Consider the following 42,005-nt stretch of genomic DNA (forward strand, 5'->3'; position numbering starts at 1 on the left):
GGCGCGGGCTGGGACTGCTGCTGCGGCGCAGGGCGCTGGGCCTGCTGCGGACGCTGCTGCGGCTCACGGGGAGCGCGCGGAGCATCGTCACCACCGGCGCCCGGACGGCCGCCCAGCAGCTGCATGTTGCCGTTGATGTCCACCACGATCTCGGTGGTGTAACGGTCCTGGCCGTCCTGACCCTGCCACTTGCGGGTACGCAGGCTGCCTTCGACGTAGATCTGCGAACCCTTGCGCACGTACTCGGCGACGATTTCCGCCAGGCGACCGAAGAACACCACGCGGTGCCACTCGGTGCGCTCCTGCTGCTGGCCGGTCTGCTTGTCCTTCCAGCTTTCGCTGGTGGCCAGGGTGACGTTGGTCACCGCGTTGCCGTTGGGCATGTACCGGGTTTCCGGATCGCCACCGACGTTACCCACCAGAATGACTTTGTTAACCCCACGGGCCATGACGCTCTCCTAAAGGCTTCAGCACGTCGCCTGCTCGGCGCCGGCGAGGCGCGCGAGGGACGTGCGATCAACTTGTTGGGAATCCACTTTGACATAAGCGGCCGCTTCTTCCACGACCACCATCACATCGCTCACACCGGGCAATGCCTTGAAACGCTCAGCCAACGAAGCATCGCGCAGCGCCTCGTCGGACAGAGGCAGGCGGATACTCGTTACATACGGAGGTTCACGCATGGTAACAGCAATCGCCAGCCAGAGGGCAGCCAGCACGGCGCAGCCGATGAACACCCCGTCCAGCCCGCCGTGCTGGAACATCCAGCCGCCCAGGATGCCGCCCACGGCGGCGCCGAGGAACTGGCTGGTGGAGTAGACGCCCATCGCCGTGCCCTTGCCGCCGGCCGGGGACACCTTGCTCACCAGCGACGGCAGCGAGGCCTCCAGCAGGTTGAACGCGGTGAAGTAGACGATGATGCCGAACACCAGTTCCTTGAGGCTGTTGCCGAACTCCCAGAAGAACAGTTCGCAGAGCATCAGGGTCGCCACGGCGCCGGTGAGCACGCGCTTCATCTGGCGCTTCTTCTCGGCGTAGATGATGAACGGGACCATGCCGAAGAAGCCCACCAGCAACGCGGTCAGGTAGACCCACCAGTGTTCTTCCTTGGGCAGCCCGGCGCGCTCCACCAGCGCCAGCGGCAGCGCGACGAAGCTGGCCATGAGGATGGCGTGCAGCACCAGGATGCCGGCGTCCAGGCGCAGCAGTTCGCCGTTCTTCAGGGTCGGCAGCAGCGACTGCTTGGCCACGCTGGATTCGCGGTGCTGCATGCGGTGGTCGGGGGTCGGCACGAAGAACAGGATGATCAGCATGCCCACCAGGGCCATGCCGGCGGTGAACCAGAACAGGCCGTGCAGGCCGAACCAGTGGGTCAGCACGGGGCCTGCGACCATCGCCACGGCAAAGGACACGCCGATGCTCATGCCGATCATGGCCATGGCCTTGGTGCGGTGCTGCTCGCGGGTGAGGTCGGAGAGCATCGCCATTACCGCCGCCGAGATCGCCCCGGCGCCCTGCAGGACGCGGCCGGCGATGATGCCCCAGATGGAATCGGCGTTGGCCGCCAGGGCGGCGCCGGCAGCGAACACCAGCAGACCGACGATGATGATCGGCCGGCGGCCGATGCGGTCGGACAGAGTGCCCAGCGGAATCTGCAGGATCGCCTGAGTCAGGCCATAGGCACCGATGGCCAGGCCGATCAGGGCAGGCGTGGCGCCGGCCAGGTCCTGGCCGTAGGTGGCGAGCACCGGCAGCACCATGAACATGCCGAGCATGCGGAACGCGAAGACCAGGGACAGGCCGGCGGCAGCGCGGGTTTCGGTGCCGCTCATGCGCTCAGTGTGGGAATCGTGCATAGGCCCCTCATGGAAAGACGAAAAACGGGAATGCGCTACATTGCCCCCGTGGCGAGGCGTCATCCGGGCCTTGCAGAGCCGGTTGTCGCCCACGCCGAAAAATAGCCGCGCATTCTACCAGTCCTGCGGTCCAACGACACGTACGCGCCACTTTGCCGCGTGCCGACCCCGCCCCGTATACTCATCTGTTTTCGCCCGCCAAGCGAGGCCGTAGTGGACAAGATCCTCATCCGTGGGGCCCGTACCCACAACCTGAAGAACATCGACCTGACCCTGCCGCGCGACAAGCTGATCGTGATCACCGGCCTGTCCGGTTCCGGCAAATCTTCCCTGGCCTTCGACACGCTGTACGCCGAGGGCCAGCGTCGCTATGTGGAATCGCTGTCGGCCTATGCCCGGCAGTTCCTCTCCATGATGGAAAAGCCCGACGTCGACACCATCGAAGGTCTGTCGCCAGCGATTTCCATCGAGCAGAAATCCACGTCGCACAACCCGCGTTCGACCGTGGGCACCATTACCGAGATCTACGACTACCTGCGCCTGCTCTACGCCCGCGTCGGTATTCCGCGCTGCCCGGACCATGACATCCCGCTGGAGGCGCAGACCGTCAGCCAGATGGTCGACCAGGTACTGGCGCTGCCCGAAGGCCGCAAGCTGATGCTGCTGGCCCCGGTGATCCGCGAACGCAAGGGCGAACACCTGGCGGTGTTCGACGAAATGCGCGCCCAGGGTTTCGTCCGCGCCCGCGTCGACGGCAAGCTCTACGAGCTGGATGACGTGCCCAAGCTGGACAAGAAGCTCAAGCACTCCATCGACATCGTGGTGGACCGCTTCAAGGTGCGCGGCGACCTGCAGCAGCGCCTGGCGGAGTCCTTCGAGACGGCGATCAACCTGGCCGACGGCATCGCGCTCGTGGCGCCGATGGATGATGAAGAAGGCGAAGAGATGATCTTCTCCGCCCGCTTCGCCTGCCCGATCTGCGGCCACTCCATCAGCGAGCTGGAGCCCAAGCTGTTCTCCTTCAATAACCCCGCCGGCGCCTGCCCGACCTGCGATGGCCTGGGCGTGAAGCAGTTCTTCGACGCGCGACGGGTCGTCAACGGCGAGCTGACCCTCGCCGAAGGCGCGATCCGCGGCTGGGACCGGCGCAACGTCTACTACTTCCAGATGCTCGGCTCGCTGGCCGGGCACTTCGGCTTCAGCCTGGAAGAGCCGTTCCAGAACCTCGACCCGGAACACCAGAAGTTCATCCTCAACGGCTCGGGCCGGGAGAACGTCGAGTTCCGCTACCTCAACGATCGTGGCGACATCGTCAAGCGCGCGCACCCCTTCGAGGGCATCCTGCCGAACCTGGAGCGCCGCTACCGCGAGACCGAGTCGACCACCGTGCGCGAGGAACTGGCCAAGTTCCTCAGCACCCAGCCCTGCCCGGACTGCCACGGCACGCGCCTGCGCCGCGAAGCGCGGCATGTGTGGGTGGGCGACAAGACGCTGCCGGCGATCACCGCGATGCCGGTGGGCACGGCCTGCGAGTACGCCGAGAGCCTGACCCTCACCGGCCGCCGCGGCGAGATCGCCTCGAAGATCCTCAAGGAGATCCGCGAGCGCCTGCAGTTCCTGGTCAACGTCGGCCTCGACTACCTGACCCTGGACCGCAGCGCGGACACGCTCTCCGGCGGCGAGGCCCAGCGTATCCGCCTGGCCAGCCAGATCGGTGCGGGTCTGGTGGGCGTCATGTACATCCTCGACGAACCCTCCATCGGCCTGCACCAGCGCGACAACGAGCGCCTGCTGGGCACCCTCACCCACCTGCGCAACCTGGGCAACACGGTGATCGTGGTGGAGCACGATGAAGACGCCATCCGCCTGGCCGACTACGTGGTCGATATCGGCCCGGGCGCCGGCGTGCATGGCGGGCAGATCGTCGCCGAGGGCACGCCGCAGCAGGTCATGGACCATCCTGACTCGATCACCGGCGCCTACCTGTCCGGCCGCACCAAGATCGTCGTGCCTGCCGAGCGCACCCCGCGCAACAAGAAGCAGTTGCTCAAGCTCAAGGGCGCACGCGGCAACAACCTGCAGAACGTCAACCTGGAAATCCCGGTCGGCCTGTTCACCTGCATCACCGGCGTCTCCGGCTCGGGCAAGTCGACGCTGATCAACAACACCCTGTTCCCGATCACCGCCACCGCGCTCAACGGCGCCACCACCCTGGAAGTGGCGCCCTACGACTCGTTCGACGGGCTGCAGCACCTGGACAAGGTGGTGGACATCGACCAGAGCCCGATCGGCCGCACCCCGCGCTCCAACCCGGCGACCTACACCGGGCTGTTCACGCCGATCCGCGAGCTGTTCGCCGGTGTGCCGGAAGCCCGCTCGCGCGGCTATGGGCCGGGGCGTTTCTCGTTCAACGTCAAAGGGGGCCGCTGCGAGGCCTGCCAGGGTGACGGCGTGATCAAGGTGGAGATGCACTTCCTGCCGGACATCTACGTCCCCTGCGACGTTTGCAAGGGCAAGCGCTACAACCGCGAAACCCTGGAAGTCCGCTACAAAGGCAAGAGCATCACCGAGGTGCTGGACATGACCATCGAGGACGCCCGCGCGTTCTTCGACGCCGTGCCGGCCATCGCCCGCAAGCTGCAGACGCTGATGGACGTGGGCCTGTCGTACATCAAGCTGGGCCAGAGCGCGACCACGCTCTCCGGTGGCGAGGCGCAGCGGGTGAAACTATCCCGCGAGCTGTCCAAGCGCGATACCGGCAAGACCCTGTACATCCTCGACGAGCCGACCACCGGCCTGCACTTCGCGGATATCCAGCAACTGCTGGACGTGCTGCACCGCCTGCGCGACCACGGCAACACCGTGGTGGTCATCGAGCACAACCTGGACGTGATCAAGACCGCCGACTGGCTGGTCGACCTCGGCCCCGAGGGCGGCTCCAAGGGTGGCCAGATCATCGCCACCGGCACGCCGGAGCAGGTCGCGGAGATGGCGGTGTCGCACACCGGGCACTTCCTCAAACCGCTGCTGGAGCGCGATCGGGCCTGATCCGCACCGGGATGAAAAAAGCCCCTGCCGCCAATCGGCGCAGGGGCTTTTTCTTGGGCCCTTCTGTAGGAGCGAGCTTGCTCGCGAACGGAGCTTCCCGGCGACAGCGGCGTTGGGCGGTTCGCGAGCAAGCTCGCTCCTACTAAAAGCAAAAGCCCCCGAAGTCGGGGGCTTCTGTGTGAGCGATCTGGCCGATCAGATCTGCGACTGCAGGTAGTTCTCCAGGCCGATCTTCTGAATCAGGCCCAGCTGCTGCTCCAGCCAGTAGGCGTGGTCTTCCTCGGTATCGGTCAACTGCACACGCAGGATGTCGCGCGTGACGAAGTCCTTGTGCTGCTCGCACAGGGCGATACCCTTGGCTAGCGCGGCACGCACGTGGCGCTCGAGCTTCAGGTCGGCCTCCAGCATCTCCGGCACGGTCTTGCCCGGGTGGATGTCGTCCGGGCGCATGCGCGGGGTGCCTTCGAGCAGCAGGATGCGGCGCAGCAGTGCGTCGGCATGCTGGGTCTCTTCTTCCATCTCGTGGTTGAGACGCTCGTAGAGCTTGGTGAAGCCCCAGTCCTCATACATGCGCGAGTGGATGAAGTACTGGTCGCGAGCGGCCAGCTCACCGGTCAGCAGCGTGTTGAGATAATCGATAACCTCGGCGTGGCCTTGCATCAGCCTTCTCCCTGGGACGTGACAGCGAATTAAACGGCGCTATGGTCGCGACTGGCCATGACTGGGGTCAAGCCCGCTTTGCCCGCAAACGCCACCGCCCTCCGAAGAGGGCGGTGGGTGAAACGACTGCAGATCAGTCGAGCGTCAGGCCCAGCGCCTTCGCGACACCTTCGCCGTACGCCGCATCGATCTTGAAGAACAGCGCGAGCTGACGACGCTGGATGGCTTCCGGCACGCCCGCCATGTCACCGGCGATGTTCTCGTACAGACGCTGCCGCTGGGCCTCGTCGAACAGGCGGAACAGTGCGGCCGGCTGGCTGTAGTAGTCGTCATCCACGCGGTGGTTCCAGTGATCGGCACTGCCTTCCAGGGTCAGCGGCGGCTCGGAGTAGTCCGGCTGCTCCTGCCACTGGTTGAAGCTGTTCGGCTCGTAGGTGACGGTCATGTCGCCGTTGTTGCCATCCACACGCATGGCGCCGTCGCGGTGGTAGATGCGCGGGTTGTTGCGCGCAGCGTTCACCGGGATCTGGTGGTGGTTCACGCCCAGGCGGTAGCGGTGCGCGTCGCCGTAGGAGAACAGGCGGCCCTGGAGCATCTTGTCCGGCGAGAAACCGATGCCGGGAACGATGTTCGCCGGGGTGAAGGCAGACTGCTCGACCTCGGCGAAGTAGTTCGCCGGATTTCGGTTGAGCTCGAAGTAGCCCACCTCGATCAGCGGGTAGTCGCCGTGCGGCCAGACCTTGGTCAGGTCGAAGGGGTTATAGCGATAGGTCGCGGCTTCCTTCTCCGGCATCACCTGCACGTACATCGTCCAGCGCGGGAAGTCACCGCGGTCGATGGCGTCGTAGAGATCACGCTGCGAGCTTTCGCGGTCCGCGCCCACCAACTTCGCAGCTTCCTCGTTGCTGAGGTTCTCGATGCCCTGCTGGGTCTTGAAATGGAACTTCACCCAGAAACGTTCGTTGCTGGCGTTGATGAAACTGAAGGTGTGGCTGCCGAAGCCATGGACGTGACGGTAGCTGCGCGGCAAGCCGCGGTCGCTGAAGTCGATAGTCAGCTGGTGCAGTGCCTCGGGCAGGTGCGAGAAGAAGTCCCACTTCATCGTGGCGTTGCGCAGGTTGGTGCGCGGGTCGCGCTTCACCACGTGGTTGAGGTCGGGGAATTTCAGCGGATCGCGGAAGTAGAAGACCGGGGTGTTGTTGCCCACCAGGTCCCAGTTGCCTTCCTCGGTGTAGAACTTCAGGGCGAAGCCGCGGATATCGCGCTCCGCATCCGCCGCCCCCCGCTCGCCGGCAACGGTGGAGAAACGCAGGAACAGCGGCGTCTGCTTGCCGACCTGGGAGAACAGCTTGGCGCGGGTGTAGCGGGTGATGTCGTGGGTCACGGTGAAGGTGCCGTAGGCGGCGGAGCCTTTGGCATGCATGCGGCGTTCAGGAATCACTTCGCGGTCGAAATGCGCCAGCTTCTCCAGGAACCACACGTCCTGCAGCAGCATCGGGCCCCGCGGGCCAGCAGTCTGGACGTTCTGGTTATCGGCGACCGGCGCTCCGGCAGCGGTCGTCAGACGGGTGTTGTCGCTCATCGTTACTCTCCTCAACGGCGGGGTAGGCGAAGACCGGCACTTCACGAAGGCTGTGAGCGCGGCCCGCCATCCCGAACGGACAATTAGGCGCCTCCACTGGCGACCTGGCTGTTGATCCAGCTCAGCAAGCAGTAGAAGTCGACGCCGTTAAGGATCAGTGACACAGGGCATGATCAGCCAATTTATTGATTCGAGCTGATCGATAGAGAAAAACTTTTCTATAGGCGATAAAAAACCGGGCACAAGGCCCGGTTTCTTATAAGGCGTGAGCCTTACTCTGCAGCTTCTACTGCTTGGCCGCCAACAGCGCGGTCAATCAGTTCGACGTATGCCATGGGGGCATTGTCGCCGGCGCGGAAGCCGCACTTCAGGATGCGCAGGTAGCCGCCCGGACGGTTGGCGTAGCGCTTGCCCAGTTCGTTGAACAGCTTGCCTACGGCTTCTTTCGAACGGGTACGGTCGAAAGCGAGACGACGGTTGGCAACGCTATCCACTTTAGCCAGGGTGATCAGCGGCTCGGCAACGCGACGCAGTTCCTTGGCCTTGGGCAGGGTGGTTTTGATCAATTCGTGTTCGAAGAGCGACACAGCCATGTTCTGGAACATAGCCTTGCGGTGCGCGCTGGTGCGGCTCAGGTGACGACCACTTTTACGATGGCGCATGGTTCAATTCCTTTCCAAACTTTACGTTCGGTAGCTACGACGATCAGGCAGTAGCCTTGTCGTCTTTCTTGAGACTTGCCGGCGGCCAGTTGTCGAGGCGCATACCGAGGGACAGACCGCGAGAGGCCAGAACGTCCTTGATTTCGGTCAGGGACTTCTTGCCCAGGTTCGGCGTTTTGAGCAGCTCTACTTCGGTGCGCTGAATCAGGTCACCGATGTAGTAGATGTTCTCTGCCTTCAGGCAGTTGGCCGAACGGACGGTCAGCTCCAGGTCATCGACCGGACGCAGCAGGATCGGATCGATCTCGTCTTCCTGCTCTTCAACGACGGGTTCGCTGTCGCCTTTGAGGTCCACGAACGCTGCCAGCTGCTGTTGCAGGATGGTAGCGGCGCGACGGATAGCCTCTTCAGGGTCCAGGGTGCCGTTGGTTTCCAGATCGAGGACCAGCTTGTCCAGGTTGGTACGCTGTTCGACACGGGCGTTCTCGACCACGTAGGCAACACGACGTACGGGGCTGAACGAGGCGTCGAGCTGAAGACGGCCAATGCTGCGGCTTTCGTCTTCATCGCTCGAACGGGCATCAGCCGGCTCGTAGCCACGGCCACGAGCGACTTTCAGCTTCATGTTCAGCGCGCCGTTATCGGCCAGGTGGGCGATAACATGGTCACCGTTGACGATCTCGACATCATGATCCAGCTGAATATCGGCAGCGGTCACCACACCCGAGCCCTTTTTCGCCAGGGTCAGCGTCACTTCGTCACGGCCGTGCAGCTTGATGGCCAGGCCTTTCAGGTTGAGCAGGATCTCGATGACATCTTCCTGCACACCTTCGATGGCGGAGTACTCGTGGAGTACGCCGTCGATCTCGGCCTCGACTACTGCACAGCCAGGCATGGAGGACAACAGGATGCGACGCAGCGCGTTGCCCAGGGTATGGCCGAAACCACGCTCGAGGGGCTCGAGGGTGATCTTGGCGCGGGTTTGGCTGACCACCTGCACATCGATGTGGCGGGGGGTCAGGAACTCATTTACCGAACTCTGCATGGATGCACCTATTTTCTAGCCCTTACTTGGAGTAGAGCTCGACAATCAGGTTTTCGTTGATGTCGGCGGACAGATCGGCACGAGCCGGAACACTTTTGAAGGTGCCGGACTTCTTGTCGGTATCCACTTCGACCCACTCAACGCGACCGCGCTGGGCGCACAGGTCCAGAGCTTGGGCGATACGCAGCTGGTTCTTCGATTTCTCGCGAACAGCAACCACGTCACCAGCTTTGACCTGGTAGGACGGTACGTTTACGGTCTGACCGTTGACGCTGATGGTCTTGTGGGACACCAGCTGACGGGATTCGGAACGAGTGGAACCGAAGCCCATGCGGTAGACGACGTTGTCCAGACGGCACTCAAGCAGCTGCAGCAGGTTTTCACCCGTGGAGCCCTTGCGGCGGGACGCTTCCTGATAGTAGCCACGGAATTGACGTTCCAGAACGCCGTAGATGCGGCGCACTTTCTGCTTCTCGCGCAGCTGCAGACCGTAGTCGGACAGGCGACCACGACGCTGACCGTGCTGGCCAGGAACGTTTTCTGCTTTGCACTTCGAGTCGAGGGCGCGGACGCCGCTCTTCAGGAACAGATCAGTGCCTTCGCGGCGGGACAGTTTGCACTTGGGACCAATGTAACGAGCCATTTCTCACTGTCTCCTATTACACGCGACGCTTTTTCGGCGGACGGCAGCCGTTGTGCGGGATCGGGGTTACGTCGGTGATGCTGGCGATCTTGTAACCGCAGGCATTCAGCGCACGAACAGCCGACTCGCGGCCCGGGCCCGGGCCCTTGACGTTGACGTCGAGGTTCTTCAGACCGTATTCCAGAGCAGCCTGGCCGGCACGCTCGGCCGCTACCTGGGCAGCGAACGGGGTGCTCTTACGCGAGCCGCGGAAGCCCGAACCACCGGAGGTAGCCCAGGACAGAGCGTTGCCCTGACGGTCGGTGATGGTAACGATGGTGTTGTTGAAGGATGCGTGGATATGCGCGATCCCGTCGACCACCGTCTTTTTGACTTTCTTACGAGGACGAGCAGCAGGTTTTGCCATGACTAAATTCCTAAGCGATTACTTGCGGATCGGCTTACGCGGGCCCTTACGGGTGCGCGCGTTGGTCTTGGTACGCTGACCGCGAACCGGCAGACCGCGACGATGACGCAGACCGCGGTAGCAACCGAGGTCCATCAGACGCTTGATGTTCATGTTGATTTCGCGACGCAGGTCACCTTCGGTGGTCAGTTTGCCCACCTCGGTACGCAGCGAATCAATCTGCTCTTCGCTCAGGTCTTTGATCTTTGCAGCCGGGCTGATGCCGGTGGCTGCACAGATGCTCTGTGCGGTAGTGCGACCGACACCATAGATGTAGGTCAGCGAGATAACAGTGTGCTTGTTATCCGGAATGTTTACGCCTGCAATACGGGCCATTCAGAAAAACTCCAATTGACAGCTACCCGGCGCCCAGGAAGCCAAGAAAGGGCGCGGATATTAGCGCTGTAAAAACAAATAATCAACCCGGCAGCACACTAGCTGCCGGGTTATAACGCGTGGTTCACACTCAGCCTTGGCGCTGCTTGTGACGCGGCTCCGCGCTGCAGATCACACGAACGACGCCTTCGCGACGGATGATCTTGCAGTTACGGCACAGCTTCTTTACCGATGCACGAACTTTCATCAGTGACTCCTCGAACCTTACGGGTCAGCGCAGCAGACCGCTACCATAGCCCTTCAGGTTGGCTTTCTTCATGAGGGATTCGTACTGGTGAGAAACGAGGTGCGATTGTACTTGGGCCATAAAGTCCATCACAACCACGACCACGATCAGCAACGAGGTCCCGCCAAGGTAGAACGGTACGTGGGCAGCTACGACCAGGAACTGGGGCAGCAGGCACACAGCCGTCATGTACAGGGCACCGAACATGGTCAAACGGGTCAGCACGCCATCGATGTAGCGAGCAGACTGTTCACCCGGACGAATACCCGGAATAAATGCACCGGACTTCTTGAGGTTTTCCGCCACGTCCTTGGGGTTGAACATCAGCGCTGTGTAGAAGAAGCAGAAGAAAACGATCCCTGCACTAAACAGCAGAATGTTCAGCGGCTGACCAGGGGCGATCGCTTGCGCGACGTCCTGCAGCCAACCCAGGCCTTCCGACTGACCGAACCAGGCACCCAGGGATGCCGGGAACAGCAGGATGCTGCTGGCGAAGATCGCGGGGATGACACCCGCCATGTTCACTTTCAGCGGCAGATGGCTGGTCTGGGCGGCAAACACCTTGCGACCTTGCTGGCGCTTGGCGTAATGCACGGCGATACGACGCTGACCACGCTCGATGAACACCACGAACGCGATGATGGCCACGGCCAGCAGGCCGATGGCAATCAGGGCGAAGATGTTGATGTCACCTTGACGCGCGGACTCGAAGGACTGGCCGATTGCTCGGGGCAGGCCTGCGACGATACCGGAGAAGATCAGCATGGAGATGCCGTTGCCGACACCCCGCTCGGTGATCTGCTCACCCAGCCACATCATGAACAGCGCACCCGCCACGAAGGTGGTGACCGACACGAAGTAGAAGCCGAAGTCGTTGGAGAAGGCCACGCCCTGACTACCCAGGCCAATGGACATGCCAATGGCCTGGACGAGTGCCAAGGCGAGGGTTGCGTAGCGGGTGTACTGGCTGATCTTGCGACGCCCAGACTCACCCTCTTTCTTCAACTGCTCCAGCTGCGGGCTGATAGCGGTCATGAGCTGCATGATGATCGACGCCGAGATGTACGGCATGATCCCCAGTGCAAAAATACTCATGCGCTCCAGCGCGCCGCCGGAAAACATGTTGAAGAGGCTAAGAATGGTCCCCTCGTTCTGCCGGAACAGTGCCGCCAAGCGATCGGGGTTGATGCCCGGGACTGGGATGTGCGCGCCGATCCGATAGACGATGATCGCCAGGAACAGGAAACGCAGACGTGCCCAGAGCTCGGACAAACCACCACCGTTGCTCAGCGCAGAGAGAGCACCTTGCTTAGCCATTTAGTCCTCGATTTTGCCGCCAGCTGCTTCGATAGCCGCACGAGCGCCCTTGGTGGCGCCGATGCCTTTCAGGGTGACCGCGCGAGTAACGTCGCCGGACAGCATGACTTTCACACGCTGTACGTTCTGGTTAATCACGTTGGCATCCTTGAGGGCCTGCACGGTTACGACATCACCTTCGACCTTGGCCAGTTCGGAGGTACGCACTTCTGCGCGATCCATGGCCTTCAGCGAGTTGAAGCCGAACTTCGGCAGACGACGGTGCAGCGGCTGCTGACCACCCTCGAAGCCCGGAGCAATGGAGCCACCGGAGCGGGAGGTTTGACCTTTGTGACCACGGCCACCGGTCTTGCCCAGACCGCTACCGATACCACGGCCCGGACGGTGCTTTTCGCGACGGGCACCCGGCGCGGAACGCAGATCGTTCAGTTGCATGGATTAACCCTCCACACGCAGCAGGTAGTAGGCCTTGTTGATCATGCCGCGGTTTTCAGGAGTGTCCTGAACTTCGACGGTATGATTGATGCGACGCAGGCCGAGACCTTTGACGCAAGCCTTGTGATTGGCCAGACGGCCGTTCAGGCTCTTGATCAGGGTAACTTTGACAGTTGCCATGGTTAGAGAATCTCCTCGACGCTCTTGCCACGCTTGGCCGCTACCGACTCAGGGGACTGCATGTTCTTCAGGCCCTTGAAGGTTGCGTAGACCACGTTCACCGGGTTGGTGGAGCCGTAGCACTTCGCCAGAACGTTCTGCACACCGGCCACTTCCAGGACGGCACGCATGGCGCCGCCGGCGATGATGCCGGTACCTTCCGAAGCCGGCTGCATGTACACCTTGGAGGCGCCATGGGCGGACTTGGTCGGGTACTGCAGGGTGGTGCCGTTCAGATCAACCTGGATCATGTTGCGGCGAGCAGCTTCCATTGCCTTCTGGATAGCGGCCGGCACTTCACGCGCCTTGCCACGACCGAAGCCAACACGGCCTTTGCCATCGCCAACCACGGTCAGCGCGGTGAAGGCGAAGATACGGCCACCTTTTACGGTTTTGGCGACGCGGTTCACTTGAACCAGCTTCTCGATGTAGCCTTCGTCGCGCTTTTGATCGTTGTTTGCCATAACTTAGAACTCCAGACCGCCTTCACGAGCGGCATCAGCCAGGGCCTTGATACGACCGTGGTACTTGAAGCCAGAACGGTCGAACGCCACCTGAGTGACGCCGGCAGCCTTGGCGCGTTCCGCGACCAGTTGACCAACTTTCTTGGCTGCGTCGACGTTGCCGGTGGCACCTTCGCGCAGTTCTTTGTCCAGGGTCGAGGCGCTGGCCAGGACCTTGCCGCCGTCGGCTGCAATGACCTGGGCGTAGATGTGCTGGGCGGAGCGGTACACACAGAGGCGTACAGCTTCCAGTTCGCGCATCTTCAGGCGAGCCTTGCGAGCGCGGCGCAGACGGGTTTCTTTCTTGACGCTCATTTGCTATGCCCTACTTCTTCTTGGCTTCTTTACGAAGGACGACTTCGTCGGCGTAACGCACGCCCTTGCCTTTGTACGGCTCCGGCGGACGGAAGTCGCGGATTTCCGCGGCAACCTGGCCAACCAGCTGCTTGTCGATACCCTTGATCAGGATGTCGGTCTGGCTGGGGGTTTCCGCGACGATGCCGGCAGGCAGTTCGTAATCAACCGGGTGGGAGAAGCCGAGAGCCAGGGACAGCACTTGGCCTTTGGCCTGCGCCTTGTAACCAACACCAACCAGCTGGAGCTTGCGCTCGAAGCCCTGGCTGACGCCGACTACCATGTTGTTGACCAGAGCGCGGGTGGTACCGGCCATGGCACGGGTCTGCTGGTCGCCGTTACGCGCAGCGAAACGCAGCTCACCGTTGTCCTGAATGACTTCGACGGACGGATGGACTTTCAGCTCGAGAGCGCCTTTGGCACCCTTGATCGAAAGCTCCTGGCCAGCCAGCTTGACTTCAACGCCGGCGGGCAGTTTGACGGGGTTCTTAGCAACGCGAGACATGCTGATTCCCCTTAGAACACAGTGCAGAGCACTTCGCCACCAACGCCAGCGGCACGGGCAGCACGATCAGTCATCACACCTTTGTTGGTGGAAACGATCGACACACCCAGGCCACCGCGAACTTTCGGCAGCTGGTCTACGGATTTGTACTGGCGCAGGCCAGGACGGCTGATTCGCTTCACTTCCTCGATGACAGGCTTGCCTTCGAAGTACTTCAGCTCGATGGACAGCAGAGGCTTGGCCTCGGCGGTCACTTGGAAATCCGCAATATAGCCTTCGTCCTTGAGGACTTTGGCGACTGCCGCTTTCAGCTTGGAAGACGGCATGCTCACGACGGTCTTCTCAGCCATCTGGGCATTACGGATGCGAGTTAGCATGTCTGCTAACGGGTCCTGCATACTCATGGGCTTAATGCTCCTGATACAAAAGATAAGCCTTCAACTTCATAACTCGCCCTCAAAACGCCAGGCGAACTAAAACCCAGGCTCAGGGGAGCCGGGTATTCTAGAGATCGCTCAAAAACGAATCAAGCCCCACGAGGGGGCTTGATGCGTAAAGCGATCAACGGAGCCGTTGCCGGCTCCGCCTACGACTTACCAGCTGGCTTTCACCAGACCCGGTACGTCGCCGCGCATTGCAGCTTCGCGCAGCTTGTTACGGCTCAGGCCGAACTTGCGGTAGAAGCCGTGCGGACGACCGGTCAGACGGCAACGGTTACGCAGGCGGCTGGCGCTCGCGTCACGCGGTTGCTTCTGCAGGGCGACCTGGGCGTTCCAACGATCTTCCGCGGAAGTGTTCGGATTAGCGATGATCGCTTTCAGCTCGGCACGCTTCTTGGCGTACTTGGCTACCGTTTGCTGACGCTTCAGCTCACGGTTCTTCATGCTCTCTTTAGCCATGGTCCTACTCCAATCAGTTGCGGAACGGGAATTTGAAGGCGCGCAGCAGGGCACGACCTTCATCATCCGAACGCGCGGTGGTGGTCAGAGTGATATCCATACCGCGGAGGGCATCGATCTTGTCGTAATCGATTTCCGGGAAGATGATCTGCTCTTTGACGCCCATGCTGTAGTTGCCACGGCCGTCGAAGGACTTGGCGTTCAGACCGCGGAAGTCACGAACGCGCGGCAGGGAGATCGACAGCAGACGGTCCAGGAACTCGTACATGCGATCGCCACGCAGGGTGACTTTAACGCCGATCGGCCAGCCTTCACGAATCTTGAAGCCTGCGATGGACTTACGAGCGTAAGTCACGACCGGCTTCTGACCCGCGATCTTTTCCAGATCAGCTACGGCGCTCTCGATGACTTTCTTGTCGCCGACAGCTTCGCCAAGACCCATGTTCAGGGTGATTTTGGTAACGCGCGGAACTTCCATCACGTTCGCCAGCTGAAGCTCTTGCTTCAGCTTGGGAGCGATTTCCTTCCGATAAATTTCTTTCAATCGTGCCATGGTGATCTACCTAGCTCCCTCAAGCCTGAACCGGTTTCTGGGTCGACTTGAAGACACGAATCTTCTTACCGTCTTCGACTTTGAAACCAACGCGGTCAGCCTTGTTGGTTTCAGCGTTGAAGATGGCGACGTTGGAGACGTGCAGAGGCGCCTCCTTCTCGACGATCCCGCCTTGCTGGTTGAGCATGGGGTTGGGCTTGGTGTGGCGCTTGACCAGGTTCACACCGCCAACGACCAGACGGTCGTCAGCCAGAACCTTGATCACTTTGCCACGCTTGCCCTTGTCCTTGCCGGCAATGACGATGACTTCGTCGTCACGACGAATTTTTTGCATGACGGCTACTCCTTACAGCACTTCAGGGGCAAGGGAGACGATCTTCATGAACTTCTCGGTACGAAGTTCACGAGTCACCGGCCCGAAGATACGGGTGCCGATCGGCTCCTGCTTGTTGTTCAGCAGGACGGCGGCGTTGCCGTCGAAGCGAATGATGGAACCGTCGGTACGACGTACGCCGTGCTTGGTGCGAACGACCACGGCAGTCATTACCTGGCCCTTCTTCACCTTGCCACGCGGAATTGCTTCCTTGACGGTGACCTTGATGATGTCGCCAATGCCGGCGTAACGACGGTGGGAACCGCCGAGTACCTTGATGCACATTACGCGACGCGCGCCGCTGTTATCAGCGACTTCGAGCATGGATTGAGTCTGAATCATCTTCTATCTCCGACCCTTAGACTTCAACCGCGCGCTCGACGATATCAACCAGGGTCCAGGCCTTGGTCTTGGCCAGCGGACGGGTCTCGCGAATGGTGACCAGGTCACCAATGCGGCACTGATTGGTTTCGTCGTGTGCGTGCAGTTTGGTCGAACGCTTCACGTATTTGCCGTAGATCGGGTGCTTGACGCGGCGCTCGATCAGAACGGTAACGGTCTTGTCCATCTTGTCGCTGACGACACGGCCGGTCAGCGTACGGACGGTTTTCTGAGCTTCAGCCATGATTACTTACCTGCTTGCTGGTTGAGCACAGTTTTAACGCGAGCGATGTCGCGCTTCACTTGCGAGAGCAGGTGAGACTGCCCCAACTGGCCAGTTGCTTTCTGCATGCGCAGATTGAACTGGTCGCGCAGCAGGCCGAGCAGTTGCTCGTTCAGCTGCTCAACGGATTTTTCACGAAGTTCATTCGCTTTCATCACATCACCGTCCGCTTAACAAAGGAGGTGGCGAGCGGCAGCTTTGCAGCAGCCAGGGCGAATGCCTCACGCGCCAGCTCTTCGGATACACCCTCGATCTCGTACAGGACCTTGCCCGGTTGAATCTGGGCTACCCAGTACTCGACGCCGCCCTTACCTTTACCCATACGTACTTCCAGGGGCTTCTTGGTAACAGGCTTGTCGGGGAATACGCGAATCCAGATCTTGCCGCCACGTTTTACGTGACGGGTCAGCGCACGACGTGCGGACTCGATCTGACGCGCGGTGAGACGGCCACGGCTGGTTGCCTTGAGGGCGAACTCGCCGAAGCTGACTTTGGAACCGCGATGAGCCAGGCCACGGTTGTGACCGGTCATTTGCTTGCGGAACTTCGTACGCTTAGGTTGCAGCATTTGCGTACTCCTTACTTAGCAGCTTTTTTACGAGGAGCGGGCGCTACAGGCTTCAGCTCTTCCTGGCGGCCACCGATGACCTCGCCTTTGAAGATCCAAACCTTCACACCGATCACACCGTAGGTGGTGTGCGCTTCGTAGGTTGCATAGTCGATGTCGGCACGCAGGGTGTGCAGGGGCACACGACCTTCGCGATACCACTCGGTACGAGCGATTTCAGCGCCGCCCAGACGACCGCTTACCTGGATCTTGATGCCTTTGGCACCAATGCGCATGGCGTTCTGTACAGCGCGCTTCATGGCGCGACGGAACATAACGCGACGCTCCAGCTGCTGAGCTACGCTTTGCGCAACCAGCATACCGTCGAGCTCCGGCTTGCGGATCTCTTCGATGTTGATGTGCACCGGCACACCCATTTGCTTGGTCAGGTCCTGACGCAGCTTCTCAACATCTTCACCTTTCTTGCCGATCACGATGCCGGGACGAGCGGTGTGGATGGTGATACGTGCAGTCTGAGCCGGACGATGGATGTCGATACGGCTTACGGACGCGCTTTTTAGTTTGTCTTGGAGATACTCACGTACCTTCAGGTCGGCGAACAGATAATCGGCGTAAGTGCGCTTATCTGCGTACCAAACGGAGGTGTGCTCCTTGACGATACCCAGGCGGATGCCATTGGGATGTACTTTCTGACCCATCTGATCGACTCCGTTACTTGTCCGCAACCTTGACAGTGATATGGCAAGACCGCTTGACGATGCGATCAGCACGGCCTTTGGCACGCGGCATGATGCGCTTGAGCGAACGACCTTCGTTGACGAAGACGGTGGAGACTTTGAGGTCGTCCACATCGGCGCCTTCGTTGTGCTCGGCGTTGGCAACAGCCGACTCCAGCACTTTCTTCATGATCTCGGCGGCTTTCTTGTTGCTGAAAGCCAGGAGGTTGAGCGCGTCGCCCACCTTCTTCCCGCGGATCTGGTCGGCGACCAAGCGGGCTTTCTGGGCGGAGATACGAGCGCCCGAGAGCTTAGCGGCTACTTCCATCTTCCTTACCCCTTAACGCTTGGCTTTCTTGTCCGCAGCGTGCCCACGATAAGTGCGGGTAGCAGCGAACTCGCCGAGTTTGTGACCGACCATGTCTTCGTTGACCAGAACGGGCACGTGCTGACGGCCGTTGTGGACAGCGATGGTCAGACCAACCATGTGCGGCAGGATCATCGAACGGCGCGACCAGGTCTTGATCGGCTTGCGGTCGTTCTTTTCCACCGCCACTTCGATCTTCTTCAGCAGGTGAAGATCGATAAAAGGACCTTTTTTCAGAGAACGTGGCACTGTCGTATCCCTCTATTTACTTGCGGCGACGGACGATCATGTTGTCGGTACGCTTGTTCGCGCGAGTCTTCTTACCCTTGGTCTGAAGACCCCACGGCGATACCGGATGACGACCAGCAGAGGTACGACCTTCACCACCACCATGCGGGTGGTCGACCGGGTTCATGGCAACACCACGAACGGTCGGGCGAACGCCACGCCAGCGCTTGGCACCGGCTTTACCCAGCGAACGCAGGCTGTGCTCGGAGTTCGAGACTTCGCCCAGGGTCGCACGGCAGTCAGCCAGGACTTTGCGCATTTCGCCGGAACGCAGACGTACGGTGACGTAGGCACCTTCACGGGCAACCAGCTGAGCCGAAGCGCCAGCGGAGCGAGCGATCTGAGCGCCTTTGCCAGGCTTCAGTTCGATACCGTGGATGGTGCTACCAACCGGGATGTTGCGCAGCGGCATGTTGTTGCCGGCCTTGATCGGAGCGCCGATACCAGAGATCAGTTGATCGCCAGCCACCACGCCTTTGGGGGCGATGATGTAACGACGCTCGCCGTCCGCGTATTTCAGCAGAGCGATGTGAGCAGTACGGTTCGGATCGTATTCGACGCGTTCAACGATGGCAGGGATGCCATCCTTGTTGCGACGGAAGTCGACCAGACGATAGTGCTGCTTGTGGCCACCACCGATATGACGGGTGGTGATACGACCGTTGTTGTTACGGCCGCCCGACTTGGACTTCTTCTCGAGCAGGGGAGCGAACGGAGCACCTTTGTGCAGGTCCTGGTTCACTACCTTGACGACGAAACGACGACCAGCGGAAGTCGGTTTGCATTTAACGATTGCCATGATGCACCCCTTTACTCAGCGCCAGCTGCGAAATCGAGATCCTGGCCCGGCTGGAGAGCGATGTACGCTTTTTTCCAGTCGTTACGCTTGCCCAGGCCGCGAACGGTACGCTTGGTCTTGCCCTGAACGTTCAGGGTGGTGACGCGACGTACTTTCACGCCGAACAGGCTTTCTACGGCCTTCTTGATTTCCAGCTTGGTTGCATCAGTGGCAACCTTGAAAACGAATTGGCTGTTGCCGTCCGCCAGGCCAGTGGCCTTCTCGGAGATATGCGGGCCCAGCAGCACTTTGAATACGCGTTCCTGGTTCATGCCAGCAGCTCCTCGAACTTCTTCACGGCAGACACGGTGACCAGCACCTTGTCGTAGGCGATGAGGCTGACCGGATCGGAAGCCTGGACGTCACGTACATCGACGTGGGCCAGGTTGCGAGCTGCCAGGTACAGGTTCTCATCGACGCCTTCGGTGACGATCAGTACATCTTTCAGGCCCAGGCCTTCCAGCTTGCTGACCAGACCCTTGGTCTTCGGTGCGTCGACAGCGAAGTCGGCAACGACAACCAGACGATCCAGACGAACCAGCTCAGAGAGGATGGAGCGCAGAGCAGCGCGGTACATCTTCTTGTTGAGCTTCTGGGAGTGATCCTGGGGCTTGGCTGCGAAGGTCGCGCCGCCGCCACGCCAGATGGGGCTACGGATGGTGCCAGCACGAGCACGACCGGTGCCCTTCTGACGCCACGGCTTCTTGCCGCCACCGGAGACTTCGGAACGAGTCTTCTGAGCCTTGGTGCCCTGACGGCCGCCAGCCATGTAGGCGACGACTGCCTGGTGAACCAGGGTCTCGTTGAATTCGCTACCAAAGGTACGCTCGGAAACTTCGATCGCCTGAGCGCCATTTACATTCAGTTGCATCTCAGCTTCCTCTCTTAACCGCGAGCCTTGGCTGCCGGACGCACCAGCACATCACCACCGGTAGCGCCGGGAACGGCACCTTTGACCAGCAGCAGATTGCGCTCTGCATCGACACGTACGACTTCCAGGGATTGAACGGTTACACGCTCAGCACCCAGGTGGCCGGACATTTTCTTGCCCTTGAACACTCGACCAGGAGTCTGGCACTGGCCGATAGAACCCGGGACGCGGTGGGAAACGGAGTTACCGTGGGTGTTATCTTGACCACGGAAGTTCCAGCGCTTGATGGTACCGGCGAAGCCTTTACCCTTGGACTCACCGGTAACGTCTACCAGCTGGCCTGCCTGGAACAGATCGACAGAGATGGAATCGCCTGCCTTGAACTCCTCTTCGCCCAGACGGAATTCCCACACGCCGCGACCGGCGGCGACATTCGCCTTGGCAAAGTGACCGGCCTGAGCCTTGGTCACGCGAGAAGCACGACGCTCGCCAGCAGTTACCTGCACAGCGCGATAGCCATCAGTCTCTTCGTTTTTGAATTGGGTGACGCGATTCGGCTCGACTTCAATGACCGTAACCGGAATAGAGACACCATCTTCGGTGAAAATGCGGGTCATGCCGCACTTACGACCGACAACACCAATTGTCATCTTTAGAACCTCTTTAGTGTACGGGGCTTTCACCCGCTATGGCCGCCCATTTCAGAGCGTTACACGACCAATGCCGAGGGCATTAGCCGAGGCTGATCTGTACTTCGACGCCAGCAGCAAGGTCGAGCTTCATCAGCGCGTCGACGGTTTTGTCGGTCGGCTGAACGATGTCGAGAACACGCTTGTGGGTACGAATTTCGTACTGGTCACGAGCGTCCTTGTTGACGTGCGGGGAAATCAGCACGGTGTAACGTTCCTTGCGGGTCGGCAGAGGAATCGGACCACGCACCTGAGCGCCAGTACGTTTCGCGGTTTCCACGATTTCCTGGGTAGATTGGTCGATCAGGCGATGGTCAAAAGCCTTCAACCGAATACGGATTTGTTGATTTTGCATTTGACCTCAGACTCCAAGTTGCCATTCCCAACGGACGGACTCCGCCCGTTAAAAGGAGGCGCAATTGTACGGATGCGCCTGGAGGGTGTCAATATTTAACCAACTCAACGAAAAAGGGACCCCGAAGGGTCCCTTTTTCTGGAGCGGATCAGCGATTACTCGATGATCTTGGCAACCACGCCGGCGCCAACGGTACGGCCGCCTTCGCGGATCGCGAAGCGCAGGCCATCTTCCATGGCGATCGGAGCGATCAGGGTGACAACCATTTTCACGTTGTCGCCCGGCATGACCATCTCAACGCCTTCCGGCAGTTCGCAGTTGCCGGTTACGTCGGTGGTACGGAAGTAGAACTGCGGACGGTAGCCTTTGAAGAACGGGGTGTGACGACCACCTTCTTCTTTGGACAGCACGTACACTTCGCACTCGAACTTGGTGTGCGGCTTGATGGTGCCCGGCTTGGCCAGAACCTGGCCACGCTCTACGTCTTCACGCTTGGTGCCGCGCAGCAGGACGCCGACGTTCTCACCAGCACGACCTTCGTCGAGCAGCTTGCGGAACATTTCAACGCCGGTGCAGGTGGTCTTGGTGGTCGCCTTGATGCCGACGATTTCCACTTCTTCCTGGACCTTGACGATGCCACGCTCAACACGGCCGGTTACCACGGTGCCACGACCGGAGATCGAGAACACGTCTTCGATCGGCATCAGGAACGGCTGGTCGATTGCACGAACCGGCTCAGGGATGTAGGAGTCCAGGGTTTCTACCAGCTTGCGCACGGCGGAAACGCCCATCTCGTTGTCGTCCTGGCCGTTCAGAGCCATCAGAGCGGAACCGATCACGATCGGAGTGTCGTCGCCCGGGAAGTCGTAGGTGTTCAGCAGATCGCGAACTTCCATTTCGACCAGTTCCAGCAGCTCGGCGTCGTCAACCATGTCGGCCTTGTTCAGGAACACGACGATGTAGGGAACGCCTACCTGGCGGGACAGCAGGATGTGCTCGCGGGTCTGCGGCATGGGGCCGTCAGCAGCCGAGCAAACCAGGATCGCGCCGTCCATCTGGGCAGCACCAGTGATCATGTTCTTCACGTAGTCGGCGTGGCCCGGGCAGTCTACGTGAGCGTAGTGGCGTACCGGAGAGTCGTATTCAACGTGAGAGGTGTTGATGGTGATACCACGAGCCTTCTCTTCCGGCGCGTTGTCGATCTGATCGAAAGCGCGAGCGGAGCCGCCCCAGGTCTCGGAGCAGACCTTGGTCAGAGCAGCGGTCAGAGTGGTTTTGCCGTGGTCAACGTGACCGATGGTGCCGACGTTGACGTGCGGTTTGTTACGTTCAAATTTTTCTTTAGCCACGAGAGTAACCTCTTACTAAAAGAGCTGAATCAAGCTTGTTTTTTGGCCAGAGCTTCGACGACGTTCGACGGAGCTTCAGCGTACTTGGAGAATTCCATGGAGTAGCTAGCGCGACCCTGGGACATGGAACGCACGTCGGTTGCATAACCGAACATCTCGCCCAGCGGAACCTCGGCACGGATAACCTTACCGGAAACCGAGTCTTCCATCCCCTGAATCAGACCACGACGACGGTTCAGGTCACCCATCACGTCACCCATGTAGTCCTCAGGAGTCACCACTTCCACCTTCATGATCGGCTCCAGAACCTTGCCGCCGCCCTTCTGGGCCAGCTGCTTGGTCGCCATGGAAGCGGCGATCTTGAACGCCATCTCGTTGGAGTCGACGTCGTGGTAGGAACCATCGAAGACGGTCGCCTTCAGGCCGATCAGCGGATAGCCGGCAACAACGCCGTTCTTCATCTGCTCTTCGATGCCTTTCTGGATGGCCGGGATGTATTCCTTCGGAACCACACCGCCCACGACTTCGTTGGTGAAGACCAGGCCTTCAGTGATGTTGCCCTTCTCGTCCACGTCGGGAGCGGAGAAGCGGATCCAGCAGTGACCGAACTGGCCACGGCCGCCGGACTGGCGAACGAACTTGCCTTCGATCTCGATGTTGTCCTTCGAGATGGTTTCGCGGTAGGAAACCTGCGGCTTGCCGATGTTCGCCTCAACGCCGAATTCACGCTTCATGCGGTCGACGAGGATGTCCAGGTGCAGCTCACCCATACCGGAGATGATGGTCTGGCCGGTTTCTTCGTCGGTCTTGACGCGGAACGACGGGTCTTCCTGAGCCAGCTTGCCGAGGGCAATGCCCATCTTCTCCTGGTCAGCCTTGGTCTTCGGCTCAACAGCTACCGAGATCACAGGCTCCGGGAAGTCCATACGCTCGAGGATGATCGGCTTCTCGATGTCGCACAGGGTGTCACCGGTGGTGACGTCCTTCATGCCGATCAGAGCAGCGATGTCGCCAGCGCGTACTTCTTTGATCTCGTCACGCTGGTTGGCGTGCATCTGCACCATACGACCAACGCGCTCTTTCTTGCCTTTCACGGAGTTGACGACCGATTGGCCGGACTCCAGAACGCCCGAGTAGACGCGAACGAAGGTCAGAGTACCTACGAACGGGTCGGTGGCGATCTTGAATGCCAGAGCGGAGAACGGCGCGTTGTCGTCAGCCGGACGCTCGTCGTGGATTTCGTTCTCATCAGTGCTGTCCGGGTGGACGCCCTGAATCGCCGGAATCTCGGTCGGAGCAGGCAGGAAGTCGATAACGGCGTCGAGAACCAGGGGCACGCCCTTGTTCTTGAACGAGGAGCCGCAAACAGCCGGTACGATTTCGCAGGCGATAGTACGCTGACGCAGGCCGGCCTTGATCTCTTCGATCGACAGCTCACCCTCTTCCAGGTACTTGTTCATCAGCTCTTCGTTGGCCTCGGCAGCAGCCTCGACCATGTTGTTGCGCCACTCGTTGGCCAGGTCAACCAGCTCAGCGGGAATTTCTTCCTCGCGGTAGGAGGTGCCCTTGTCGTCTTCGTTCCAGTAGATGGCCTTCATCTTCAGCAGGTCGACTTGACCCTGGAAGTCATCTTCTGCACCGATGGCGAGCTGGACCGGAACCGGGGTGTGACCCAGACGGTTCTTGATCTGGCCGATAACGCGCAGGAAGTTGGCGCCGGCGCGGTCCATCTTGTTCACGTAGACGATACGCGGAACGCCGTACTTGTTGGCCTGACGCCATACGGTTTCGGACTGCGGCTCAACGCCGGAGGTGCCGCAGAACACCACGACAGCGCCGTCCAGTACGCGCAGGGAGCGCTCAACTTCAATGGTGAAGTCTACGTGGCCGGGGGTGTCGATGACGTTTACGCGGTACTTGTCGTACTGGCCGCGCGAACCTTCCCAGAAGGTGGTGATCGCAGCGGACGTGATGGTGATACCACGCTCTTGCTCCTGCACCATCCAGTCGGTGGTAGCAGCGCCGTCGTGTACTTCACCCATCTTGTGGCTGAGACCGGTGTAGAACAGGATCCGCTCGGTAGTGGTGGTCTTGCCCGCGTCAACGTGGGCGCAGATACCAATGTTCCGGTAGCGGTTGATTGCTGTGTTACGAGCCATAAAGCCCTCGCAGAAGTGTTGTTGCCGTAATTAGAAGCGGTAGTGCGAGAACGCTTTGTTGGCCTCGGCCATACGGTGCACGTCTTCACGCTTCTTGACGGCAGCGCCTTTGCCTTCAGCGGCATCCAGCAGCTCGCCAGCCAGGCGCAGCGCCATGGACTTCTCGCCACGCTTGCGGGCGAAGTCCACCAGCCAACGCATGGCCAGTGCATTACGACGGGACGGACGTACTTCGACCGGAACCTGGTAGGTAGCACCGCCAACACGGCGGGACTTCACTTCGACCAGCGGAGCGATGGCGTCGAGTGCTTTTTCGAAGAGTTCCAGGGGGTCGCCTTTACCGCGCTCTTTGACCTTGTCCAGAGCACCGTAAACGATACGCTCGGCAACGGCTTTCTTGCCGCTTTCCATCACGTGGTTCATGAACTTCGCCAGAATCTGGCTTCCGTATTTCGGATCGGCCAGGATCTCACGTTTGGCCGCTACACGACGTCTTGGCATTGATAAGCCCTCAAACGGTCTTCAGGTTAGCCCGGGACGATGCCCGACCTTACTCTTATCGACTCAGAAAATAGGAAAACAAAATTACTTCGGACGCTTCGCGCCGTACTTCGAACGACCCTGCTTACGGTCTTTAACGCCGGAGGTATCCAGCGAACCGCGCACGGTGTGGTAACGCACACCCGGGAGGTCCTTTACACGACCGCCGCGGATCAGCACTACGCTGTGCTCTTGCAGGTTGTGACCTTCACCACCGATATACGAGGAAACCTCGAAACCGTTGGTCAGACGAACACGGCACACTTTACGCAGTGCGGAGTTCGGCTTCTTCGGGGTGGTGGTGTATACGCGGGTGCATACGCCGCGACGCTGAGGGCAGTTCTGCAGGGCAGGAACGCCGCTCTTGTCTACCAGGCGCTTGCGCGGTTTGCGCACCAGCTGGTTGATAGTTGCCATCTATAGCTCCACTGATTGTCTTACGACACTTAAAAACGAAAATGGGCAGAGCATGCGCCCTGCCAATTTTCGGGGTACAAGATACTAAAGAGCTTACGGAATCCAGTCAAGACAAAGCCCCGGTTGTCAAGACAACCGGGGCTTTGCAGGAGGCTTAGTTACCGCTCAGGTTGAGCGCTTCGGCCAGTGCTGCTTCGGCCTCGCTCGCGCTCACGCGCTGCGGTTTGCCGAGGTCACGCTGACGCTTGCGCTCGCTGTGGTAAGCCAGACCGGTACCTGCCGGGATCAGACGACCCACGACCACGTTCTCCTTCAGGCCGCGCAGGAAGTCGCGCTTGCCGGTGACCGCCGCCTCGGTGAGGACGCGGGTGGTCTCCTGGAAGGAGGCCGCCGAGATGAACGACTCGGTGGACAGCGAGGCCTTGGTGATACCCAGCAGGACGCGCTCGTACTTGGCCGGGAACTTGTCCTGGGTGCCCAGTACTTCGTTCTCTTCCAGCACGTGAACCAGTTCGACCTGGTCGCCCTTGATGAAGGACGAATCGCCCGACTCGGCCACTTCGACCTTGCGCAGCATCTGGCGCAGGATGGTCTCGATGTGCTTGTCGTTGATCTTCACGCCCTGCAGACGGTAAACGTCCTGGATCTCGTTGACGATGTACTTGGCCAGCGAGCTGACACCCAGCAGACGGAGAATGTCGTGCGGGTTACTCGGGCCGTCGGAGATCACTTCACCACGGCTTACCTGTTCACCTTCGAACACGTTCAGGTGACGCCACTTCGGAATCAGCTCCTCGTACGGATCGCTACCGTCGGTGGGAGTGATGACCAGGCGGCGCTTGCCCTTGGTTTCCTTGCCGAAGGAGATGGTGCCGCTGATTTCCGCCAGGATCGAAGGCTCTTTCGGACGACGAGCTTCGAACAGGTCGGCAACGCGCGGCAGACCACCGGTGATGTCGCGGGTCTTCGAGGTTTCCTGCGGGATACGCGCGATCACGTCACCGATACGCACTTTGGCGCCATCGTTGAGGTTGACCAGGGCGTTCGCCGGCAGGAAGTACTGGGCCGGTACGTCGGTACCCGGCAGCAGCAGATCCTTGCCTGCGGCGTCGATCAGCTTCACGGCCGGACGAATGTCCTTGCCGGCAGCCGGACGATCCTTCGGATCCATCACCTCGATGTTGGTCAGACCGGTCAGTTCGTCGGTCTGGCGCTTGATGGTGATGCCCTCTTCCATGCCCACGAAGGCCACGGTGCCGTCCATCTCGGTGACGATCGGGTGGGTGTGAGGGTCCCACTTGGCGACGATGGCGCCCGGATCGACCTTGTCACCTTCCTTCACGGAAATCACCGCACCGTACGGCAGCTTGTAGCGCTCGCGCTCACGACCGAAGTCGTCGGCTACCGCCAGCTCACCGGAACGGGAAACCGCTACCAGGGCGCCGTCGGCACGCTCTACGTGCTTCAGGTTGTGCAGGCGGATGGTGCCGCCGTTCTTGACCTGGACGTTGTCCACGGCGGAGGTACGGCTGGCCGCACCACCGATGTGGAAGGTACGCATGGTCAGCTGGGTACCCGGCTCACCGATCGACTGGGCAGCGATAACGCCGACAGCCTCACCGATGTTCACGCGGTGACCACGAGCCAGATCGCGGCCGTAGCACATGGCACAGATGCCGTGACGGGTTTCGCAGGTGATCGGCGAACGTACAACGACTTCGTCGACGCTCATCTGCTCGAGGTAATCGACCCACTTCTCGTCGATCAGGGTACCGGCTTCGACGATCACGTCGTCGCTGCCCGGCTTGAACACGTCGCGAGCGATCACGCGGCCGAGTACGCGCTCACCCAGCGGCTCTACCACGTCGCCGCCTTCGATGTGCGGGGACATGACCAGGCCATGCTCGGTGCCGCAGTCGATCTCGGTCACCACCAGGTCCTGGGCCACGTCGACGAGACGACGGGTCAGGTAACCGGAGTTCGCGGTCTTCAGTGCGGTATCCGCCAGACCTTTACGAGCACCGTGAGTGGAGATGAAGTACTGGAGTACGTTCAGGCCTTCACGGAAGTTCGCGGTGATCGGGGTCTCGATGATGGAGCCGTCCGGCTTGGCCATCAGGCCACGCATACCGGCGAGCTGACGGATCTGGGCCGCGGAACCCCGCGCACCGGAGTCGGCCATCATGTACATGGAGTTGAAGGACTCCTGGTCGACCTGCTTGCCTTCGCGATCGGTCACCTTCTCTTTCGAGAGGTTGGCCATCATCGCCTTGGAGACTTCGTCGTTGGCCTTGGACCAGAGGTCGATCACCTTGTTGTACTTCTCGCCCTGGGTTACCAGGCCGGAGGCGTACTGGCTCTCGATCTCCTTCACTTCCTCGGTGGCGGCATCGATGATGCGAGCCTTCTCGTCCGGGATGACGAAGTCGTTCACGCCGATCGACACACCGGAGATGGTCGAGTAGGCGAAGCCGGTGTACATCAGTTGGTCAGCGAAGATGACGGTGTCCTTCAGACCCACCACGCGGTAGCAGTGGTTGATCAGCTTGGAGATCGCCTTCTTCTTCATCGACTGGTTGACCACGTCGAAGGGCAGGCCAGCCGGGACAACCTGGAACAGCAGCGCACGGCCGACGGTGGAGTCGACGATACGGGTGTTCGCGGTCAGCGAGCCGTCTTCATTCTTGATCTTCTCGTTGATGCGCACTTTTACGCGGGCGTGCAGGGACACCTGGCCGCTGCGGTAGGCGCGGTCAACTTCCTGCAGGTCGGCGAACGCCATGCCCTCGCCCTTCGCATTGATCGCTTCACGGGTCATGTAGTACAGACCCATTACCACGTCCTGCGACGGAACGATGATCGGCTCGCCGTTGGCGGGCGACAGGATGTTGTTGGTGGACATCATCAGCGCGCGCGCTTCCAGCTGAGCCTCGAGGGTCAGCGGAACGTGCACGGCCATCTGGTCACCGTCGAAGTCGGCGTTGTACGCGGCGCAGACCAGCGGGTGCAGCTGGATGGCTTTACCTTCGATCAGTACCGGCTCGAACGCCTGGATGCCCAGACGGTGCAGGGTCGGCGCACGGTTCAGCAGTACGGGGTGTTCGCGGATGACTTCAGCGAGAACGTCCCACACTTCCGGCAGCTCGCGCTCGACCATCTTCTTGGCGGCCTTGATGGTGGTGGCCATGCCACGACCTTCCAGCTTGCCGAAGATGAACGGCTTGAACAGCTCCAGGGCCATTTTCTTCGGCAGACCGCACTGGTGCAGACGCAGGGTCGGACCAACGGTAATAACCGAACGGCCGGAGTAGTCCACGCGCTTGCCGAGCAGGTTCTGACGGAAGCGACCTTGCTTGCCCTTGATCATGTCGGCCAGGGACTTCAGCGGGCGCTTGTTCGAGCCGGTGATGGCACGGCCGCGACGGCCGTTGTCCAGCAGGGCGTCGACGGCTTCCTGCAGCATGCGCTTTTCGTTGCGCACGATGATGTCCGGAGCGGCCAGGTCGAGCAGGCGCTTCAGACGGTTGTTACGGTTGATCACGCGGCGATACAGATCGTTCAGATCCGAGGTCGCGAAGCGGCCGCCATCCAGCGGAACCAGCGGACGCAGGTCCGGCGGCAGCACCGGCAGGACGGTCAGCACCATCCACTCGGGATGGTTGCCGGAGCCCTGGAAGGCTTCCATCAGCTTCAGGCGCTTGGACAGCTTCTTGATCTTGGTTTCCGAGTTGGTCTGCGGAATCTCTTCGCGCAGGCGGCCGATCTCGTGCTCCAGATCGATAGCGTTGAGCAGTTCGCGAACGGCTTCCGCACCCATGCGGGCGTCGAAGTCGTCACCGAACTCTTCGAGGGCTTCGAAGTACTGCTCGTCGTTCAGCAGTTGGCCCTTTTCCAGGGTGGTCATGCCCGGATCGATCACCACGTAGCTCTCGAAATAGAGCACGCGCTCGATGTCACGCAGGGTCATGTCCAGCAGCAGGCCGATACGGGACGGCAGGGACTTCAGGAACCAGATGTGGGCGACCGGCGAGGCCAGCTCGATGTGGCCCATGCGCTCGCGGCGCACCTTGGCCAGCGCGACTTCCACGCCGCACTTCTCGCAGATCACACCGCGGTGCTTCAGGCGCTTGTACTTACCGCACAGGCACTCGTAGTCCTTCACCGGGCCAAAGATCTTGGCGCAGAACAGGCCATCGCGCTCCGGCTTGAAGGTACGGTAGTTGATGGTCTCCGGCTTCTTGACTTCGCCGAAGGACCAGGAACGAATCATCTCGGGCGAGGCCAGGCCAATACGGATGGCATCGAACTCTTCGATCTGACCCTGGTTTTTCAACAGATTAAGCAAGTCTTTCAAGGCCTTTCCTCCTCACGGACCCGGTGCGACCGGCCTTGACCAGCCGCACCGTCTGACGTCACGTGTTATTCGGTTTCCAGTTCGATATCGATGCCGAGCGAGCGGATCTCTTTGATCAGCACGTTGAAGGACTCGGGCATGCCGGCCTCCATGCGGTGATCCCCGTCCACGATGTTCTTGTACATCTTGGTACGGCCGTTCACGTCGTCCGACTTCACGGTCAGCATTTCCTGCAGGGTGTAGGCGGCACCGTAGGCTTCCAGCGCCCAGACCTCCATCTCCCCGAAACGCTGGCCACCGAACTGCGCCTTACCACCCAGCGGCTGCTGGGTAACCAGGCTGTAGGAGCCGGTGGAACGTGCGTGCATCTTGTCATCGACCAGGTGGTTCAGCTTGAGCATGTACATGTAACCCACAGTGGTCGTACGCTCGAACTGGTTGCCGGTGCGGCCGTCATACAGACGCATCTGACCGCTTTCCGGCAGGTCGGCCAGCTTCAGCATGGCCTTGATCTCGCGCTCCTTGGCACCGTCGAACACCGGGGTAGCCATGGGCACGCCGCCCTTGAGGTTGTTGGCCAGAGCGAGGATCTCGTTATCGTTCAGCTCGTCCAGGTTCTCCTGGCGGCCGCCGATCTCGTTGTAGATCTCGTTCAGGAACACACGCAGCTCGGCGATCTTGCGCTGCTCTTCGAGCATGCGGTTGATCTTCTCGCCCAGGCCCTTGGCCGCGAGACCCAGGTGGGTTTCGAGGATCTGGCCGACGTTCATACGCGACGGTACGCCCAGCGGGTTCAGAACGATGTCGACCGGAGTACCGTTGGCATCGTGCGGCATGTCTTCGACCGGCATGATCACGGAGACCACACCCTTGTTACCGTGGCGGCCTGCCATCTTGTCGCCCGGCTGGATGCGGCGCTTGATAGCGAGGTAGACCTTGACGATCTTCAGTACGCCCGGAGCCAGGTCGTCGCCCTGCTGCAGCTTGCGCTTCTTGTCTTCGAACTTGTCGTCCAGCAGCTGACGGCGGTCGCTGATGTAGGCCTGGGCCTTCTCCAGCTGCTCGTTCAGAGCATCTTCCGCCATGCGCAGCTTGAACCACTGGCCGCGCTCGAGGCCGTCCAGGTACTCGTCGGTGATCTCTGCGCCTTTCTTCAGGGCAGGACCGCCGTCGGCCTTGGCACCGACCAGAGCGGAGCGCAGACGCTCGAAGGTTGCGCCTTCGACGATGCGGAACTCTTCGTTCAGGTCCTTGCGGATCTCGTCCAGCTGCATCTTCTCGATGGACAGGGCGCGGCTGTCGCGCTCAACGCCATCGCGGGTGAAGACCTGTACGTCGATGACGGTGCCCTTGGTGCCGGTCGGCACGCGCAGGGAGGTGTCCTTCACGTCGGACGCCTTCTCACCGAAGATCGCGCGCAGCAGCTTCTCTTCCGGAGTCAGCTGGGTCTCGCCTTTCGGAGTGACCTTGCCGACCAGGATGTCGCCGGCCTGTACTTCGGCGCCGACGTAGACGATGCCAGCTTCGTCCAGCTTGTTCAGCGCAGCCTCACCCACGTTCGGGATGTCCGCGGTGATTTCTTCTGGGCCGAGCTTGGTGTCACGGGCAACGCAGGTCAGTTCCTGGATGTGGATCGTGGTGAAACGATCTTCCTGGACCACACGCTCGGACAGGCAGATGGAGTCTTCGAAGTTGAAGCCGTTCCAGGGCATGAACGCGACGCGCATGTTCTGACCCAGAGCCAGTTCCCCCATGTCGGTGGACGGGCCGTCGGCCAGGATGTCGCTGCGCGAAACCTTGTCACCCTTCTGCACCAGCGGACGCTGGTTGATGCAGGTGTTCTGGTTGGAACGGGTGTACTTGGTCAGGTTGTAGATGTCGACGCCGGCTTCGCCAGTCTCGACTTCGTCATCGTTCACGCGGACCACGATACGGCTGGCATCGACGGAATCGATCACGCCGCCACGACGGGCAACCACGCAGACACCGGAGTCACGGGCGACGTTGCGCTCCATGCCGGTACCTACCAGCGGCTTGTCGGCGCGCAGGGTCGGTACAGCCTGGCGCTGCATGTTCGAACCCATGAGTGCACGGTTGGCGTCGTCGTGCTCGAGGAACGGAATCAGCGAGGCAGCGACGGAAACGACCTGCTTCGGCGAAACGTCCATGAGGGTGACGTCTTCCGGCGCCTTCACGGTGAATTCGTTCAGGTGACGTACGGCCACCAGTTCGTCGATCAGTTGGCCTTTTTCGTTCAGGGTCGCGGACGCCTGAGCGATGACGTGATCAGCCTCTTCGATGGCGGACAGGAAGACGATATCGTCGCTGACCAGACCGTCCTTCACCACGCGGTACGGGCTTTCCAGGAAGCCGTACTTGTTGGTGCGGGCATAGGTCGCCAGGGAGTTGATCAGACCGATGTTCGGACCTTCAGGGGTTTCGATCGGGCACACGCGGCCGTAGTGGGTCGGGTGTACGTCACGAACCTCGAAGCCCGCGCGCTCACGGGTCAGACCACCTGGGCCGAGTGCGGAGACGCGGCGCTTGTGGGTGATCTCGGAGAGCGGGTTGTTCTGGTCCATGAACTGCGACAGCTGGCTGGAACCGAAGAACTCCTTGATCGCGGCAGCCACCGGCTTGGCGTTGATCAGGTCCTGCGGCATCAGGCCTTCGCTTTCGGCCATCGACAGGCGTTCCTTGACCGCGCGCTCTACACGCACCAGGCCAACGCGGAACTGGTTCTCGGCCATCTCGCCTACGCAACGGACGCGACGGTTACCCAGGTGGTCGATGTCGTCGACGATGCCTTTACCGTTACGGATGGCAACCAGGGTCTTGAGGACCTCGACGATGTCTTCCTTGCTCAGGACGCCCGGGCCTTCGATCTCGGTGCGACCGATACGACGGTTGAACTTCATGCGGCCAACAGCGGACAGATCGTAACGCTCGGCGCTGAAGAACAGGTTGCCGAACAGCGTTTCTGCGGCTTCCTTGGTCGGCGGCTCGCCGGGACGCATCATGCGATAGATCTCGACCAGCGCTTCCAGTTGGTTGCTGGTGGAGTCGATCTTCAGCGTGTCGGAGATGAACGGACCGCAGTCGATGTCGTTGGTGTACAGGGTTTCCAGGCGCACGACCTGGGCCTTGGCGATCTTGGCCAGTGCATCGACGGTCAGCTCGGTGTTGCACTCGGCGATGATCTCACCGGTGGCCGGGTGCACGACGGCCTTGGCCACGGTACGGCCAATCAGGTAGTCGAACGGCACTTCCAGCTGGGTGATGCCAGCCTTCTCGAGCTGATTGATGTGACGTGCGGTGATACGACGACCCGCTTCGACGATGACCTTACCGCTGGCATCCTTGATGTCGAAGCTGGCGATCTCGCCACGCAGACGCGAGGGCACCAGTTCCAGGTTCAGGGTTTCGCCCTTGATCTGGAAGACGTTGGTGTCATAGAACGCGTTGAGGATTTCCTCGGTGCTGTAGTTCAGCGCGCGCAGCAGGACGGAAGCCGGCAGTTTGCGGCGACGGTCGATACGAACGAACACGCAGTCCTTCGGATCGAACTCGAAGTCCAGCCAGGAACCGCGGTACGGAATGATACGAGCGGAGTACAGCAGCTTGCCGGAGCTGTGAGTCTTGCCACGGTCGTGGTCGAAGAACACACCCGGGGAGCGGTGCAGCTGGGAAACGATGACACGCTCGGTACCGTTGATGATGAAGGTACCGTTCTCGGTCATCAGGGGGATTTCCCCCATGTAGACTTCCTGTTCCTTGATGTCCTTGATCGCTTTGTTCGACGATTCTTTGTCGAAAATGATCAGGCGCACTTTCACACGCAGCGGGACGGCGAAGGTCACACCACGCAGTACGCATTCCTTGACGTCAAATGCCGGCTCACCCAGACGGTAGCCGACGTATTCCAGGGCAGCATTGCCGGAATAGCTGATAATCGGGAAAACGGACTTGAAGGCCGCATGCAGGCCGATGTCTCGAACCTGGTCCTTGCTCGCGCCGGCCTGCAGGAATTCGCGATAGGAATCCAGCTGGATGGCCAGCAAATACGGCACATCCATGACGTCCGGCAACTTGCTAAAGTCCTTGCGGATACGTTTTTTCTCAGTGTATGAGTAAGCCATCAGCGTTCCCCAGCTTGGTCACCTGCTTGATTGGCCTCTCCCGCGCGGGGAGCAGCCCAAAAATCGTGCAAACCCTAGGTTTGCGCCGCCAGTCGTGGCGGGATTTTCCCGTTATGGAAGGGCACCCACGGCACCCCACCCATAACGGAAAAAGGCCGGTGGCATTTGCCACCAGCCATCAGCCTGTCGCTTAACGCTCGGGCTGTAGACGCAAGGTCCGAACTTACTTGAGCTCGACCTTGGCGCCTGCTTCTTCCAGGGCTTTCTTGGCAGCTTCGGCTTCTTCTTTCGAAGCGCCTTCCTTGACCACGCCCGGGGCGCCGTCAACGACAGCCTTGGCTTCTTTCAGGCCCAGGCCGGTCAGTTCACGAACGACCTTGATCACGTTCACTTTCTTGTCGCCAGCTTCGGCCAGGACGATGGTGAACTCGGTCTGCTCTTCAGCAGCGGCAGCGGCAACAGCCGGGCCAGCAGCAACAGCGGCAGCAGCGGTAACGCCGAACTTCTCTTCCATCGCCTTGATCAGTTCAACGATCTGCATGACGGACATTTCGGATACGGCGGAGATGATGTCTTCGTTGGTCAGAGCCATGACTCTAATTCCTGTATTGGGTGACGGCCTAAGGCCATCGAATTAAACAAAAAAGGGTGAAAGCAGATGCCGAGCCTTAGGCTGCGGTAGCTTCTTTCTGATCGCGAATTGCCGCCAGAGTACGAGCCAGCTTGCTGGTAGCGCCTTGGATCACGCTCATCAGCTGTGCAACAGCTTCGTTGTAGGTCGGCAGGGTCGCCAGCACGTCGATCTGATTGGCTGCGAGGAACTGACCCTCGAACGCGGCCGCCTTGATCTCGAACTTGTCCTGACCCTTGGCAAACTCCTTGAAGATACGAGCGGCAGCGCCCGGATGTTCGTTGGAGAAAGCAATCAGGGTCGGGCCCTTGAACGTGTCGTTGAGCACTTCAAACTGAGTGCCTTCAACGGCGCGCTTGAGCAGGGTGTTACGTACGACTTTCACGTACACACCAGCTGCGCGGGCCTCTTTACGGAGTCCGGTCATTGCGCCGACAGTCACGCCGCGTGCATCAACCACGACAGCGGACAGACCGGCTTTGGCAGCCTCGTTGACTTCAGCGACGATGGCCTTCTTGTCTTCGAGTTTAATTGCCACGGGTTTACTCCTGGATGTTACCGATTCGTCCAGCCGGAGCCGGACGGCGTTTTGGTGTCTGATTCGGTAAACGAATCGGGAGCACCATCTGCGTAGGCTTGAGGTTTAAGGCTTGCGCCGCCTACGGTCTTGGATAGCCCCCGCCAGGCAGGGACCCCAATACCTGCGAACAGTGGGCGAACCCACTGTTCGACTTAGTTCATCAGCCTTCCAGCGAAGCCTGATCGATCTGCAGACCCGGGCCCATGGTGGTGCTCAGGGTAACGCGCTGAACGTACACGCCCTTCGAGGAGGACGGCTTCAGACGCTTCAGATCGCTCAGCAGCGCTTCCACGTTCTGCTTCAGCTTGACCGGCTCGAAGTCGATCTTGCCAACGGAAGCGTGGATGATGCCGTTCTTGTCGGTACGGAAACGTACCTGACCGGCCTTGGCGTTCTTGACGGCGGTAGCGACGTCCGGGGTCACGGTGCCGACTTTCGGGTTCGGCATCAGACCACGCGGGCCGAGAACCTGGCCCAGCTGGCCAACAACACGCATCGCGTCCGGGGAGGCGATAACGACGTCGTAGTTCAGGTCGCCGGCTTTCATTTCGGCAGCCAGTTCGTCCATGCCAACCTTGTCTGCACCAGCAGCCAGGGCAGCTTCAACACCAGGACCCTGGGTGAAGACGGCAACGCGTACGGATTTGCCGGTGCCGTTCGGCAGAACGGTGGCGCCACGTACGACCTGGTCGGATTTACGCGGATCAACGCCCAGATTGATGGCGATGTCCACGGACTCCTTGAACTTGATGGTCGACAGCTCGGCCAGCAGTTTGGCGGCGTCTTCGAAGCCGTATTGCTTGCCGGCTTCAACTTTCTCGGCGATAGCCTTTTGACGCTTGGTCAGCTTAGCCATTACACACCCTCCACGTTCAGGCCCATGCTGCGCGCGGAGCCAGCGATGGTACGTACGGCAGCGTCCAGGTCAGCAGCGGTCAGGTCAGCCTGCTTGGCCTTGGCGATATCTTCCAGCTGAGCACGGGTAACGGTGCCCACTTTCTGGGAGTTCGGACGAGCGGAGCCGCTGGTGATGCCTGCTGCTTTTTTCAGCAGAACGGATGCCGGGGTGCTCTTGGTTTCAAAGGTGAAGCTGCGGTCGCTGTAAACGGTGATGATCACAGGAGTCGGCAGACCAGGTTCCATGCCCTGGGTCTTGGCGTTGAACGCCTTGCAGAATTCCATGATGTTCACGCCGTGCTGACCCAGAGCCGGGCCGACGGGCGGCGACGGGTTGGCCTGGCCGGCCTTTACTTGCAGCTTGATGTAAGCCTGGATTTTCTTAGCCATTTGCTACTCCAAATTCGGGTCAAGCGCCCTGACGGGCTCCCCGGTTGCTTTCGCGTTTATCCCAATGACGACAAAACCCCGCAGCCTAGGGCTGCGGGGTGTGGGATTCATTGTGCCAGTTAAACTTTCTCTACCTGGCTGAACTCCAGCTCTACCGGGGTAGAGCGACCGAAAATAAGCACGGCGACCTGGATCCGGCTCTTTTCGTAGTTAACTTCTTCGACGACGCCATTGAAGTCAGCGAACGGACCGTCGATCACGCGAACAGTCTCGCCCGGCTCGAACAGGGTCTTCGGCTTCGGCTTGTCGCCGCTATCGGCAACGCGACGCAGGATGGCATCTGCTTCTTTGTCGGTGATCGGCGCCGGCTTGTCGGCAGTACCACCAATGAAGCCCATGACGCGAGGAGTATCCTTGACCAGGTGCCAAGTACCCTCGTTCATTTCCATCTGCACCAGGACATAGCCCGGGAAGAATTTGCGCTCACTTTTGCGCTTCTGGCCGTTCCGCATCTCCACCACTTCTTCGGTGGGGACCAGAATCTCACCAAACCCATCTTCCATGCCGGCCAGTTTGACCCGCTCGATCAGCGAGCGCATGACATGCTTCTCGTAACCCGAGTAGGCATGCACAACGTACCAACGCTTAGCCACGGAACACCCTTAACCTACAATCATGGAAACCAGCCAACCCAGCAGGGAGTCGAGCCCCCACAGCACCAGCGCCATTACCAGCACTACTGCCACTACGATCAGCGTGGTCTGAGTTGTCTCTTGACGAGACGGCCATACAACCTTGCGAATCTCGGCGCGAGCTTCTTTAGCCAAGGTAAAGAATGCACGCCCCTTGACGGTCTGCAGCGCGATGAAGCCAGCGACAGCCGCCATGACGAGAATACCGAGAACGCGATAGAAGATCGGTTGCGCCGAGTAATACTGGTTGGCAACCACAGCCACCACCACCAGCACTGCAACCACAAGCCACTTCAAGAGATCAAGACGCGACTCTTTGGCTTCTACCTTCGCATTCATCTGCTAGGAATCCCGTTTAAAGAAGTGCCAGATCTTGAGAAATCTGGCAGGCCAGGAGGGAATCGAACCCCCAACCTGCGGTTTTGGAGACCGCCGCTCTGCCAATTGAGCTACTGGCCTAGAACAAAGTCAGGCCGACCATTATGCCGGCCCGAGAGGGAAAGATCAATCGATTATTCGATGATCTTGGCAACCACGCCGGCGCCAACGGTACGGCCGCCTTCGCGGATCGCGAAGCGCAGGCCATCTTCCATGGCGATCGGAGCGATCAGGGTGACAACCATTTTCACGTTGTCGCCCGGCATGACCATCTCAACGCCTTCCGGCAGTTCGCAGTTGCCGGTTACGTCGGTGGTACGGAAGTAGAACTGCGGACGGTAGCCTTTGAAGAACGGGGTGTGACGACCACCTTCTTCTTTGGACAGCACGTACACTTCGCACTCGAACTTGGTGTGCGGCTTGATGGTGCCCGGCTTGGCCAGAACCTGGCCACGCTCTACGTCTTCACGCTTGGTGCCGCGCAGCAGGACGCCGACGTTCTCACCAGCACGACCTTCGTCGAGCAGCTTGCGGAACATTTCAACGCCGGTGCAGGTGGTCTTGGTGGTCGCCTTGATGCCGACGATTTCCACTTCTTCCTGGACCTTGACGATGCCACGCTCAACACGGCCGGTTACCACGGTGCCACGACCGGAGATCGAGAACACGTCTTCGATCGGCATCAGGAACGGCTGGTCGATTGCACGAACCGGCTCAGGGATGTAGGAGTCCAGGGTTTCTACCAGCTTGCGCACGGCGGAAACGCCCATCTCGTTGTCGTCCTGGCCGTTCAGAGCCATCAGAGCGGAACCGATCACGATCGGAGTGTCGTCGCCCGGGAAGTCGTAGGTGTTCAGCAGATCGCGAACTTCCATTTCGACCAGTTCCAGCAGCTCGGCGTCGTCAACCATGTCGGCCTTGTTCAGGAACACGACGATGTAGGGAACGCCTACCTGGCGGGACAGCAGGATGTGCTCGCGGGTCTGCGGCATGGGGCCGTCAGCAGCCGAGCAAACCAGGATCGCGCCGTCCATCTGGGCAGCACCAGTGATCATGTTCTTCACGTAGTCGGCGTGGCCCGGGCAGTCTACGTGAGCGTAGTGGCGTACCGGAGAGTCGTATTCAACGTGAGAGGTGTTGATGGTGATACCACGAGCCTTCTCTTCCGGCGCGTTGTCGATCTGGTCGAAAGCGCGAGCGGAGCCACCCCAAGTCTCGGAGCAGACCTTGGTCAGAGCAGCGGTCAGAGTGGTTTTGCCGTGGTCAACGTGACCGATGGTGCCGACGTTTACGTGCGGCTTGTTACGCTCAAACTTTTCTTTAGCCATCTTGACCGCCTCCCGTAAGGAATTGAGAAAGTCACGTCACCATTAAAACAAAGGCAGATATTTTCATATCTGCCTTTGCGAGATGGAGCTCATGAGCGGATTTGAACCGCTGACCTCACCCTTACCAAGGGTGTGCTCTACCAGCTGAGCTACATGAGCAAGACATAAGCAACAAACTTGGAGCGGGTAGCGGGAATCGAACCCGCATCATCAGCTTGGAAGGCTGAGGTTCTACCACTGAACTATACCCGCGGAGCTTGCGGCTCACGCTTGAAACTGGTGGAGGGGGAAGGATTCGAACCTTCGAAGTCTGAGACGTCAGATTTACAGTCTGATCCCTTTGGCCGCTCGGGAACCCCTCCGAGTGAGGCGGCATTCTACAGCCTGCCACCGCGTTGTCAACTGTTTTTCTTTAAAAAACTTGAGCTTAGCTCTTCGACAACGGCTTCCAGCGTTCGACCTTTTCAGGCCACCCCTGTGAAGCGGGCGCCATTCTATTCAAACTACTGAGGGCTTGCAACGTTTTTACACGGCATTGTTTGTTTTTGCAGTTCCGGGAAATCCGGGGCCAGTTGACGCACCAGCGAGTCATCCACCAGACGCGCGCTTTCGGGCGTTACCTGCGCCCAGTAGTCATGCTGCGAGCGAGCCAGCTCGCGCACTAACGCGTCGTAACCTGCCGATTTCAAACGCTCCACGACGCTGTCCGCGGAATCCTTGCGCTGGAATATCCCCAGGGAGATGCCGTCAGTGAGATCCCCTTCCGTGATGATGTAGCTGTCGATCTTGCGTGCCTGCAGCTCGCGCAGCTGCCATAGAGAAGCCTGGCGCGAAGCCAGCGGCGGCAGGTACACCCAATAGTCGACGCCGGCGGCGGCATCCACCGCCTGAACCGATGCCTGAACATCGAGGCTCAGCAAACGCTGCACCAACTGCCGGGCACGCTCCTCAGCGGGGAAACTGCCCAGGTACACGCAGGCGGAGGCCGGGGCAGCCGCCGGTTTCTCTTCTACCGAACGGCGCTTTGGCGCCTCGGCCGACTCACTGAGCAGCCGAATATTCTTCTGCTCGCTGTGGAACAGGCTGAGCGGCGCGATCTCCTTGGGCCGAAGCGGCGTCTGCTGTTGATGCCAGACGAAATAGAAGACGTTGAGGGCAAGCAGGAAGAGGAAGAACCAACGCATCGATCAGACTCACTCGATCGGACAGGCAAGCGCCAGGCCGAGAAACACCAGATCCGGAAGCACGACTGCACGAGCCGACTCGTCCTTGACGAGTTCGGCGTCGCCGCCAGTGAGATACACGGCGCAATCTTCGCCCAGCAGTCTGTTGGCGAGTTCGATCTGCTCCCGTACGAAACCGCGCAGCATCAGCACACAGCCACGCTCGACCGCTTCGGACGTTTCCTGGCCTGGCAGCAGATTCTGCAGCGCCTCATGGGCAGCGTCGTCGTCATAGCGAATACGGCGTGTATGGGTTCGCAGCTGGCTACGCATCAGCGGCATGCCGGGAGCGATGTAGCCCCCGAGATGCTTACCGGCGCCATCCACCAGGTCCGACGTCACCGCAGTACCGAGGTCGAGCACCAGGCATCCACGGCCCGCCAGGCAGTGCCCCGCCACCAAAGCAAGCCAGCGATCCATGCCAAGGCGTTGATACTCACGATAGCCATTCGTCACGCCGCTGAGCTCGGTCGCCGGAGTGGCAATCTGCACCTTAATGGGGAAGGCGCCTTCCAGGCCGACCCTCAGCGCATCAGTCTCCTGCTCGCTACGCACACTGACCATGCGGCAATAGCGGATATCCACCACATCGTTCGCCTGCAGTTGCGCGAGCAGCGCCTGATCGGAATCAGCCACGCCCCCGGCGATGGTCACCAGGTCATGCTTTCTGACGACCCGCCACTTGATCAGGCTATTTCCGCAATCCAACTCAAGAATCATCCGACAACCTCAGACTCAGCTCGCCTCCGCTGTAGCTCTGCTCCTTGCCATCGACCAGCAGACGCAGCGCGCCTCTCTCGTCGATGCCGAGCGCACGCCCAACGATATTATTGGCGACAGTGGACAGCGTGACCTGTTTCCCCTGCCACAGATGAAGGGATTCCCACTCTTCGCGACTGGCAGCAAAACCGTCTTCGCGATGGCGAGAGAGCGCATGCGCGAGCTCGGACTCCAGCGCCTGCAGCAGATCATTGCGGTCGACCAGACGCCCCAGCGCCTCACGCACCGACGTCCAGGGCTGGTCGATCGCTTCGGCCTTACGCATATTCACATTTATGCCGATGCCTATTGCCACACTGCAGATGTCAGCAGGATCACCCGTGAGCTCCAGCAGGATGCCGGCAATCTTCTTGCCGCCCACCAGAACGTCATTGGGCCATTTGAGACCGACATCCTTCACGCCGAGCGCCTGGATGGCTTTTGCAACGGCAAGGCCGACAACCAGGCTCAGCCCCTCCAGTTCCTGGGCACCACCGCGCACCGTGATACCGAGGGTGTAATAGAGGTTGGCACCAAAGGGGCTTTCCCATTGACGCCCTCTCCTACCCCGCCCGGCAGTCTGCCGCTCAGCCAGAATGGCAAACGGCGCGATAGCTCCGGCGGATAGGCGTCGCAGCACCTCGGCATTGGTGGAGTCGATGGAGAACAGAACATCGAGCGGCCACGCACCGTCGTGAACCCGCGGCGCGATGATACTCAGCGGCTCCTCCAGGCGATAACCACGGCCGCGCACCCGTTGTACGACGATACCGTAGTCACGCTCGAACCCCTCAAGACGCTTCCAGACAGCGCTGCGACTTACTCCGAGCAGAGCACCCAGCTCCTCTCCGGAATGAAAGCGGCCATCGCTCAGCAATTTCAGCAAGGTCTGCATATCACCCCCGCAACAGTCAGGCACGCATCATATAGACGCACGCCTGGCTTGCCTACGCGGCAATGGCTCCAGTTTTTCGCGCGCAAAAGCAAAACCCCCGGCCAGCGATGCTGACCAGGGGTCTTGGGATAGGAGCTTGACGATGACCTACTCTCACATGGAGAAACTCCACACTACCATCGGCGATGCGTCGTTTC

At 60.3% G+C, this 42,005-nt stretch carries 49 protein-coding genes and 4 tRNA genes (1 of these 53 cut by a window edge); 1 reads left to right on the forward strand and 52 read right to left on the reverse strand.

Going from position 1 to position 42,005, the window contains the following annotated elements; translation table 11 throughout:
• Window positions 1–449: the 5' portion of a single-stranded DNA-binding protein gene (gene ssb, locus ACNFIA_RS24115; protein WP_259759034.1), read on the reverse strand. Its footprint begins 49 nt before the window's first position; only the first 449 of its 498 coding nucleotides appear in the window; the start codon lies at window positions 447–449; its stop codon lies beyond the left edge, outside the window.
• Window positions 450–467: 18 nt separating this feature from the next.
• The gene (locus ACNFIA_RS24120) at window positions 468–1,856 is read right to left on the reverse strand and encodes an MFS transporter (protein WP_259759033.1); all 1,389 of its coding nucleotides are present in this window, start codon (window positions 1,854–1,856) and stop codon (window positions 468–470) included.
• Window positions 1,857–2,069: 213 nt separating this feature from the next.
• Here ACNFIA_RS24120 and uvrA point away from each other — a divergent pair, with 213 nt between their 5' ends.
• The gene (gene uvrA, locus ACNFIA_RS24125; RefSeq protein WP_416789363.1) at window positions 2,070–4,904 is read left to right on the forward strand and encodes an excinuclease ABC subunit UvrA; all 2,835 of its coding nucleotides are present in this window, start codon (window positions 2,070–2,072) and stop codon (window positions 4,902–4,904) included.
• Between the two features lie 195 nt (window positions 4,905–5,099).
• Here uvrA and bfr read toward each other — a convergent pair whose 3' ends face one another.
• The 50 genes from bfr to birA all read right to left on the reverse strand — a co-directional run bounded on the left by bfr (window position 5,100) and on the right by birA (window position 41,808).
• Window positions 5,100–5,564: a bacterioferritin gene (gene bfr / locus ACNFIA_RS24130; RefSeq protein ID WP_259759031.1), complete on the reverse strand. Its 465-nt coding sequence runs from the start codon at window positions 5,562–5,564 to the stop codon at window positions 5,100–5,102.
• Between the two features lie 133 nt (window positions 5,565–5,697).
• Window positions 5,698–7,146, reverse strand: coding sequence for a catalase KatA (gene katA / locus ACNFIA_RS24135; RefSeq protein ID WP_416789367.1), 1,449 nt, complete (start codon window positions 7,144–7,146; stop codon window positions 5,698–5,700).
• Between the two features lie 272 nt (window positions 7,147–7,418).
• A complete protein-coding gene (gene rplQ, locus ACNFIA_RS24140) occupies window positions 7,419–7,808 on the reverse strand; it encodes a 50S ribosomal protein L17 (RefSeq protein ID WP_015475338.1) in 390 nt (129 codons plus the stop codon).
• A gap of 43 nt (window positions 7,809–7,851) precedes the next feature.
• Window positions 7,852–8,853: a DNA-directed RNA polymerase subunit alpha gene (locus ACNFIA_RS24145; RefSeq protein ID WP_009617182.1), complete on the reverse strand. Its 1,002-nt coding sequence runs from the start codon at window positions 8,851–8,853 to the stop codon at window positions 7,852–7,854.
• A 22-nt stretch (window positions 8,854–8,875) separates the two neighbouring features.
• On the reverse strand, window positions 8,876–9,496 hold the full coding sequence (rpsD, locus tag ACNFIA_RS24150; protein WP_259759029.1) for a 30S ribosomal protein S4: 621 nt from the start codon (window positions 9,494–9,496) through the stop codon (window positions 8,876–8,878).
• A gap of 16 nt (window positions 9,497–9,512) precedes the next feature.
• Entirely contained in the window at window positions 9,513–9,902 is a 390-nt protein-coding gene (gene rpsK / locus ACNFIA_RS24155) for a 30S ribosomal protein S11 (protein ID WP_003093689.1), read from the reverse strand.
• Between the two features lie 18 nt (window positions 9,903–9,920).
• Window positions 9,921–10,277 (reverse strand): 30S ribosomal protein S13, encoded by a 357-nt coding sequence (gene rpsM, locus ACNFIA_RS24160; protein ID WP_015475336.1) that lies wholly within the window; start codon window positions 10,275–10,277, stop codon window positions 9,921–9,923.
• 130 nt (window positions 10,278–10,407) lie between these two features.
• A complete protein-coding gene (gene rpmJ, locus ACNFIA_RS24165) occupies window positions 10,408–10,524 on the reverse strand; it encodes a 50S ribosomal protein L36 (RefSeq protein ID WP_002555468.1) in 117 nt (38 codons plus the stop codon).
• Between the two features lie 24 nt (window positions 10,525–10,548).
• A complete protein-coding gene (secY, locus tag ACNFIA_RS24170) occupies window positions 10,549–11,880 on the reverse strand; it encodes a preprotein translocase subunit SecY (RefSeq protein ID WP_017521895.1) in 1,332 nt (443 codons plus the stop codon).
• Window positions 11,881–12,315 carry a 50S ribosomal protein L15 gene (rplO, locus tag ACNFIA_RS24175; RefSeq protein WP_017521896.1) on the reverse strand — a complete coding sequence of 145 codons (435 nt, stop codon included), beginning with the start codon at window positions 12,313–12,315 and terminating at the stop codon, window positions 11,881–11,883. It lies immediately after the preceding gene.
• A 3-nt stretch (window positions 12,316–12,318) separates the two neighbouring features.
• On the reverse strand, window positions 12,319–12,495 hold the full coding sequence (rpmD, locus tag ACNFIA_RS24180) for a 50S ribosomal protein L30 (RefSeq protein ID WP_009617174.1): 177 nt from the start codon (window positions 12,493–12,495) through the stop codon (window positions 12,319–12,321).
• A 2-nt stretch (window positions 12,496–12,497) separates the two neighbouring features.
• Complete coding sequence (gene rpsE, locus ACNFIA_RS24185; RefSeq protein ID WP_009617173.1) at window positions 12,498–12,998, reverse strand: 30S ribosomal protein S5; 501 nt, start codon at window positions 12,996–12,998, stop codon at window positions 12,498–12,500.
• 3 nt (window positions 12,999–13,001) lie between these two features.
• Window positions 13,002–13,352, reverse strand: coding sequence for a 50S ribosomal protein L18 (rplR, locus tag ACNFIA_RS24190; RefSeq protein ID WP_259759028.1), 351 nt, complete (start codon window positions 13,350–13,352; stop codon window positions 13,002–13,004).
• Between the two features lie 10 nt (window positions 13,353–13,362).
• Complete coding sequence (gene rplF / locus ACNFIA_RS24195; RefSeq protein WP_259759027.1) at window positions 13,363–13,896, reverse strand: 50S ribosomal protein L6; 534 nt, start codon at window positions 13,894–13,896, stop codon at window positions 13,363–13,365.
• 11 nt (window positions 13,897–13,907) lie between these two features.
• Window positions 13,908–14,300: a 30S ribosomal protein S8 gene (rpsH, locus tag ACNFIA_RS24200; protein ID WP_015475331.1), complete on the reverse strand. Its 393-nt coding sequence runs from the start codon at window positions 14,298–14,300 to the stop codon at window positions 13,908–13,910.
• A gap of 189 nt (window positions 14,301–14,489) precedes the next feature.
• Window positions 14,490–14,795, reverse strand: a complete 306-nt coding sequence (gene rpsN, locus ACNFIA_RS24205; protein ID WP_259759026.1) for a 30S ribosomal protein S14 — start codon at window positions 14,793–14,795, stop codon at window positions 14,490–14,492.
• Between the two features lie 13 nt (window positions 14,796–14,808).
• Window positions 14,809–15,348 carry a 50S ribosomal protein L5 gene (rplE, locus tag ACNFIA_RS24210; RefSeq protein ID WP_017521899.1) on the reverse strand — a complete coding sequence of 180 codons (540 nt, stop codon included), beginning with the start codon at window positions 15,346–15,348 and terminating at the stop codon, window positions 14,809–14,811.
• 19 nt (window positions 15,349–15,367) lie between these two features.
• Complete coding sequence (gene rplX, locus ACNFIA_RS24215) at window positions 15,368–15,682, reverse strand: 50S ribosomal protein L24 (RefSeq protein ID WP_045215317.1); 315 nt, start codon at window positions 15,680–15,682, stop codon at window positions 15,368–15,370.
• A gap of 12 nt (window positions 15,683–15,694) precedes the next feature.
• Entirely contained in the window at window positions 15,695–16,063 is a 369-nt protein-coding gene (gene rplN, locus ACNFIA_RS24220; protein ID WP_017521901.1) for a 50S ribosomal protein L14, read from the reverse strand.
• 16 nt (window positions 16,064–16,079) lie between these two features.
• Complete coding sequence (gene rpsQ, locus ACNFIA_RS24225) at window positions 16,080–16,346, reverse strand: 30S ribosomal protein S17 (protein WP_009617165.1); 267 nt, start codon at window positions 16,344–16,346, stop codon at window positions 16,080–16,082.
• Between the two features lie 2 nt (window positions 16,347–16,348).
• On the reverse strand, window positions 16,349–16,540 hold the full coding sequence (rpmC, locus tag ACNFIA_RS24230) for a 50S ribosomal protein L29 (protein WP_003093720.1): 192 nt from the start codon (window positions 16,538–16,540) through the stop codon (window positions 16,349–16,351).
• A complete protein-coding gene (gene rplP, locus ACNFIA_RS24235; protein WP_009617163.1) occupies window positions 16,540–16,953 on the reverse strand; it encodes a 50S ribosomal protein L16 in 414 nt (137 codons plus the stop codon). The genes rpmC and rplP overlap by 1 nt, the downstream gene beginning before the upstream one ends.
• Window positions 16,954–16,964: 11 nt before the next feature.
• Window positions 16,965–17,651: a 30S ribosomal protein S3 gene (rpsC, locus tag ACNFIA_RS24240; protein ID WP_015475326.1), complete on the reverse strand. Its 687-nt coding sequence runs from the start codon at window positions 17,649–17,651 to the stop codon at window positions 16,965–16,967.
• Between the two features lie 13 nt (window positions 17,652–17,664).
• On the reverse strand, window positions 17,665–17,997 hold the full coding sequence (gene rplV, locus ACNFIA_RS24245) for a 50S ribosomal protein L22 (protein ID WP_015475325.1): 333 nt from the start codon (window positions 17,995–17,997) through the stop codon (window positions 17,665–17,667).
• 12 nt (window positions 17,998–18,009) lie between these two features.
• Entirely contained in the window at window positions 18,010–18,285 is a 276-nt protein-coding gene (gene rpsS, locus ACNFIA_RS24250; RefSeq protein ID WP_015475324.1) for a 30S ribosomal protein S19, read from the reverse strand.
• 16 nt (window positions 18,286–18,301) lie between these two features.
• Window positions 18,302–19,123, reverse strand: coding sequence for a 50S ribosomal protein L2 (gene rplB, locus ACNFIA_RS24255; RefSeq protein ID WP_024767388.1), 822 nt, complete (start codon window positions 19,121–19,123; stop codon window positions 18,302–18,304).
• Window positions 19,124–19,134: 11 nt separating this feature from the next.
• Window positions 19,135–19,434: a 50S ribosomal protein L23 gene (gene rplW, locus ACNFIA_RS24260; protein WP_015475322.1), complete on the reverse strand. Its 300-nt coding sequence runs from the start codon at window positions 19,432–19,434 to the stop codon at window positions 19,135–19,137.
• Window positions 19,431–20,033, reverse strand: a complete 603-nt coding sequence (gene rplD / locus ACNFIA_RS24265; protein WP_017521904.1) for a 50S ribosomal protein L4 — start codon at window positions 20,031–20,033, stop codon at window positions 19,431–19,433. The genes rplW and rplD overlap by 4 nt, the downstream gene beginning before the upstream one ends.
• Before the next feature lie 14 nt (window positions 20,034–20,047).
• Window positions 20,048–20,683, reverse strand: coding sequence for a 50S ribosomal protein L3 (gene rplC / locus ACNFIA_RS24270; RefSeq protein ID WP_254471383.1), 636 nt, complete (start codon window positions 20,681–20,683; stop codon window positions 20,048–20,050).
• A gap of 82 nt (window positions 20,684–20,765) precedes the next feature.
• Window positions 20,766–21,077: a 30S ribosomal protein S10 gene (gene rpsJ, locus ACNFIA_RS24275; protein ID WP_003243886.1), complete on the reverse strand. Its 312-nt coding sequence runs from the start codon at window positions 21,075–21,077 to the stop codon at window positions 20,766–20,768.
• 155 nt (window positions 21,078–21,232) lie between these two features.
• Window positions 21,233–22,426 carry an elongation factor Tu gene (tuf, locus tag ACNFIA_RS24280; RefSeq protein WP_065327628.1) on the reverse strand — a complete coding sequence of 398 codons (1,194 nt, stop codon included), beginning with the start codon at window positions 22,424–22,426 and terminating at the stop codon, window positions 21,233–21,235.
• 29 nt (window positions 22,427–22,455) lie between these two features.
• Window positions 22,456–24,585: an elongation factor G gene (fusA, locus tag ACNFIA_RS24285; RefSeq protein ID WP_259759025.1), complete on the reverse strand. Its 2,130-nt coding sequence runs from the start codon at window positions 24,583–24,585 to the stop codon at window positions 22,456–22,458.
• Between the two features lie 30 nt (window positions 24,586–24,615).
• A complete protein-coding gene (rpsG, locus tag ACNFIA_RS24290) occupies window positions 24,616–25,086 on the reverse strand; it encodes a 30S ribosomal protein S7 (RefSeq protein WP_138526794.1) in 471 nt (156 codons plus the stop codon).
• 84 nt (window positions 25,087–25,170) lie between these two features.
• Window positions 25,171–25,542 (reverse strand): 30S ribosomal protein S12, encoded by a 372-nt coding sequence (gene rpsL, locus ACNFIA_RS24295; RefSeq protein WP_015475317.1) that lies wholly within the window; start codon window positions 25,540–25,542, stop codon window positions 25,171–25,173.
• 154 nt (window positions 25,543–25,696) lie between these two features.
• On the reverse strand, window positions 25,697–29,896 hold the full coding sequence (gene rpoC, locus ACNFIA_RS24300) for a DNA-directed RNA polymerase subunit beta' (protein WP_259759024.1): 4,200 nt from the start codon (window positions 29,894–29,896) through the stop codon (window positions 25,697–25,699).
• A gap of 65 nt (window positions 29,897–29,961) precedes the next feature.
• Window positions 29,962–34,035: a DNA-directed RNA polymerase subunit beta gene (gene rpoB / locus ACNFIA_RS24305; protein ID WP_259759023.1), complete on the reverse strand. Its 4,074-nt coding sequence runs from the start codon at window positions 34,033–34,035 to the stop codon at window positions 29,962–29,964.
• A gap of 223 nt (window positions 34,036–34,258) precedes the next feature.
• The gene (gene rplL, locus ACNFIA_RS24310) at window positions 34,259–34,627 is read right to left on the reverse strand and encodes a 50S ribosomal protein L7/L12 (RefSeq protein WP_015475314.1); all 369 of its coding nucleotides are present in this window, start codon (window positions 34,625–34,627) and stop codon (window positions 34,259–34,261) included.
• 76 nt (window positions 34,628–34,703) lie between these two features.
• Window positions 34,704–35,204: a 50S ribosomal protein L10 gene (gene rplJ / locus ACNFIA_RS24315; RefSeq protein ID WP_017516429.1), complete on the reverse strand. Its 501-nt coding sequence runs from the start codon at window positions 35,202–35,204 to the stop codon at window positions 34,704–34,706.
• 202 nt (window positions 35,205–35,406) lie between these two features.
• Window positions 35,407–36,102, reverse strand: a complete 696-nt coding sequence (rplA, locus tag ACNFIA_RS24320) for a 50S ribosomal protein L1 (RefSeq protein ID WP_017516428.1) — start codon at window positions 36,100–36,102, stop codon at window positions 35,407–35,409.
• Window positions 36,102–36,533 (reverse strand): 50S ribosomal protein L11, encoded by a 432-nt coding sequence (gene rplK / locus ACNFIA_RS24325; protein ID WP_017516427.1) that lies wholly within the window; start codon window positions 36,531–36,533, stop codon window positions 36,102–36,104. The genes rplA and rplK overlap by 1 nt, the downstream gene beginning before the upstream one ends.
• A 119-nt stretch (window positions 36,534–36,652) precedes the next feature.
• The gene (gene nusG / locus ACNFIA_RS24330; RefSeq protein ID WP_015475310.1) at window positions 36,653–37,186 is read right to left on the reverse strand and encodes a transcription termination/antitermination protein NusG; all 534 of its coding nucleotides are present in this window, start codon (window positions 37,184–37,186) and stop codon (window positions 36,653–36,655) included.
• 9 nt (window positions 37,187–37,195) lie between these two features.
• Window positions 37,196–37,564: a preprotein translocase subunit SecE gene (secE, locus tag ACNFIA_RS24335; protein ID WP_088421640.1), complete on the reverse strand. Its 369-nt coding sequence runs from the start codon at window positions 37,562–37,564 to the stop codon at window positions 37,196–37,198.
• 44 nt (window positions 37,565–37,608) lie between these two features.
• Window positions 37,609–37,684, reverse strand: a tRNA-Trp gene (locus tag ACNFIA_RS24340).
• Window positions 37,685–37,737: 53 nt separating this feature from the next.
• The gene (gene tuf, locus ACNFIA_RS24345; RefSeq protein WP_065327628.1) at window positions 37,738–38,931 is read right to left on the reverse strand and encodes an elongation factor Tu; all 1,194 of its coding nucleotides are present in this window, start codon (window positions 38,929–38,931) and stop codon (window positions 37,738–37,740) included.
• 83 nt (window positions 38,932–39,014) lie between these two features.
• Window positions 39,015–39,090 (reverse strand) — tRNA-Thr (locus tag ACNFIA_RS24350).
• A gap of 19 nt (window positions 39,091–39,109) precedes the next feature.
• Window positions 39,110–39,183, reverse strand: a tRNA-Gly gene (locus ACNFIA_RS24355).
• 25 nt (window positions 39,184–39,208) lie between these two features.
• A tRNA-Tyr gene (locus tag ACNFIA_RS24360) sits at window positions 39,209–39,293 on the reverse strand.
• A 141-nt stretch (window positions 39,294–39,434) separates the two neighbouring features.
• Window positions 39,435–40,115 carry an SPOR domain-containing protein gene (locus ACNFIA_RS24365; RefSeq protein ID WP_416789377.1) on the reverse strand — a complete coding sequence of 227 codons (681 nt, stop codon included), beginning with the start codon at window positions 40,113–40,115 and terminating at the stop codon, window positions 39,435–39,437.
• A gap of 9 nt (window positions 40,116–40,124) precedes the next feature.
• Window positions 40,125–40,874 carry a pantothenate kinase gene (locus ACNFIA_RS24370; protein WP_259759021.1) on the reverse strand — a complete coding sequence of 250 codons (750 nt, stop codon included), beginning with the start codon at window positions 40,872–40,874 and terminating at the stop codon, window positions 40,125–40,127.
• Complete coding sequence (gene birA / locus ACNFIA_RS24375; RefSeq protein WP_416789381.1) at window positions 40,864–41,808, reverse strand: bifunctional biotin--[acetyl-CoA-carboxylase] ligase/biotin operon repressor BirA; 945 nt, start codon at window positions 41,806–41,808, stop codon at window positions 40,864–40,866. The genes ACNFIA_RS24370 and birA overlap by 11 nt, the downstream gene beginning before the upstream one ends.
• Window positions 41,809–42,005: the final 197 nt, after the last annotated feature.

The organism is Pseudomonas sp. NY15437, assembly GCF_048068435.1.
GTDB lineage: Bacteria > Pseudomonadota > Gammaproteobacteria > Pseudomonadales > Pseudomonadaceae > Pseudomonas > Pseudomonas nitroreducens_B.

What these genes read in the sequence shown, in the direction of transcription:
- rplE (WP_017521899.1), bottom strand. Translation starts at nt 15,348, where the DNA reads ATGGCACGATTGAAAGAAATTTATCGGAAGGAAATCGCTCCCAAGCTG.
- rpmJ (WP_002555468.1), bottom strand. Translation starts at nt 10,524, where the DNA reads ATGAAAGTTCGTGCATCGGTAAAGAAGCTGTGCCGTAACTGCAAGATC.
- fusA (WP_259759025.1), bottom strand. Translation starts at nt 24,585, where the DNA reads ATGGCTCGTAACACAGCAATCAACCGCTACCGGAACATTGGTATCTGC.
- rplO (WP_017521896.1), bottom strand. Translation starts at nt 12,315, where the DNA reads ATGCAACTGAACGATCTGCGTTCCGCGCCGGGTGCCCGTCGCGAAAAG.
- ACNFIA_RS24120 (WP_259759033.1), bottom strand. Translation starts at nt 1,856, where the DNA reads ATGCACGATTCCCACACTGAGCGCATGAGCGGCACCGAAACCCGCGCT.
- rplF (WP_259759027.1), bottom strand. Translation starts at nt 13,896, where the DNA reads ATGTCTCGCGTTGCTAAGAACCCCGTCAAACTGCCCGCCGGCGTTGAA.
- rpsM (WP_015475336.1), bottom strand. Translation starts at nt 10,277, where the DNA reads ATGGCCCGTATTGCAGGCGTAAACATTCCGGATAACAAGCACACTGTT.
- rplW (WP_015475322.1), bottom strand. Translation starts at nt 19,434, where the DNA reads ATGAACCAGGAACGCGTATTCAAAGTGCTGCTGGGCCCGCATATCTCC.
- rplC (WP_254471383.1), bottom strand. Translation starts at nt 20,683, where the DNA reads ATGACAATTGGTGTTGTCGGTCGTAAGTGCGGCATGACCCGCATTTTC.
- rpsQ (WP_009617165.1), bottom strand. Translation starts at nt 16,346, where the DNA reads ATGGCTGAAGCTCAGAAAACCGTCCGTACGCTGACCGGCCGTGTCGTC.
- rpsK (WP_003093689.1), bottom strand. Translation starts at nt 9,902, where the DNA reads ATGGCAAAACCTGCTGCTCGTCCTCGTAAGAAAGTCAAAAAGACGGTG.
- rpoB (WP_259759023.1), bottom strand. Translation starts at nt 34,035, where the DNA reads ATGGCTTACTCATACACTGAGAAAAAACGTATCCGCAAGGACTTTAGC.
- rplN (WP_017521901.1), bottom strand. Translation starts at nt 16,063, where the DNA reads ATGATTCAGACTCAATCCATGCTCGAAGTCGCTGATAACAGCGGCGCG.
- rplL (WP_015475314.1), bottom strand. Translation starts at nt 34,627, where the DNA reads ATGGCTCTGACCAACGAAGACATCATCTCCGCCGTATCCGAAATGTCC.
- rplQ (WP_015475338.1), bottom strand. Translation starts at nt 7,808, where the DNA reads ATGCGCCATCGTAAAAGTGGTCGTCACCTGAGCCGCACCAGCGCGCAC.
- rplD (WP_017521904.1), bottom strand. Translation starts at nt 20,033, where the DNA reads ATGCAACTGAATGTAAATGGCGCTCAGGCGATCGAAGTTTCCGAGCGT.
- rplR (WP_259759028.1), bottom strand. Translation starts at nt 13,352, where the DNA reads ATGAGCGTCAAGAAAGAAACCCGTCTGCGCCGCGCTCGCAAGGCTCGC.
- rpsD (WP_259759029.1), bottom strand. Translation starts at nt 9,496, where the DNA reads ATGGCTCGTTACATTGGTCCCAAGTGCAAACTGTCCCGCCGCGAAGGC.
- rplK (WP_017516427.1), bottom strand. Translation starts at nt 36,533, where the DNA reads ATGGCTAAGAAAATCCAGGCTTACATCAAGCTGCAAGTAAAGGCCGGC.
- secE (WP_088421640.1), bottom strand. Translation starts at nt 37,564, where the DNA reads ATGAATGCGAAGGTAGAAGCCAAAGAGTCGCGTCTTGATCTCTTGAAG.
- rpsG (WP_138526794.1), bottom strand. Translation starts at nt 25,086, where the DNA reads ATGCCAAGACGTCGTGTAGCGGCCAAACGTGAGATCCTGGCCGATCCG.
- bfr (WP_259759031.1), bottom strand. Translation starts at nt 5,564, where the DNA reads ATGCAAGGCCACGCCGAGGTTATCGATTATCTCAACACGCTGCTGACC.
- ACNFIA_RS24145 (WP_009617182.1), bottom strand. Translation starts at nt 8,853, where the DNA reads ATGCAGAGTTCGGTAAATGAGTTCCTGACCCCCCGCCACATCGATGTG.
- tuf (WP_065327628.1), bottom strand. Translation starts at nt 38,931, where the DNA reads ATGGCTAAAGAAAAGTTTGAGCGTAACAAGCCGCACGTAAACGTCGGC.
- secY (WP_017521895.1), bottom strand. Translation starts at nt 11,880, where the DNA reads ATGGCTAAGCAAGGTGCTCTCTCTGCGCTGAGCAACGGTGGTGGTTTG.
- ACNFIA_RS24365 (WP_416789377.1), bottom strand. Translation starts at nt 40,115, where the DNA reads ATGCGTTGGTTCTTCCTCTTCCTGCTTGCCCTCAACGTCTTCTATTTC.
- rplX (WP_045215317.1), bottom strand. Translation starts at nt 15,682, where the DNA reads ATGCAAAAAATTCGTCGTGACGACGAAGTCATCGTCATTGCCGGCAAG.
- rpsN (WP_259759026.1), bottom strand. Translation starts at nt 14,795, where the DNA reads ATGGCTAAAGAGAGCATGAAGAACCGTGAGCTGAAGCGTCAGCAAACG.
- rpsE (WP_009617173.1), bottom strand. Translation starts at nt 12,998, where the DNA reads ATGGCAAACAACGATCAAAAGCGCGACGAAGGCTACATCGAGAAGCTG.
- rplV (WP_015475325.1), bottom strand. Translation starts at nt 17,997, where the DNA reads ATGGAAGTAGCCGCTAAGCTCTCGGGCGCTCGTATCTCCGCCCAGAAA.
- rplB (WP_024767388.1), bottom strand. Translation starts at nt 19,123, where the DNA reads ATGGCAATCGTTAAATGCAAACCGACTTCCGCTGGTCGTCGTTTCGTC.
- birA (WP_416789381.1), bottom strand. Translation starts at nt 41,808, where the DNA reads ATGCAGACCTTGCTGAAATTGCTGAGCGATGGCCGCTTTCATTCCGGA.
- rpmD (WP_009617174.1), bottom strand. Translation starts at nt 12,495, where the DNA reads ATGGCAACTGTCAAAGTTACCCTGATCAAGAGCCTGAACGGCCGTCTG.
- rplA (WP_017516428.1), bottom strand. Translation starts at nt 36,102, where the DNA reads ATGGCTAAGCTGACCAAGCGTCAAAAGGCTATCGCCGAGAAAGTTGAA.
- rpmC (WP_003093720.1), bottom strand. Translation starts at nt 16,540, where the DNA reads ATGAAAGCGAATGAACTTCGTGAAAAATCCGTTGAGCAGCTGAACGAG.
- katA (WP_416789367.1), bottom strand. Translation starts at nt 7,146, where the DNA reads ATGAGCGACAACACCCGTCTGACGACCGCTGCCGGAGCGCCGGTCGCC.
- rpsC (WP_015475326.1), bottom strand. Translation starts at nt 17,651, where the DNA reads ATGGGTCAGAAAGTACATCCCAATGGCATCCGCCTGGGTATCGTCAAG.
- rplP (WP_009617163.1), bottom strand. Translation starts at nt 16,953, where the DNA reads ATGCTGCAACCTAAGCGTACGAAGTTCCGCAAGCAAATGACCGGTCAC.
- rpsJ (WP_003243886.1), bottom strand. Translation starts at nt 21,077, where the DNA reads ATGCAAAATCAACAAATCCGTATTCGGTTGAAGGCTTTTGACCATCGC.
- ACNFIA_RS24370 (WP_259759021.1), bottom strand. Translation starts at nt 40,874, where the DNA reads ATGATTCTTGAGTTGGATTGCGGAAATAGCCTGATCAAGTGGCGGGTC.
- rpsH (WP_015475331.1), bottom strand. Translation starts at nt 14,300, where the DNA reads ATGAGTATGCAGGACCCGTTAGCAGACATGCTAACTCGCATCCGTAAT.
- rpsL (WP_015475317.1), bottom strand. Translation starts at nt 25,542, where the DNA reads ATGGCAACTATCAACCAGCTGGTGCGCAAACCGCGCAAGCGCCTGGTA.